The following is a 55680-nucleotide window of genomic DNA, read 5'->3' as shown; positions in this document are numbered from 1 at the left end:
CTGCACATGATGGCCGGGTTCCTGGCGCCGTCGGGCGGCACGGTCACGCTGGACAACCGGCAGATCTGGAAGAACCATCACGTCTACCGGCACATCGGGCTCGTCCCTGAACGGGAGGGCGTGTACGGGTTCCTGACCGGGTGGCAGTTCGTGCTGTCGGCGGCCAAGCTGCACGGCCTGCCCGACCCGGCGGGCGCGGCCCAGAAGGCCTTGGCCACGGTCGAGATGGAGACGCCGAAGGACCGCCGGGTCGAGACGTACTCCAAGGGCATGCGCCAGCGCGTCAAGGTGGCCGCCGCGCTCGTCCACGACCCGCCCGTGCTGCTGCTCGACGAGCCGTTCAACGGCATGGACCCGCGCCAGCGGATGCATCTGATGGACCTGATCCGCTCGATGGGCACGGCGGGCAAGACGATCCTGTTCAGCTCGCACATCCTGGAGGAGGTCGAGCGGGTCGCCCAGCACATCGAGGTGCTGGTGGCCGGCCGGCACGCCGCCTCGGGCGACTTCCGGCAGATCCGCCGGCTGATGACCGACAGGCCGCACCTGTTCAGGATCCGCTCGAGCGACGACCGCAGGCTGGCCGCCGCGCTGATCGTCGACGACTCGACGGGCGGCGTCACGCTCGGGCAGGACGGGCTGGAGGTCCAGGCCGTGGAGTTCCGGCGCTTCGCCTGGCTGCTGCCCCGGGTCGCCAAGGCGGAAGGCGTCCACCTGCACGAGGTCTCCCCAGCCGACGAGGACCTGGAGAGCGTGTTCTCCTACCTGATCAACCGGAGCTCGTCATGAACACAGTGGTCGCGGGCATCACCTACCGTGCGCTGCTCGGGCGGCGGCGGATCGTGCTGCTGCTCCTGCTGCCGCTGGCGCTGATCGCGCTGGCCGTGCTGCTGCGGCTGACGGGCAGCGGCGACCAGAGCTCGACGGCGTTCCTCATGCAGAAGTTCGCCATCGGCACCATGCTGCCGCTGCTCGGCCTGATCGCGGGCACCGGCGTGATCGCCCCGGAGATCGACGACGGCACGATCATCCACCTGATGTCCAAGCCGATCTCCCGCCCGGTGATCGCGCAGACGAAGTTCGTCGTGGCGGCCTCGCTGCTGGGGCTGTTCGCCGCGGTCCCCACCTACTTCGCGGCGTGGCTGCTCGTGCGCAACGAGGATGGCATCGCGCCCGGGTTCGCGCTGGGCGCGCTGGTGGGCGGCATCGCATACGCGGCGGTGTTCCTGCTGCTCGGCGTCGTCACGCGGCACGCGGTCACGATCGGGATCGTCTACGCGCTGGTGTGGGAGGGGCTGGTCGGCAGCCTCGTGCCGGGGGCGCGCAAGTTCTCCATCCAGCAGTGGGCGCAGACGATCGCCGGTCAGGTGTCCGACTCGCCGTACCTGACGCGCGACGTGACGCTCGGCTTCGCCGTACCTGCCCTGATCATCGTGACCGTGGGCGCGGTCTTCTGGGCGGGGCGCAGGCTGCGGGTGTTCTCGCTCACCGGCGACGAATGAGCTCACGCAGCGCGGCCCTGTCCAGCTTGCGCCTGCTGGAGTAGGGGAACTCTGGCAGCAGCTCGACCCTGTCGGGCAGCGCGCCGGAATCCACCACCTCGCGCAGCTCCCTGGCGTCGACCGCCCGGTCGGCGACCAGGGCCAGCACGACCTCCTCATCACCGGTGGTTTCGTCGGCGATCCCGATCAGGGCCGCGTCCGCGACACCGGGCAGCGCCGCGATGGCCGGTTCGTAGAGGCTGGGGTAGATGTTGAAGCCGTCGCGCAGGATCATGTCCTTCTTCCTGCCGAGCAGCACCAGCCTGCCCTGGTCGTCCATCCTGACCAGGTCGCCGGTGGCCACCTCGGTGAGCGGCGGCCCGCCCAGATACCGGCCGGCCAGGTGCGGCCCGCTCACGACCAGCTCCTGGTCCTCGGTGAAGCGCACGCCCACCCCCGGCAGCGGCGCGCCGAGCAGGTCGCCGTCGGCGTGCTCGAGCTTGTCCCGCGCGCCGGTCAGCGCGATCGGCAGCGCCTCGGTCATCGCGTAGATGCTCAGCACCTCCTCCACCGGCAGCTCCAGCGCCTTCCGCAGTACGGCCGGCGGCGCGGGAGCCGACCCGAGCATGACCGTCCGCAGCGTGGCGGGGAAGGCGTCCAGCCCGGCGAACTCGACGGGCACGCAGTACAGGTGCGTGACCGGCCGCCGGGCGACGACCCGTGCGGGCCCCATCGACCAGACGGCGCCGCCGATCAGCGCGGGCAGCCCGATCATCAGCCCGTCGGCGTGCACCATGTCGCCGGGCCCGACGGGGAAGTGGTCGCGGAAGATCTCCAGCCCTGCGGCCAGCGACCGCTGCGTGTGCACCACGGCCCTCGGGTTCGCGGTCGTGCCGGAGGTGAAGATCACCGCCACCGGGCTGTCCGCCTCGGCCCCGCCGTACTCCCTGGGCGCGGGCCCCTCCAGTCCCCACAGCCGTACGGCGTGCCGCGGCACCCCGGGCAGCCACCGGCCGGTGTAGGCGTGGCACAGGCCGTGACCGGGCAGCGGGTCGCGCAGGCTGGGCAGCAGCACGCCGCGGCGGCGGACGAGCGCACGCAGCGGCGCGAGCGACGTGATCGCGTACAGCCGTGACTCGGCCACCACCCATCGCGGCTCGGCCAGCCGCAGCCTGGCCTCCAGGATCGCGGGCGGGACCCCGGGGTCGGCCAGCACCAGCACGCCGCCGGCGGCCACCACGCCCAGCGCCACCGCGATCGCCTCGGGGGACGGCTCGACCGCGTACAGCACGCCGTCTCCCCTGGCCAGCCCGGCCGCCGACAGCCGGTCGCGGATGCGCAGCGCCCGGTCGCGCAGCGCGCCGAACGTCATCCTCTCGCCCCGCGAGCCGACGATCGCGGTCGCCTCCGGCGTGCGTTCACAGGCCTGGAACACCTGGGCAACGAGCTCCATCACACCTCATACCGTCGCATGAGCGGCACCGCGATCCACCCCAGCAGTCGTGACAGCGCCACCCAACCGGCCCGCCGCCGCCACGGCAGGTGATCGACGTGGACGGCACGGTACTCGATCTCTGGCACGCCTCCGCGCAGCCGCTTGAACTCCCCCGCCCCCGCGCTGTCGTTGACCACCAGCCCCCTGTCGGCCGCGACCTGGTAGACCAGCGCGCTCAGCATCCGGTACAGCCCGAGCGGCTGCGGCATCGCGGTGTCGTAGCCGAAGACCGGCGTGGTCAGCACGCCGTCGCGCACGAAGTAGCCGAGCACCCCGTCGATCCTGCCGTCCCTGGCCAGCGCCAGGTACGTCATCGGCAGCTCGTCGACGAAGCGCGCGGTGAACTGCGGGTTGTTGCGCGAGTACTTGTCCAGGTAGAGCAGGTCGTACAGCTCGACGACCCGCTTGGGGTCGTCGGGCACGACCACGTCGTACCCGCGCCGCTCGATCAGCCGCAGGTCGCGCCGCCACCGCTTGCGGACCCTGGACCCCTGCTCGCCCGGCCGCGCCAGATAGATCCGCCGCCCCGGCACCATCACGCACCCCTCGACCGGCCGGTTCACCGAGCAGAACCCGATCGCGTGCCCGGGGAAGCGCTCCCTGAGGAACGCGACGACCTCGGCGAGCTGCCGCTCGTCCACCGCCGGATACAGGTTCGTGGACAGCAGCCAGTTGTTGACCAGCACGACCCGGTCCATCCGCGACCAGTCGAACAGCGCCCCCAGCGCGCTCAGTGCCCCGCCCAGCACCGCCCGCAGCGCGCGGCTGTCCAGCACGCGCAGCTCTTCCCGGGCATAGGTCACATAGTGCGTGTACGGCGAGCACACCCAGGCGTTGCCGCGCTCGCCGTCGTTGACCGTGATGGGCAGCACGACCTGGCCGTCGACGAGCAGGACCGCAACGGTCGTGCGCGCGTTGGCGACGAACGGCTCGATGCCCTGTTCCAGGAGCGGTGTCAGGTAGGCCCGCGCGTAGCGGCCGTCCTCGGTGTCGGGCCAGGGCAGGTCAGGCCCGGTGAACAGCTCGACGCTCACCGGCCGTTCCACTCGATGTCGTAGGTGGAGCACCCGACCAGCGTCCGGCCGGTCCACAGCGACCGGATCCAGTTCCGCCAGAGCACCCCGAACTGCGCCACGAACGGGCCCCTGTCGCCGGGGGTGGCGATCACGTCCTCCGCCGTGGCCACGAACCTCGCCCAGCGACGGAGATCGCGGGCGGATCGGACGTTCGCCAGGCCGAAGGAGAGCATGGCCATCGCGATCATCGCCCGCTTCCCCGGATCCGGTCTGGCCACGGCCCGCGACTCGCCCATGAGCGCGGCTGTCAGCTCGTCGCCCAGCAGGTGGACGCCGCTGGTGGCCCTGGGGTTGCACTCCAGCGGCAGCACCCGGTCGCCGGCCACGAAGTCGAAGGCGATCTGCCCGGTGAAGCCCAGCCGGGCCACGAAGGTCGTCACCCACTCCTCCGCGGCCGGATGGTCGACGGGTTCGAAGCTCACGCAGGCGCCGGAGGCCGTGAAGTCGACGGCGTAGGCGGCGTGCGCGGCGAGCCTGCCGTCCCTGGCCACCGAGTACGTGCAGACCTGCGGCCCGTCGAGCCGCTCCTGCGCCACCCACGTCTTCGGGATCGGGCCGCCGAAACGGACCTGCGTGCCGAATCGCGAGAACTCGGGCTTGGTGACGTATGGCGTGCCGTCGTGCGACCACGTCCCGAGCTCGGTTCGCGGCACCGGGAGCCCCCAGCTCTCGGCGAGGCGGATGAACTCCCACTTGCTGTGCAGCCTCCGCAGCGTGTCCAGCGGTGCGGCCAGGACCTCGCAGTGTTCGAGGAGGCGGTCCCTGGCTCGGGAGACGTAGAAGATCTCCTCGCAGGTGGGTACGACTAGGTCGACGCCCTCCCGCTTCACGATCCTCACGAGCGCGTCCGCGAACGCCTCCGGCGCCTGCCGCGGCGGCGGCACCGGGTGGGTTCTGTCCACGGCCTTCGACGCCCGGCACAGGTTCCCGCGGGAGCTCTCGGCCACCACCACCCGCACGCCGGACCTGGCGAACTTCCTGGCCAGGTCCAACGCCACGGGCGCACGACCACCGGTGATCAGCACGGTCATGGGAGCCAGCATGCCGAACCCGGGTTGCGAGCCGATTGACGCGCGTCCCGTGCGCCGTGACGGCGGGCCACCGTCACCGACTCGCCGTCAGCGCCGGGCGGCCGGTGGGGTGGCTTGCCGTACTGGCACGAAAAAGCCCCCGCCTCAGGTGAGGCGGGGGCTCCTTCAGAACGTCATGCGCACGCGGTACGGACGATCTCGGCCAGCCGGTCGGCCACCGAGCTCGCCTGGTCCTGCGAGGAGGCCTCCACCATGACGCGGATCATCGGCTCCGTGCCGCTGGGGCGGATCAGGACGCGGCCCGCCTCCCCCAGCTCCGCCTCGGCCTGCGCCACGGCGGCCGTGAGCTCGGGGACCGAGGCCTTGCCCCGGTCCACGTCCTTGACGTTGATCAGGATCTGCGGCAGCGGCGTCATGACCGAGGCCAGTTCGCGCAACGTACGGCCCGAGCCCGCCACCACCGCGAGCAGGTGCAGCGAGGTGAGCAGACCGTCGCCCGTCGTGGCGTGGTCGAGCATGATGACGTGACCCGACTGCTCGCCGCCCAGGTTGAAGCCCTCGGACTTCATGCGCTCGAGCACGTAACGGTCGCCGACCGCGGTCTCGATCACATTGATGCCCGCGTCGCGCATCGCCAGCTTGAAGCCCAGGTTGGACATCACGGTGGCCACCACGGTGTCCTTGGCCAGGCGGCCCTCGGCGTGCATGGCGGCGGCGAGGACGGCCATGATCTGGTCGCCGTCGACGATCGCGCCGGTGTGGTCGACCGCCAGGCAGCGGTCGGCGTCACCGTCGTAGGCCAGGCCCAGGTCGGCGCCGCGCGAGACGACCACCTGCTGGAGCCTGTCCAGATGGGTGGAGCCGTAGCCGGCGTTGATGTTGAGCCCGTCGGGGCGCGCCCCGATGGCCTCAACCCGGGCTCCCGCCCGCACCAGCGCCTCGGGGGCCACCATGTGCGCGGCCCCATGAGCGCAGTCGACCACGATGTCCAGGCCGTCGAGCCGGCCGGGCAGGGTGGTCAGCACGTGCGAGATGTAGCGGTCGGCCTCGCCGTAGGCGTCGCGCACCCGGCCCACCCCGGAACCGACGGGGCGGTTCCACTGCTCGCCGAGGCGGCGCTCGATCTCGTCCTCGACCTTGTCGGCCAGCTTGAGCCCGCCGCGCGCCAGGAACTTCACGCCGTTGTCCGGAGCCGGATTGTGCGAGGCCGTCAGCATGACGCCGAGGTCCGCGCCCAGCGCGCCGGTCAGGTAGGCCACCGCCGGGGTGGGCAGCACGCCCAGCCGCAGCACGTCCACCCCGGACGACGCGAGGCCGGCGACCACCGCGGCCTCCAGGAATTCACCTGAAGCCCGGGGGTCCCGGCCCACCACCGCCACGGGACGCTTGGGTCCCGTGTCTCCGAGGACGTGCGCGGCCGCCACGGACAACTCCATGGCGAGCTCGGCCGTGAGGTCGCGACCCGCGACCCCACGTACCCCGTCGGTGCCGAAAAGGCGCGCCAATTTAGCGCTTGCTGTACTGCGGAGCCTTACGGGCCTTCTTGAGGCCGTACTTCTTCCGCTCCGTGGCGCGGGCGTCACGGGTGAGGAAGCCGGCCTTCTTCAGCGGCGGGCGGTTGACCTCGACGTCGAGGATCGCCAGTGCGCGCGACAGGCCCATGCGCAGCGCACCGGCCTGGCCGGTCACGCCGCCGCCGTCGATGCGGGCGATGACGTCGAACGCCTCCTCGGCGCCGAGCACCACGAAGGGCTCGTTGACGATCTGCTGGTGGACCTTGTTGGGGAAGTAGACGTCCAGGGAACGCCCGTTGATCGTCCACTTACCGGTGCCGGGGACGATGCGCACCCGGGCGATGGCCTCCTTGCGGCGGCCGGTGCCGTACGAGTTGCCCGTGGTGACGGGCTTGCGCACCGGAGCTTCGGCGCTGGCGGCGGATTCGGTCGTGTACTCGGACGGGAAGTCCTCGGTGCTGCTGTAGTCGTCCAGCTCGGCCTCGACGGCCGTCTCGACACCAGTGGGCTCAGCCACGGTTCTCCTCTTAACTTTCCTACTGGGCGATCTGGGTGATCTCGAACGGCACGGGCCTCTGGGCCTGGTGCGGGTGCTCGGAACCCGCGTAGACCTTCAGCTTCTTGGCCATCTTCCGGCCGAGGGAATTCTTGGGCAGCATGCCCTTGACGGCCTTCTCGACGGCCCTCTCCGGCCGCTTCTCCATGAGCTCGCCGTAGCTCACGGAACGCAGACCGCCCGGGTAACCGGAGTGGCGGTATGCCTTCTTCTGCTCGAGCTTGTTGCCGCTCAGGTGCACCTTGTCGGCGTTGATGATGATGACGAAGTCACCGGTGTCGACGTGGTTGGCGAAGATCGGCTTGTGCTTACCGCGGAGCAGGTTCGCCACGTGGCTGGCCAGCCGGCCCAGGACGACGTCGGTCGCGTCGATGACGTACCACTGACGTTCGACGTCGGCGGGCTTCGGTGAGTACGTGCGCACGGTCGTAGCCTTCTTTATGCTCGCGTCTTCGGCGGTGTCGGATGTGACAGCCGTATTGGTCGGTCGGTGCGGGCACACGACGGCCCGGACCTTCCGTCTCCACCAGATGGGAGATGACGCCGGACGCGCCGCGCATCGGTCACGCGGGACCTATGCACACAACGAACGATTAGGTTACCTGCCCCGAAGGGCGCTGGTCAAAAGACCGGTGACCCGAACCGAGTCTATCCGACCACAGAACGGTTCTATTTCGGTTCCCGCCAGACCCTTCTTTACCAGGACCAGTCATCCCTATCGTTGGCTGCGGCATGTGGCAGACCCCTCACTCCCGGCACACCCAGCAAAGCGCGCGGCGACGGAATCACCTGGGTGCGATGGTCTGCATTCTGGCGGCCCTGTTCACCGGTGTCCTGATCGGGCGACTGACCGACGATCCCCAGACCACCGGCCGCATCTACCTGAACGAGACGGCGCCGCCCGCCGCGCTGAAGATGACCCCGGCGCCCAAGAAGACCCAGCCGCACACCGGCCGCTCGGCCAGGGAGAGCACGGCCGCCGTGCCGCGGTCCCGCACCACCCCCAAGCCCGCCAAGAGCACGCCCACCAACCAGGTGCCCGGTTACACCAACTACGACCCCACCCAGGTCATCGGCGACCAGAGCGTCCAGGTGGTGCCGGGGCTGGCCTCGCGTGTGGTCGCGCTCACCAACGCCGCCCGCGTCAAGCGCGGCTGCCGCCCGCTGCAGGTCGACGCCCGGCTGACCCGCAGCGCCAGGACGCACTCCGAGGAGATGGCGCGCACCGGCAGGTTCACCCACGACTCCCCCGACGGGTCCTCGCCCTGGGACCGGATGGAGCGCGCCGGATACAGCAACGGGGCGGCCGAGAACATCGGCCGCGGCTACTCCTCCGCCGACGAGGCCGTGCGCGCCTGGCTCGACAGCCGCGACAGGCGGCAGAACATCCTGAACTGCTCCGTCGCGACCATCGGCGTGGGCGTCGTGTCGGGCGCCGGTGACACCTGGTGGACCCAGGATCTCGGGTACCCATGACAAACGCACGGTAGGGTCGCCCGCATGGGTTTTCCCGACGAGACCACCCAGGAAAGCACCCCCCGCCGCGGCAGGCGCGCAGCCGAGGAGCCTCCGGCGCCTCGTGGCAAGCGGTCCGCCGAGGAGCCTGCGGTGCCTCGCGGCAAGCGCTCCGCCGAGGAGCCTCCGGTGCCTCGCGGCAAGCGTTCGGCCGAGGACCCCCCGGCGCCTCGCAGCAAGACGTGGAGCCCGTACGACGAGGGCAAGCGCTCGCGAGGGCCGCTGTGGTTCGCCATCGGCGGCGTGGCGGCGCTCGTCCTGCTCGGCGGCGGCCTCTTCGTGATGTGGAACATGGACAGCCCCAAACCCGCCTCGTCCGACGCGGCCCGCCGTACCTCCGCGCCTCTCCCTTCAGGTCCGCAGGGCAAGTACGGCTACGCCGGCTCGCGGGAGACGGACTCGGAGCCGCTCACGATCAAGGAGGTCTTCCCGACCAAGAAGATCGACGTCTCCGGGCGGTCGTACGTGGTGACGATCACCACCAAGGACAAGAAGTGCGGCGACGCCGTCCTCGGCGACAAGCTGCAGAAGGCTCTCAAGAAGGCCAAGTGCACCCAGCTGCTGCGCGCCAGCTTCCGCGACAAGGACGGCAAGGTCATCGGCACTGTCGGGGTCGCCAACCTGAACTCGGGCAGGGACTCCACGAAGGTGGCAGCCGCCGGGAGCAAGTCGGACTACGTCAAGCCGCTGCCGGGCAAGGACTCGGTCACCAAGCTGCTCGGGCAGGGCAGTGGGGGCGCGCAGGCGCGCACCCACGGGCACTACGTGGTCATGTACTGGATCCAGAAGAAGGACGGCACCAAGCCCGACAAGAAGGGCTTCAAGGCCCTTTATCAGGCTGTGGACGACATCACCCAGGCGACCGTTTTCAAGGCATTGGACGAACGTTCGCTGACCGGCCAACCCGCGGGGTGAAAACGGTCTTCCACCCCCTTACGGGTATCAATGGGGTGGCCGATCCGGCCGGGAACGCCCATACCGGCATGACGATCTCCTGACTCTCGCTAGGCTCCCCCTTATGCGTGGCCAGGAACCCGGGTCTGAGCACGAGCGTAGGGACGACGACGGCTCGGCCGCACCGGCGACGCCGCCGCCGAGCTTCGGTCAGCTGGTGGAGCCCGTCATCGGCGGCGACGGGGGTTCTGCGGAACCTCCCCGCCCCATTCCCGTCTACCCCGGGCCGCCGCCGGACCTGCCCGACCTGCCGGTCTTCCCCGGCGCTCAGGCGTGGGAGGTGACGGGCGGCGACGCCGCCCCCTACGACTGGTTCTCCGAGTCCGGCGAGCCCGGCTGGCAACCTCCCCAGCCTGCGTCCCCCGCTGCTCTGCCGCCTGGCAGCGGGTCCGACGGTCCTCCGCCGTCCGACGGCTCGCCCGCCGACCACTTCGGCCGGCCGCTCGACGACGCGTACGGCGAGCAGTCCTATGCCGATCTGCCACCGGCGAACGGCTGGGAGCCCAGCGCCGAGTCCTGGCAGTCCCCGGGCTCCGAGGCTCCCTCAGGCTGGTCCGTGGTCCCCGGCGCCCCACCGTGGGAGCCGCCCCCCGCCTTCACGGCCGCGGCGGCCGACATGAACGTCTGGCCCGCGCCCACCCCGGACGCCGTCATGCCTCCCTGGCCCGCGGCGACCGGCGAACTCTCTCCCGAGGACGACCCGGCGCCCGCGTCCCACGACGCCCACGACGCCCACGACGCCCACGACGCCCACGACATCCTCGCGCCTTCCCCGCGTCCGGTGACTTTCGACGCGAACAGGACCCTCCCGGACGCCCACGCCGCCGAACCCGGCGACGTCCCCGTCTGGCCGCCCCACCCCGCCTCTCAGGACCAGGACCGCATCCCCGACCTCCCCTTCGCCCCCGAGGTCTGGCCCAAGAACCCAGCCAAACCCACCGCCTCATCCCAGGACGAGACCGCTGCCCCTCCGCACGTCGCAGCCTCGGGCGAGACCACCCCTGCGGAGCCCACAGCCGCAGGCGAGGCCACCACCCCCGCCATGTTCCCGGGCGAGGCCACCACCCCTGCCCACGCCACGTTCTCGGGCGAGGCCACCACGCCGGCCCACGCCACGTTCCCGGGCGAGACCACCACCCCTGTGCCAAGCGATGTCACCACGCCCGTACGCTTCATGCCGCCGGGCGGCACGCCACGTCCAGGCGCGAACGACCAGGCAGGCACCCCCGCTCAGGCCGACACCGACTCTCCCACCGGCCAGGCACCCATCCACGCCGACGGAACCGCCGGCCCCCAGACCGGTTCGTCCCCCACCCAGACCACTCCGGCGCCCGGCCAGAACGACCTGACCGCCGAGCAGACCACCCCGGCTCCAGGCCGAACCATCCCGGCCGAAGCCACCGCGGCTCCCAGCCAGGCCAACCCCATACCGGGCACCCAGACCATCCCGGGCGGAGTCACCGCGGCCCCCGTCCAGCCCACCCCCATACCGGGCACCCCGTCATCCGACCAGGCCACCCCGACGCCAGCCTCAGTCGGCCCCACGCTCGACCAGGGCACCCCGGTATCGGGTGAGGGCACTCCTATGCCTGGTCAGGGCGCCATCGTTCCCGGACAGGCCGCCGGTGACGCTGCCGCGCCTGGCGAAGCACCCGGCGCAACGCCGACACTGCCCGTCGTACCGGGCCAACTTGCCCAACCCGGACCAGGTCAAGCACCGCCCGTCGCGTCAGCGCACCCTGCGCAGGCCGGTCCGGGCCAGGCTTCTCCCCCCGCACCAGGCCAACCCGCCCAAGCCGGGCCAGGACAAGCGTTGCCCGCCGTACCGGCTCAGCCTGGGCAGACCGGGCCGGGACAGCCTGGGCAGACCGGACCAGGGCAGCCTTCACCCACCGGGTCGGGGCAGTCCCTGCCCGCCGTACCGGGGCAGAACTTGCCTGCCGTACCGGCTCAAGGCTCGGGTGGGCGGCCGTTCGCACCCTTCGGCGCGGTGGACGGGCCGACACCCCCGAACGGCGCGCCCGCCTTCCAGCCGGGACAGGGCTTCGTGCCCCCGACGGCGGCGACCAAGCAGCCGGGCAAGAGCAAGAAGGCGCTGTTCGCGGTGCTGGGCGTGCTGGTGCTCGCGGGCGTGGCGACCGGAGGCTTCTTCGCCTACCGCTCGATGAAGTCCGCCCCGCCCACGAAGCCGACGGCCGCCAGCGCCCAGCCCTCCGCCGAGCAGCCGACCGCGGAGCCGCCCACTACGGCCCAGCCCACGGTCACCCCATCCGCGGACGCGGCCGGCACCATGCTCAACTCCGACAAGACGGACCCGAAGAAGCTGTCGCTCACGGAGGCGTTCCCGCAGAAGAAGATGTCGCTGGCCGGAGCCTCGTTCACGCGCGTCAAGACGGACATGCAGAACAGCTGCGACAAGGCCGCCACGGGCCCCTTCGCCGACGCCCTCAAGGCTCAGAAGTGCACCCGCGTCCTGCGAGCCACCTACGTGGACACCAAGCACCTCTACGCCGTGACGACCGGCATCGCCGTCCTCCCCACCAAGGACGCCGCCCTGCAGGCCGACCAGGCCAAGAACCTCTCCAAGAACCTCTGGTTCAGAGCCCTCCCCGGCGCCGCGGGCTCGGGCGCCGACCGCGTCGGCATCGCCGGCGGCTACGCGGCCGGCCTGGTCTGGGGCCGCTACATCGTCTTCAGCTACGCCACCTACGCCGACGGCCACACCCCCACCCCCAAGGAGAAGACCCTCGGCAAGGTAAGCGGCGGCTTCCGCGACCAAACCTCCAAGGTCCTGGAACACCGCCTCACCCGCAAATAACCCACCCTGGTGTGTGGGCGTGCAAGAGCGCGCCCACACCCACGGCCGAGTATGAGCGGACCCACACGAACGCGTCCGCACCCTCCGACTCGCCACCACGCACCGCATTCACGCCACCCCCCGGACAGGCCGCGCCGCCTGAGCAGGTCGCTACCCGAGTACGCCTCTAGGCGCCGCGACGGCGAGACGTGGGATGGCGAAGGTCGGCGCCCTGTGCGGCGAGGAGGGACACACCCCCCGGCGTCACAATGCGGCGCCACCACCCGAGCACAGCACCCGGGCGCGCACGCAAGCGCCGCGACGGCGAGACGTGGGACGGCGAAGGTCGGCGCCCTGTGCGGCGAGGAGGGACACACCCCCCGGCGTCACAATGCGGCGCCACCACCCGAGCACAGCACCCGGGCGCGCACGCAGGCGCCGCGACGGCGGGAGGCGGGACGGCGAAAGTCGGCGCCGTGTGCGGTGCGGGGGTGGGGCCGGGGTGCTACGGGGACGGGTGGCGTGACGGCGGGTGAGGGGCGTCGACTCGCCAGGGGCGCCGGGCGCGGGTCATCAGCCGAAGTGCGGTGGGCGGCCGGTTGCGGCGGCCTTGCCGTACGAGAGGCCGAGAAGCCCGGGCACCAAGACGAGAAAGCCCAGCGCGACGACCTGGCGCGAAAAGGGGAAAAGGGAGAAGGAGCGCTTACAGGGTGCGGAGGCGGCGGGTGGAGTGGGCTCGGGTGGCCAGGTGTTCGGGGGCGGGGTAGGTGACCTCTTCGAGGCAGAGGCCGTGGGCGGGGGCGACGTGGACGCCGCTGTCCCTGACCGCGTGTGACAGGACCTGGCCGGGCCACTCCACAGGACGGCGGCCGTCGCCCACCGCCAGCAGGCCCCCCACCAGGGCGCGCACCATCGAGTGGCAGAACGCGTCCGCGACGACCGTCGCCACCAGGATCCCCGACGGCTCGCGGACCCAGTCGAGGCGCTGCAGCTCCCTGATCGTCGTGGCACCCTCGCGCTTCTTGCAGAAGGCCGCGAAGTCGTGCTCCCCCAGCAGGTGTACGGCTGCCGCGTTGAGGGCGTCCAGATCGAGCGGCCGGTTGTGCCAGATCACCTCGTGGCGGCGCAACGGGTCCACACCACCGGGGCCGTCGCTGACCCGGTAGGCGTACCGGCGGGACAGCGCGGAGAAGCGTGCGTCAAAGCCCTCAGGAGCCACGGAGACCCGATAAATCCGTACATCCGGTGGCAGTACCCCACCCAGCCTCCGCAACAGCGCAGAAAGCCACTCATCCACGCCCAGACCCGGCTCAGCCGCCCCCAGCGAGGCATCGCCTGGAGGCAGGTCCGCCGGGCGGCGACGGGCGAGGGTGGACAGGATCTCGAGGGTGACGTCGACGTGGGCGACCTGCCCGCGGGCGTGCACCCCCGCGTCCGTACGGCCGGCGACCGTGAGCTCCGGCGCCGGGATCCGCAGGATCTTGCCGAGCGCCTGCTCGATCTCCCCCTGCACGGTGCGCCGCTCGGGCTGCCGGGCCCACCCGGAGAAGCCCGTGCCGTCGTACCCGAGGTCGAGGCGGAGCCGTACCACGATCACCCTCCAGCGAAACGGGGACGGGCCCGGTGCCCCCACGAGGGGAGCCCGGGCCCGTCCGGTGTGGCCTGATGAATCAGGCCTCGTCCTTCTTCTCAGCCTCGTCAGCCGGGGCCTCCTCGGCAGCAGCCTCAGCGGCGGGCGCCTCCTCGGCGACGGCCTCCTCAGCGACCTCGGCGGTCTCCTCGACCGGAGCCTCGGCAGCAGCCGGAGCAGCGGCCTCGGCGGGCTTGCGGGACACGGTGACCGGGTTCAGCGGCTCGCTCACCAGCTCGATGACCGCCATCGGAGCGTTGTCGCCCTTGCGGTTGCCGACCTTGGTGATGCGGGTGTAGCCACCGGGACGCTCGGCGAACGTCGGCGCGATCTCGGTGAACAGGTGGTGGACAACGCCCTTGTCGCGGACCACGGTGAGCACCAGGCGACGGTTGTGGATGTCGCCCTTCTTGGCCTTGGTGATCAGCCGCTCAGCGAGGGGGCGGAGCCGCTTGGCCTTGGTCACCGTGGTGCGGAGCTTGCCGTGGCGGAACAGGTCGGTGGCGAGGTTGGCCAGGATCAGCCGCTCGTGCGCCGGGCTGCCGCCAAGACGAGCGCCCTTGGTGGGCTTGGGCATGTGGTTCTCCTTGTGAGTTAACCCGCCCCGGCCGTACCAGGTACCGGAGTCGGGCCAGACCGTGTCGCTCTACAAAACGGTCCGTTATCGGCGCCCGCGAGCCATGAAGCCCGCGGGCGGTGAAACTACTAGTACTGCTCGGTCTCGACGTACGCGCTGTCGTCGTCGTCGTAACCGGCGCCGGCCACCGCGCTCGGGTCGAACCCGGGCGGGGAGTCCTTGAGCGCCAGCGACATCTCGTGCAGCTTCTGCTTGACCTCTTCGATCGACTTGGCGCCGAAGTTCCTTATGTCGAGCAGGTCCTGCTCGCTGCGCGCGACGAGCTCACCCACGGTGTGGATGCCCTCGCGCTTGAGGCAGTTGTAGGAACGGACCGTGAGGTTGAGCTCCTCGATCGGCAGCGCCAGGTCGGCGGCCAGGGCGGCGTCGGTCGGCGACGGGCCGATGTCGATGCCCTCGGCCTCGACGTTGAGCTCGCGCGCCAGGCCGAACAGCTCGACCAGCGTCTTACCGGCGGAGGCCACCGCGTCGCGGGGCTTCATGGCCGGCTTGGTCTCGACGTCCAGGATCAGACGGTCGAAGTCGGTGCGCTGCTCGACACGGGTCGCCTCGACCTTGTAGGTGACCTTGAGCACCGGGGAGTAGATCGAGTCGATCGGGATACGACCGATCTCCTGGCCCGGCTGCTTGTTCTGCGCGGCGGAGACGTAGCCGCGACCGCGCTCGACGGTCAGCTCCATCTCCAGCTTGGCCTTGCCGTTGAGCGTGGCGATGCGCAGTTCGGGGTTGTGCACCTCGACACCGGCCGGAGGCGCGATGTCGGCGGCGGTGACCTCGCCAGGGCCCTGCTTGCGCAGGTACATCACGACCGGCTCGTCGTGCTCGGAGGAGACGACCAGCTCCTTGAGGTTCAGGATGATGTCGGTGACATCCTCCTTGACCCCGGGGACGGTCGAGAACTCGTGCAGCACGCCCTCGATGCGGATCGACGTCACGGCCGCGCCCGGGATGGACGACAGCAGCGTGCGCCGCAGCGAGTTGCCGATGGTGTAGCCGAAGCCCGGCTCCAGCGGCTCGATGACGAAGCGGGACCGGGTCTCGTCGATCGACTCTTCGAGAAGAGTCGGACGCTGAGCGATCAGCATGGTGTGGGTTCTCCCCTTTTCGTGTGGCGACCGCTATATGACGCCACGCCGATAAACCAGTCTAGGCGCTGTACGGCGTGCACCGCCGTACAGCACCGAACCCCCGGCGGGAAAGCCGGGGGCCAGAGGTGGTGCAGCTTACTTCGAGTAGTACTCGACGATGAGCTGCTCCTGGACCTGGGTGTCGATCTGCTGCCGGACGGGCAGCTGGTGCACCAGGACGCGGAGCTTCTCGGGCACGACGCCCAGCCAGGCCGGGACCGTGCGCTCGCCGGCGGTGGCGCGGGCCACCTCGTACGGCAGCAGGTTGCGCTTGGTCTCGCGGACCTCGATGATGTCGTGCTCGCGCACGCGGTACGACGGGATGTCGACCTTCTTGCCGTTCACCATGATGTGGCCGTGGCGCACCTGCTGGCGAGCGGCGTCGCGCGACTGGGCGAAGCCGGCGCGGTAGACGACGTTGTCGAGACGGCTCTCCAGGATCTGGAGGAGCACCTCACCCGACTTGCCGGTCTTACCAGCGGCTTCCTCGTAGTAGTTGCGGAACTGCTTCTCGAGGACGCCGTAGATCCGACGGGTCTTCTGCTTCTCACGAAGCTGAAGCTGGTACTCGGACTCCTTGGGGCGTCCGCGACCGTGCTCACCCGGCGGGTAAGGACGGATCTCGATGGGGCACTTGGCGGACTCGCACTTGCTGCCCTTGAGGAAGAGCTTGGTCTTCTCGCGACGGCAGAGCTTGCAGTCCGCGCCCGTGTAACGAGCCATTTGTCAATCTCTCCTGGGTGTCAGACGCGGCGGCGCTTCGGCGGACGGCAGCCGTTGTGCGGAACCGGGGTCACGTCCTGGATGGAGCCCACCTCGAGCCCGGTCGCCTGCAGCGAACGGATCGCGGTCTCACGGCCGGAGCCGGGGCCCTTGACGAAGACGTCGACCTTCCGCATGCCGTGCTCCATGGCACGACGGGCGGCGTTCTCGGCAGCCATCTGAGCGGCGAACGGGGTGGACTTACGGGAGCCCTTGAAACCCACGTGGCCGGCGCTGGCCCAGGAGATCACGTTCCCGCTCGGGTCGGTGATCGAGACGATCGTGTTGTTGAACGTGCTCTTGATGTGGGCGTGCCCGTGAGCGACGTTCTTCTTTTCCTTGCGGCGCACCTTCTTCGGTGCGCCCTGACGGCTCTTAGGAGGCATTGCTTGCCATTACTCCTGAGGTCTTCGGTCCAGCGGCTGCGCGGACTACTTCTTACCGGGCTTCTTCTTGCCGGCGACGGTCTTCTTCTTGCCCTTGCGGGTGCGCGCGTTGGTCTGCGTGCGCTGACCGTGCACGGGCAGGCCCTTGCGGTGCCGGATGCCCTGGTAGCAACCGATTTCGATCTTGCGACGGATGTCGGCCTGGACCTCGCGGCGCAGGTCACCCTCGATCTTGAAGTTCGCCTCGATGTAGTCACGCATCGGGACGAGCTCGGTGTCGCTGAGCTGGTGCACACGCAGGTCGCCGCTGATGCCCGTAGCCTCGAGGATCTCCTGAGCGCGGGTGCGGCCGATTCCGTAGATGTAGGTGAGAGCGATCTCCAGCCGCTTTTCGCGGGGGAGATCGACGCCAACCAGGCGAGCCATGGTCGGGCATTCTCCTTCTTTGTGGCGGAGGTCCTACGCCGCACGACCCCTCCCCATGCCCGGGGTGAGGGCCCCGGCCTCCGACCGGGGGTCTCCTGGGTGGTACGACATGCCGTACGGCTGCCGCCTGCCCAGGTGTGGGCGCGCTTCCTTGGTCAGGCTCCTCATGCGTCGAGCCCGCAACCCACAATGGTGCGGACTCGGAGAAGCCTTACGTTACGACTAGCCCTGGCGCTGCTTGTGGCGCAGGTTGTCGCAGATCACCATGACGCGACCGTGCCGGCGAATCACCTTGCACTTGTCGCAGATCTTCTTAACGCTCGGCTTTACCTTCATTGTCCTTCGTGTCCTCAGACGTGCCTGTCTGGTAGACGCCACCGAAGCCTCCCGGCTTCGACTCCGTCTCCTGTTACTTGTACCGGTAGACGATCCGCCCACGACTGAGGTCGTAGGGGCTCAGCTCCACGACAACCCTGTCGTCGGGCAGGATCCGGATGTAGTGCATCCGCATCCGTCCGCTGATGTGGGCCAGGACCTTATGGCCGTTGTCGAGCTGCACCCGGAACATGGCGTTCGGGAGCGACTCGACCACAGTGCCCTCGATCTCGATGGCGCCGTCTTTCTTGGCCAAAATCCCTCGCGTTTCACTGATCGGTCGTCTGAGGTTTCGGTCCACTAAGCAGCCGCGACCTCACGCTTCGTAGAGAGCGGCGATCCGCGGGACCGCCGACGCGTGATGGTCATAGTGAGCCGACTAAGGAGTGTACGACACCTGAGCGGCAAATGCGAAACGCACGTGCCAGGTGTCCTGACACAACCACGTTAAAGGGTACCCCATCCGGGCGGTCACCGTGCCCGCCCGGCGCCATCGGCCGCCGACACGCGGCGCTGGGCGGGCACGAGCCAGTCGTCCGGGCAGGCTAGCGTCGCCACCTGCGCGCCACGACAACTCCGGCACCGGCCACGATGAGCAGGACGGCCATCGCTCCGGCCAGCCACGGCGCGCGCGCCTCGGCCGTCAAAGCAAGGCAGGCCAGCATCGTCCCCCCATTACGCCGGTTCCATCGTTAAAGATCATCTACCCCTCCCCATCCGCGCCAACTACCGCAGGCGGTAAAGAGTGCGTCTTTTGCGCGCGGCCCGCCGTACTAGGACAGACATCACGAAGGCCCGCCGAAGCGGGCCTTCTTTGGAGGGGCTGCGGATCAGTAGATGCGGAACGAGGCGCCGCAGTAGCTGGTGGGGCTGCCCCAGCAGGTGTAGGTGTAGATCTTCTTGATGCCGCTGCCGGACCAGGTCTCGCTGTAGGAGCCGTCCCACTTGCGGTAGAACTTGTGCCAGCTGCCGTTGGAGTAGTACTTGAACCAGACGTAGCCGTACTTCGGCGTGAACTCCTTGCCGTACCACTTGGTGTAGACCCGGCCGTGCGACTCCCACGTGTAGCCGTAGTCGTAGGCCTTGTGGTTGCTGGAGTAGTACTTGCCCCAGTTGTGGACCGAGGTCTGCGAGGCGGTCGACGCCTGCGCGGGGGCCGCGACGGCCAGGCCGGTGAGGGCGACGGAGCCGGCGAGGGCAGCGGCTGCAAGGACCTTGCGCATTGGATTTCCTCCGGTGAGTGGTGTTCTCGACACCGCTCACGCTAGGAAGGATCGTTCATCCGTTCTGCGCAGGAATGCACACAGTGCAGTAGTGCACATTCAGGCCTTGCGATGGCCCGAGCCGAAGATCGTGCTCATCAGCAGGATCGCGCCCCACGGGCCCATCACCCACAGCGGCCAGGGGTAGATCAGGTGCCCGCTCGTGATGCTGACGATCAGCCAGATCACCCAGTTCACCGAGCTGGCGGCGGCCCAGGCGCCCCAGGCCGCGCGCATCCCGGTGTGCATCCCCTGCTTGGGCTGCGGGGTGGAGGCGATCTTGGCCGGGCGTGCCCGCAGGTCGACGTCGGGCAGGTCGGAGGTCAGCTTGGCGAGGTCCCCGTAGGTCTTGCTCTGGTAGAGCTGCTCCAGCCGCTCGTTGAACTCCTCCATCGTGATGCGGCCCTGCGCGGTGTGCTCGCGCAGTACAGCCGCAACCCGGTCGCGATCGACGTCGGAGGCACGCATCTCGGGACTCTGCGCCATGTTCACCACTCCCGGGGGGCTAGTTCTGGAGGTGCGCCAAGCGCTCCTTGCCCCCGTCGAGGGCGGTCAGCACCCAAGGACCATTATGTGTCACGGCGACGCTGTGTTCGAAGTGCGCGGAGGCCTTGCCGTCGATCGTGACCACGGTCCAGTCGTCCGACAGGACACGGGTGCGCTCGGTGCCCAGGTTGACCATCGGCTCGACAGCCAGGCACATGCCCGCCTCGAGCACCGGGCCCTTTCCGGGCCGGCCGTGGTTGGCGATCCACGGGTCCATGTGCATCTCGGTGCCGATACCATGACCGCCGTACTCGGGCGGGATACCGAACCTGCCTTGCGACTTGACGTACTTCTCGACCTCGTAGCCGATGTCGGAGAGGTGGCGGCCGACGGTGAGGGCGGCGATGCCCGCCCACATGGCCTCCTCGGTGATCCGCATCAGCTCGGTCAGCCGCGGCTCCACCTCGCCCACGGGGACGGTGACGGCCGAGTCGCCGTGCCAGCCCTCCAGGATCGCGCCGCAGTCGATGGAGATGATGTCGCCATCGCGCAGCTTGCGGGCGCCGGTCGGGATGCCGTGCACGACCTCGTGGTTGACCGAGGCGCAGATCGTGGCGGGAAAGCCCTGGTAGCCCTTGAACGACGGGATCGCTCCCTCGTCCCTGATCGCCTTCTCGGCGATGACGTCCAGATCGAGCGGCGTCATGCCGGGCTCGACCGACCGCTTCAGCAGGTCCAGCGTGCGCCCGACGACCAGACCGGCCGCCCGCATCTTCTCCAGCTGCTCGGGCGTCTTGATCTGGATTCCATGCCGGTTCTTCTTGAACAACTTCGGCACCCCCCGGGGTGTGTCAACGGGCGGACGTGGGAGGTCAATTCCCCCCACAATAGCCCCAGGGAACTTAGCCCATGAAAGGGCGAATGGCCTCCATTGCCCGCTGCGTTACTTCTTCGACCGGACCCGTGGCGTCGACGCCGACGAGGATGTCCTCGTCCGCGTAGAAGGAGACCAGCGGCGCCGTCTGCTCCTGGTAGACCTCCAGGCGGTGCCTGACGGTGTCTTCCTTGTCGTCGTCACGCTGGAACAGCTGGCCGCCACAGGCGTCGCACCTGTCGTCCTTCTTGTCGTCGAACTCCACATGCCAGATCCGGCCGCACTGACTGCACGTACGGCGGCCCGCCAGCCTCCTGACCACCTCGTCGTCGTCGACGACCAGCTCGAGCACGAGGTCGAGCGCCTGGCCCCAGTCCTTGAGCATGTCGCGCAGGATCTCGGCCTGCGGCACGTTCCTGGGGAAGCCGTCGAGCAGGAAACCGTCCTGCGCATCGTCCTCGGAGAGGCGGTCACGGACCATGGCGATCGTGACCTCGTCGGGCACGAGATCGCCGCGGTCCATGTAGGTCTTGGCGAGCTTGCCGAGCTCCGTGCCGCCGGAGACGTTGGCACGGAAGATGTCACCTGTCGAGATCTTCGGGATGGACAGGTTCGACGCTATGTACTGGGCCTGAGTCCCCTTGCCCGCTCCGGGGGGCCCAACCAGAACCAGCCTCACTAGCGCAGGAAGCCTTCGTAGTTGCGCTGCTGGAGCTGGCTCTCGATCTGCTTGACCGTGTCCAGGCCGACACCAACCATGATCAGAATGCTCGTCCCTCCGAACGGGAAGTTCTGGCTAGCCCCGGCAATCGCCAGCGCGACGATCGGGATCATGGCGATCAGACCCAGATAGAGCGCGCCAGGCGCGGTCAGACGAGTGAGCACGTAGTTCAGGTACTCAGCCGTCGGCCGGCCCGGGCGGATGCCCGGAATGAACCCACCGTACTTCTTCATGTTGTCCGCCACTTCAGTGGGGTTGAAGGTAATGGACACATAGAAGTAGGTGAAGAACACGATCAGCAGGAAGAACGTGACCATGTAGGTGGGGTGGTCGCCCTTGGTCAGGTTCGCCGAGATCCACTGCACCACCGCGTTCGGGTTCTCCGCGTTGGCGAACAGCGAGGTCAGCAGCTGCGGCAGGTACAGCAGCGAGGAGGCGAAGATGACCGGGATGATGCCCGCCTGGTTGACCTTCAGCGGGATGTAGGTGGCCGTGCCGCCGTACATCCTGCGTCCGACCATCCGCTTGGCGTACTGGACCGGGATGCGGCGCTGCGCCTGCTCGACGAAGACGACCGCGGCGATCATGAAGATGCCGACCACCATCACGACGGCGAAGGTGAACTTGTTCGCCGAGAAGATGTTGGACAGCTCGGAGGGGAAGACCGCGATGACCTGAGTGAAGATCAGAATGGACATGCCGTTGCCGACGCCGCGGTCGGTGATCAGCTCGCCCAGCCACATGATGACCGAGGTGCCGGCCGTCATGATGATGACCATCGTGATGATCATGAAGACGTTGTCGGGGTCGAGCAGCACGTCCTGCTGGCAGTTCGGGAACAGCTGCCCGGAACGGGCCAGGGCGATGAAGGCGGTCGACTGCAGCACACCAAGACCGATGGTCAGATAACGGGTGTACTGGGTAATCTTCGTCTGCCCGGCCTGGCCCTCCTTCTTGAGAGCCTCGAGGCGCGGGATCACCACCACGAGCAGCTGCAGAATGATGCTCGCGGTGATGTAGGGCATGATGCCCAGCGCGAACACAGACAGCTTCAGCAGCGCACCGCCGCTGAACAGCTGCACCATCCCATAGATGTTGCCGGTCGTGGCGTCGTTGCGAGCCTGCGCGAAACAGGCCGCCAGGTTCTGGACGTGAACGCCCGGTGTCGGAAGAACCGAGCCGAGACGGAACAGCGCGATGATGCCCAGGGTGAAGAGCAACTTCTTGCGCAGGTCCGGCGTCCGGAACGCCCGGGTAAACGCGGTCAGCACGGTCCCTCCTGCGCGCCTCTACGGCGGGTTAGGTATGCGATGGTGCGGGGATCTGCCATCTGAAGTCTCAGGTCGTACGTGGCGAACTCTAACGCACTACAGGCGTGGGGGCCCATCGACGGAACCCCCACGCCTTGTCATAGCGGTGCTACAGCTCGGTAACGGACCCACCGGCCGCGGCGATCTTCTCCTTCGCGGAGGACGAGAAGGCATGCGCCGTCACGTTCACCGCGACCGAGATCTCACCGGTGCCGAGGACCTTCACCAGCTGGTTCTTGCGGACAGCACCCTTGGCGACCAGCGCCTCGACGGTGACCTCGCCACCCTCGGGGAACAGCTCGCCGAGCCTGTCCAGGTTGACGACCTGGTAGGTCGTCTTGAACAGCGCGTTGGAGAAGCCCTTGAGCTTCGGCAGACGCCTCTGCAGCGGCACCTGGCCACCCTCGAAACCGAGGTGGACCGTGGTACGGGCGTGAGTGCCCTTGGTGCCGCGACCGGCGGTCTTGCCCTTGGACGCCTCGCCGCGACCCTTGCGGATCTTGGCCTTGTTGGAGCCCGGGGCAGGACGCAGGTCGTGAATCTTGAGCGGAGCGTTGTCAGTCATGACTAGTCGACCTCTTCCACCTCGACGAGGTGCGTCACCACGGAGACCATCCCACGGATCTCGGGACGGTCCTCCTTGACGACGACGTCGCCGATTCGCTTCAGGCCAAGCGAACGCAGCGAGTCACGCTGGTTCTGCTTGCCACCGATCTTCGAGCGAACCTGAGTGATCTTCAGGCGTGCCATGACTAGCTCACCGCCTTCGCGGCCGCCGCCTCGGCGAGACCCTCGCGCTGAGCCTTCAGCATCCGGGCCGGGGCGACGTCCTCGATCGGCAGGCCACGGCGGGCGGCGATCTCCTCGGGACGCGAGAGCCCCTTCAGAGCCGCCACGGTGGCGTGCACGATGTTGATCGGGTTGTCCGAGCCGAGCGACTTGGACAGCACGTCGTGGATGCCCGCGCACTCCAGGACCGCGCGCACCGGGCCACCGGCGATGACGCCGGTACCGGCCGAGGCCGGACGCAGGAAGACGACGCCGGCCGCCTCCTCGCCCTGCACGGTGTGCGGGATGGTGCCCTGGATCCGGGGGACCTTGAAGAAGTGCTTCTTGGCCTCTTCGACACCCTTGGCGATGGCCGCGGGGACTTCCTTGGCCTTGCCGTAGCCGACGCCGACCAGGCCGTTGCCGTCACCGACGACGACGAGGGCGGTGAAGCTGAAGCGACGACCACCCTTCACGACCTTGGCCACTCGGTTGATCTTCACTACGCGCTCGATGTACGAGACGCCCTTGTCGGCGGCGCCACCGCGGCGATCGTCACGACGGTCCCGCCGCTCGCCACCGGTGCCGCCACCGCGACGCGGAGCTGCAGCCATCAGTGGTTCCTCATCTCAACAGTTGCCATCAGAACTCGAGCCCGCCTTCGCGGGCGCTGTCCGCCAGAGCCGCGATGCGGCCGGCGTAGCGGTTTCCGCCACGGTCGAAGACGACCGCGGTGATCCCGACGTCCTTGGCCCGCTGAGCGAGGAGCTCGCCGACCTTCTTGGCCTTCGAGGTCTTGTCGCCCTCCGTGGAACGCAGCGCGGCGTCCATGGTGGAGGCGCTGACCAGGGTGTGGCCCTTGGAGTCGTCCACGATCTGGACGAACATGTGCTTGGTCGAGCGGTTGACGACGAGGCGAGGACGCTCCGCCGTACCGACGACCTTCTTGCGCACGCGGGTGTGACGGCGGGCCCGCGAGACGGCGCGGGCGGCCGTGTGCTTGCCGAACGCAGTCTTCGGAGCCATGCCTACTTACCAGCCTTTCCGACCTTGCGGCGGATCTGTTCGCCCTGGTACCGCACACCCTTGCCCTTGTAGGGGTCGGGCTTGCGCAGCTTGCGGATGTTCGCGGCGACCTCGCCGACCTTCTGCTTGTCGATGCCGTCCACGTGGAACAGGGTCGGCTTCTCGACGCGGAAGGAGACGCCCTCGGGGGCGTCGACGATGACCGGGTGGCTGAAGCCCAGCGAGAACTCCAGCTGCGTCGGGCCCTTGGCCGCGACGCGGTAACCGACGCCGACGATCTCCAGAGACTTGGAGTAGCCCTGCGTGACGCCCTGCACCATGTTGGCGATGAGCGTGCGGGACAGGCCGTGCAGCGCACGCACCTTGTTCTCGTCGTTGGGACGCGTGACCGCGATGGCCCCGTCCTCGTCGCGCGCGACCACGATGGGCTCGGCGACCGTGTGAGAAAGCGTGCCCTTCGGGCCCTTGACCTGGACATCCTGGCCGGTGATCGTGATGTCTACGCCACTGGGCACAGGGATGGGCAGCCGTCCGATTCGCGACATGCTGTGTTCCTCCCCTCTACCAGACGTAGGCGAGGACTTCCCCGCCCACGCCACGCTTGCCGGCCTGCTTGTCGGTCATGAGACCGGCGGACGTCGAGATGATCGCGACGCCCAGCCCGCCCAGGACTCGAGGCAGATTGTCCTTCTTCGCATAAACCCGCAGACCGGGCTTCGAAACCCGGCGCAGGCCCGCGAGCGAACGCTCACGGGTCGGCCCGAACTTGAGCTCCACCACGAGGTTCTTTCCAACCTTGGCGTCCTCGACGGTCCAAGCCTGGATGTAACCCTCCTGCTGGAGGATCTCGGCGATGTGCGCCTTGATCTTCGAATACGGCATCGACACACTCTCGTGGTACGCCGAGTTCGCATTACGCAGACGCGTCAACATGTCTGCGATCGGGTCGGTCATCGTCATGGCCAGTGGCCTTCCTCGCCGCGGTTTCCAGTCGGCCAAGCACTTCTGATGGTCGAGTCCGTCGAAGCCTGCACCTTTCCAGGTGTCCGCTTCGACTACCTCTCCGTGCTCTGCCGGTGGACCTTCGGCGCGGTCAGGGGCGCTCCATGAGAGCGCCCTCGTTTGACATTTCTAGATGTACGGCTGGCGGAGGCGACACGCGGGCCGCCTCCCTAGGGTATCTACCAGCTCGACTTGGTGATGCCAGGCAGCTCGCCCCGGTGCGCCATCTCGCGGAAGCACACCCGGCACAGGCCGAACTTCCTGTAGACGGCGCGCGGACGGCCACAGCGCGAGCAACGCGTGTACGCCCGGACCTGGAACTTCGGCTTGCGCCCCGCCTTGGCGATCAGCGACTTCTTCGCCATGATCAGGCCTCCTTGAAGGGGAAGCCGAGAAGCTTGAGCAGCGCCCGGCCCTGGTCGTCGTTCTTCGCGGTGGTCACGATCGTGATGTCCATGCCCCGCGGCCGGTCGACCTTGTCCTGGTCGACCTCGTGGAACATGACCTGCTCGGTCAGACCGAAGGTGTAGTTGCCGTTGCCGTCGAACTGCTTGGGCGACAGACCGCGGAAGTCCCTGATACGGGGCAGCGCGAGCGCGAGCAGACGGTCGAGGAACTCCCACATGCGGTCGCCGCGGAGCGTCACGTGCGCGCCGATCGGCATGCCCTCACGCAGCTTGAACTGCGCGATGGACTTGCGGGCCCGGACGACGGCCGGCTTCTGACCGGTGATCACGGTCAGGTCGCGGACAGCGCCCTCGATGAGCTTGGAGTCGCGGGCCGCCTCGCCGACACCCATGTTGACCTTGATCTTCACCAGGCCGGGGATCTGCATGACGTTCTCGATGCCGAAGTCCTTGCGAAGCTGCGCCGCGATCTCCTCGCGGTACTTCGTCTTCAGGCGCGGCGTCGGGCGCTCGGTCTCAGTAGTCGTCGCGGTCATCAGCTGTCCTCACCCTCCGACTCGTCGGCCTTCTTCTCGTCGGCCTTCTTCTCGGCGGGCTTCTCGTCCTTGAGCTTCTTCACGTTCGAGACGTGAATGGGAGCCTCCATGGTCTGCACACCGCCGGTCTTGGCGCCGCGCGGACCCTGGTGGGTCTCCTTGGAGTGCTTCTTGATCATGTTGATGCCCTCGACCACCACGCGGTCCTCGCGCGGGTAGGTGGCGATCACGTGACCCTTGGCACCCTTGTCCTTGCCGGCGATGACCTGAACCAGGTCACCCTTACGCACGTGCAGCTGCTTCGGCATCACAGCACCTCCGGAGCGAGCGAGATGATGCGCATGAACTTCTTGTCGCGCAGTTCACGGCCGACCGGGCCGAAGATACGGGTGCCGCGAGGGTCACCGCTGTCCTTGATGATGACGGCGGCGTTCTCGTCGAAGCGGATGTAGGAGCCGTCCGGCCGGCGGCGCTCCTTGGCCGTGCGGACGACGACGGCCTTGACCACGTCGCCCTTCTTGACGCCGGTGCTGCCGGGCAGGGCGTCCTTGACAGTGGCGACGATGACGTCACCGATTCCCGCGTAGCGTCGACCCGAGCCACCGAGAACGCGGATGCAGAGGATCTCCTTGGCACCCGTGTTGTCGGCGACCTTGAGTCGCGACTCCTGCTGGATCACTGATTACTCCTGTTAGTCGCGCCAGTTCTCATCGCTGAGCTTGGCGGAACCCATCTGGTCTTGTTCCCACGGAAACAACCCCTGGGGGTCGCACCGCAGGCGACGCGGGAGGGATCTCCCGCGTCCTTGGACACCGTCATGGGGGCTGTCACCAGCCCCCACGAGGCGCGGTATATCCGAGAAGGATTACTTGGCCTTCTCGAGGATCTCCACGACCCTCCACCGCTTGGTAGCGGAGAGGGGGCGGGTCTCCATCAGCAGCACACGGTCGCCCACGCCACAGGCGTTGGCCTCGTCATGCGCCTTGTACTTGGTCGTACGGCGGATGACCTTGCCGTACAGACGGTGCTTGACGCGGTCCTCGACGGCGACGACGACGGTCTTGTCCATCTTGTCGCTGACGACCAGGCCCTCGCGGACCTTGCGGAAGTTCCGCGCGTCGGTGGTCTCGGTGGTCTCGGTCTCAGCCATCGCTCGTCTCCTTCTCAACCGTGACGATGCCGAGCTCACGCTCACGCATCACGGTGTAGATACGGGCGATCTCGCGGCGGACGGCACGCAGCCGACCGTGGCTCTCCAACTGACCGGTCGCTGACTGGAAGCGGAGGTTGAACAGCTCCTCCTTGGCTTCCTTGAGCTTCTGGACCAGGGTGTCCTGGTCCTCCACCCGCAGCTCGCCGGCGGTCAGGCCCTTAGCCATCACGCCTCACCAACTTCACGCTTAACGATCTTGCACTTCATGGGGAGCTTGTGGATCGCGCGAGTGAGCGCCTCACGGGCGATCGGCTCGGCGACTCCGGACAGCTCGAACATGACGCGCCCCGGCTTGACGTTCGCGATCCACCACTCGGGCGAACCCTTACCGGAGCCCATGCGGGTCTCGGCCGGCTTCTTGGTCAGCGGGCGGTCGGGGTAGATGTTGATCCACACCTTTCCACCACGCTTGATGTGACGGGTCATCGCAATACGAGCCGACTCGATCTGGCGGTTGGTCACGTAGGAGTGCTCAATCGCCTGAATGCCGAACTCGCCGAACACGACCCTGGTGCCGCCCTTGGCGGCGCCGCTGCGGTCGGGCCGGTGCTGCTTGCGGTGCTTGACCCTGCGCGGGATCAGCATGGTCAGCTCCCTTCAGCACCCGGCTGCGCAGCCGGGCCGGTCTCGGGGGCGGCCTGCGCGGCCGCCTCAGTCCTGGGCGCGCGGTCACCACGGCCGCCACCGCCACCGCGGCGGGCGCCACCGGCGCCACCACGACGGGGACGGTCGCCGCCACCGCGACGGTCGTCACGCTCGCGACGCTGGCCGGCACGGGCGCCGGCGGCGGCCGCCTCGCGCTCGGCGCGGCTCGTCGGAGCCTCACCCTTGTAGATCCACACCTTCACGCCGATACGGCCGAAGGTGGTCCGGGCCTCGTAGAAGCCGTAGTCGATGTCAGCGCGCAGCGTGTGCAGCGGCACACGACCCTCGCGGTAGAACTCCGACCGGGACATCTCGGCGCCGCCCAGACGACCCGCGCACTGGACACGGATGCCCTTGGCGCCGGACTTCATGGCCGACTGCATCGCCTTGCGCATGGCACGGCGGAACGAGACACGGCTGGACAGCTGCTCAGCGACGCCCTGGGCGACGAGCTGCGCGTCGATCTCGGGGTTCTTGACCTCGAGGATGTTCAGCTGGACCTGCTTCTTGGTCAGCTTCTCGAGGTCGCCACGGATACGGTCCGCCTCGGCGCCGCGGCGGCCGATCACGATGCCGGGACGCGCGGTGTGGATGTCCACCTGCACGCGGTCCGTCGTGCGCTCGATCTCGACCTTGGAGATGCCGGCCCGCTCCATGCCCTTCTGCAGCATGCGACGGATCGCGACGTCCTCCGCGACGTACGACTTGTAAAGCTTGTCGGCGTACCACCGGCTCTTGAAGTCGGTCGTGATGCCGAGGCGGAACCCGTGCGGGTTAACCTTCTGGCCCACTAGCGGGTCCTTCCCTTCGGCTCGCGGGATTCCACGATCACAGTGATGTGGCTCGTCCGCTTGTTGATCCGGTAGGCGCGACCCTGGGCACGCGGGCGGAACCGCTTCAGCGTCGGGCCCTCGTCGACCCACGCCCGGCTCACGAAGAGCGTCTGCGGGTCGAGATCGAAGTTGTGCTCGGCGTTCGCCATCGCGGACGAGAGCACCTTGTAGATCGGCTCGCTCGCCGCCTGGGGAGCGAACTGCAGCACGGCCTGCGCCTCCGAAGCGGGCAGCCCGCGAATAAGGTCCACCACGCGGCGGGCCTTGAGGGGCGTGACACGGACGAACCGCGCCTGAGCCCTGGCTTCCATCGCTTTCTCCTACTTCCGGGACGCTTACCGCCGGCTGCGGCGGTCTTCCTTGACGTGGCTGCGGAACGTGCGCGTCGGCGCGAACTCCCCGAGCTTGTGACCGATCATCGACTCGGTGACGAACACCGGGACGTGCTTGCGGCCGTCGTGCACGGCGATCGTGTGCCCGAGCATGTCGGGAACGATCATGGATCGACGCGACCACGTCTTGATGACGTTCTTGGTGCCCTTCTCGTTCTGGACGTCCACCTTCTTCTGAAGGTGATCGTCCACGAAGGGGCCCTTCTTAAGACTACGTGGCATTGTGGCTGCTCCTACCGCTTCTTCCTCTTGGACCGACGGCGGATGATCAGCCTGTCACTGGCCTTGTTCGCCTGACGGGTACGGCCCTCGGGCTTGCCCTTGGGGTTGACCGGGTGGCGACCACCGGAGGTCTTACCCTCACCACCACCGTGCGGGTGGTCGACGGGGTTCATCGCGACACCACGGACGGTCGGGCGCTTGCCCTTCCACCGCATACGGCCGGCCTTACCCCAGTTGATGTTGGCCTGCTCGGCATTGCCGACCTGACCGACCGAGGCGCGGCAGCGGACGTCCACCATGCGCATCTCGCCCGAGGGCATACGCAGCGTGGCGTACTGGCCCTCCTTGGCGAGCAGCTGGATCTGCGCGCCCGCGGAGCGGCCGAGCTTGGCACCGCCGCCGGGACGCAGCTCCACAGCGTGGATGAAGGTACCGGTCGGGATGTTGCGCAGCGGCAGGCAGTTGCCCGGCTTGATGTCGGCCGAGGGGCCGTTCTCGATCCGGTCACCCTGCTTGAGGCCGGTCGGCGCGATGATGTAGCGCTTCTCACCGTCGGCGTAGTGCAGCAGAGCGATGTTGGCGGTGCGGTTGGGGTCGTACTCGATGTGAGCGACCTTGGCCGGAATGCCGTCCTTGTCATGCCTACGGAAGTCGATGATCCGGTAGGCGCGCTTGTGACCGCCGCCCTGGTGGCGTGCGGTGACCCGGCCGTGTACGTTGCGGCCGCCCTTGCTGTGAAGGGGCGCAAGCAGCGACTTCTCGGGCGTGCTGCGGGTGATCTCGGAGAAGTCCGAGACACTCGAGCCGCGGCGACCCGGGGTCGTCGGCTTGTACTTACGGATGCCCATCTTTTTCGTTCATCCTTTGTCGGTTACATGGGAGAACCCGCCGCACGAATGTGCGGCGGTTTCGCCCTCACTAGCTATGTACGGCGAGCGCTCAGCCGATCTGACCGAAGATGTCAATCCGGTCACCCTCGACCAGGCTCACGATCGCGCGCTTGGTGTCGGGCCGCTTGCCGAACCCGGTGCGGGTCCGCTTGCGCTTCCCCTGCCGGTTGATCGTGTTCACGCTGGTGACCTTGACCCCGAAGATCTGCTCGACCGCGATCTTGATCTGGGTCTTGTTCGCGGTCGTCTTCACCAGGAACGTGTACTTGTTGTGCTCGTCGATCAGGCCGTAGCTCTTCTCAGAAACCACCGGCTTGACGATGACGTCGCGCGGGTCGGTGACCCTCTCGAGCCTGCCCTGAGTCTCGGTCATCAGGCCTCTTCCTTCCCGCTCTGGCTCAACCTGGCGACAACCTGGTCGTACGCCTCCTGGGTGAAGACCACGTCGTCGTGGACGAGCACGTCGTAGGTGTTGAGCTGCCCGGAGTCCAGCAGGTGGACCTCGGGGGCGTTGCGCAGGCTCAGCCAGGTCAGCTCGTCGGCCTCGTCGACCACGACGAGGACGGTCTTGGCCTGGGTCACCTTGCGCAGTGCCTCGAGAGCGGCCTTGGTCTTCGGCGTCTCTCCGGTGACCAGCCCGCTCACCACGTGCACGCGACCGCCGGTCGCCCGGTCGGACAGGGCGCCACGCAGCGCGGCGGACTTCATCTTCTTGGGCGTCCGCTGCGAGTAGTCGCGCGGGACCGGACCGTGGACGGTGCCACCGCCGGCGAACTGCGGCGCACGGGTCGAGCCCTGACGGGCGCGGCCGGTGCCCTTCTGGCGGTACGGCTTCTTGCCGCCACCGCTGACCTCACCGCGGGTCTTGGCCTTGTGGGTGCCCTGCCGGCGAGCGGCGAGCTGGGCCACGACCACCTGATGGATCAGCGGAACGTTGACCTTGGTGCCGAAGATGTCCTCGGGCAGGTCTACGGTGCCGGCCTTGGCGCCGCTGGCGTCGAGGACGTCAATAGTGGTGCTCACTTGGCAGCCCCCTTCTTGGCAGCGGTGCGAACGAGGACCAGGCTGCCGTTGGCGCCGGGGATCGCACCCTTGATCAGGATGAGGCCCTTCTCGGCGTCCACGGAGTGAACCTTGAGGCTCTGCACGGTGGTGCGGACGTTACCCATCCGACCAGCCATACGCAGACCCTTGAAAACGCGGCCCGGGGTGGCGCAGCCACCGATGGAACCCGGCGAGCGGTGCTTGCGCTGCGTACCGTGCGACGCGCCCAGACCACCGAAGCCGTGCCGCTTCATGACACCGGCGAAGCCCTTGCCCTTGCTCTTGCCCGTCACGTCGACGAACTGGCCGGCCTCGAAGGTGTCGGCCAGCAGCTCCTGGCCCAGGGTGTAGTCGCTCGCGTCGTCGGTGCGGATCTCCGCGAAGTAACGGCGCGGGGTGATGTCGTGCTTGCGCAGGTAGTCGCCGAGCGGCTTGTTGACCTTCCTGGGGTCGACCTGCCCGAAGCCGAGCTGGATGGCGGAGTAGCCGTCCTTGTCGGCGGTGCGGACGCGGGTCACCACGCACGGACCGGCCTCGACCACGGTCACCGGCACCATCCGGTTGTCCGCGTCGAAGACCTGGGTCATGCCGAGCTTCTTGCCCAGGACGCCCTTTGTCGTCTTAGCCATGTCAGTGCGTTCCCTCAGAGCTTGATCGAAATGTCGACGCCCGCGGGGAGGTCGAGCCGCATGAGCGAGTCGACGGTCTTGGGCGTCGGGTCGATGATGTCAATCAGCCGCTTGTGCGTGCGCATCTCGAAGTGCTCGCGGCTGTCCTTGTACTTGTGCGGCGAGCGGATGACGCAGTACACGTTCTTCTCGGTCGGCAGCGGCACCGGGCCCGCGACCTTCGCGCCAGTCCGCGTCACCGTCTCGACGATCTTCTTGGCCGAGCTGTCGATGACCTCGTGGTCATAGGCCTTAAGCCGGATGCGGATCTTCTGTCCCGCCATAGTGGCCTCGGTGTCCTTCGCTGTCGTCTGAAAAAGTATCGTGCGGCAGGTTGCCGCTGAATTGACCCCACGTGACAGACGTTGGTGATCTGCCGTTTGATTCCGTGATCCGGCAGTTGCTTCGGTCACTGGCCGAAGCGACTGCTGGATCACGGCTGGTCCGTGGAGCCGCGGAGCGGGAGCCGTACGGACTTCCGCCCCTTGTCACGCGATGGCGGCCGGTCCCTGGTTACCCGGGGGCCGACCGCCCCGCGGTCGTGCTACTTGATGATCTTCACGACGCGACCGGCGCCGACGGTGCGGCCACCCTCGCGGATCGCGAACTTGAGGCCTTCCTCCATGGCGATGGGCTGGATCAGCTCAACGCGCATTTCGGTGTTGTCGCCCGGCATGACCATCTCGGTGCCCTCGGGGAGGTTCACAACACCGGTCACGTCAGTCGTACGGAAGTAGAACTGAGGACGGTAGTTGTTGAAGAACGGCGTGTGGCGGCCGCCCTCGTCCTTGGACAGGATGTAGACCTGGCCGGTGAACTCGGTGTGCGGGGTGGTCGTGCCCGGCTTGATGATGCACTGGCCGCGCTCGACGTCGTCGCGCTTGATGCCGCGGAGCAGCAGGGCGGCGTTGTCACCCGCGTGACCCTCGTCGAGCATCTTGTTGAACATCTCGATGCTGGTGACGGTGGTCGTCGTCTTCTCCGGCTTGATGCCGATGATGTCGACCTGCTCGTTGATCTTGACGATGCCGCGCTCGATACGACCGGTGACGACGGTGCCGCGACCGGTGATCGAGAACACGTCCTCGACCGGCATGAGGAACGCCTTCTCCGTGTCACGCGGAGGCTCGGGCACGTTCTCGTCGACGGCGTTCATCAGCTCGATGATGCTGTCGGCCCACTTCTCGTCGCCCTCGAGGGCCTTGAGAGCGGATACGCGCACGACGGGCAGGTCGTCGCCGGGGAACTCCTGAGCCGAGAGCAGCTCACGGACCTCGAGCTCGACGAGCTCCAGGATCTCCTCGTCGTCGACCATGTCGGCCTTGTTGAGGGCCACGACGATGTAGGGGACGCCGACCTGGCGGGCCAGGAGGACGTGCTCCTTCGTCTGCGGCATCGGGCCGTCGGTGGCGGCGACCACGAGGATGGCGCCGTCCATCTGGGCGGCACCGGTGATCATGTTCTTCACGTAGTCAGCGTGACCGGGGCAGTCCACGTGGGCGTAGTGGCGCTTCTCGGTCTGGTACTCGACGTGCGCGATGGAGATCGTAATGCCACGAGCCTTCTCCTCCGGCGCCTTGTCGATCTTGTCGAACGGCGTCGCCTGGTTCAGCTCGGGGTAACGGTCGTGAAGCACCTTGGTGATCGCCGCGGTCAGCGTGGTCTTGCCGTGGTCGATGTGCCCAATGGTGCCGATGTTCATGTGCGGCTTATTCCGCTCGAACTTGGCCTTGCCCACTGGTTCTCTCCTTGAGAATCTGACTGCATTTCGTCTACACACTCGGGCCCGGGAGTCCCCGAACCCCTAGGTGGTGGTACGGCTCGCGCCGTCCCACCAAAGTCGCGGCGGTTTCCCGCCACAGGGGTCCCGGAGCTTATCCGCCCCGAGGCCCCTTCGGCAGCGGGGCGACGATCGCTCGTCACCCCTTTGCCATAGGGGTCCCGGAGTTATTCGCCCCGGGCCTTCGCGACGATCTCCTTGGCGATGCCGGGCGGCACCTCCGCGTAGGAGTCGAACTGCATGTTGTAGCTCGCGCGCCCCTGCGTCTTGCTACGCAGGTCACCCACGTAGCCGAACATCTCCTGCAGCGGCACGAGAGCCGAGATGACCCGGGCGCCGGAGCGCTCGTCCATCGACTGGATCTGCCCGCGGCGACTGTTGAGGTCACCGATGACATCACCCATGTAGTCCTCGGGCGTGGTGACCTCAACGGCCATCATCGGCTCGAGAAGCACTGCGTCCGCCTTGCGCGCGGCCTCCTTGAAGGCCATCGAGCCGGCGATCTTGAAGGCCATTTCCGAGGAGTCGACGTCGTGCGCGGCACCGTCGGTCAGCGTCACCTTCACGCCCACCATCGGGTAGCCGGCCAGCACGCCGAACTCGGCGGCTTCCTGAGCGCCCGCGTCCACCGACGGGATGTACTCCCTGGGGATGCGGCCACCCGTGACCTTGTTCTCGAACTCGTAGCCGTCGTTGCCCTCGCCCAGCGGCTCCAGGTTGATGATGACCCGCGCGAACTGACCGGAACCACCGGTCTGCTTCTTGTGGGTGTAGTCAACCTTCTCCACCTTGCGGCGGATGGTCTCACGGTAGGCCACCTGCGGGCGACCGACGTTGGCCTCGACCTTGAACTCGCGGCGCATCCGGTCGACCAGGATCTCCAGGTGGAGCTCGCCCATGCCCCAGATGACCGTCTGACCGGTCTCCTCGTCGCGACGGACCTGGAAGGACGGGTCCTCCTCGGCCAGCCGCTGGATGGCGGTGCTGAGCTTCTCCTGGTCGCCCTTGGTCTTGGGCTCGATCGCGACGTTGATGACCGGGGCCGGGAACGTCATGGACTCGAGAATGACCTGGTTCGACGTGTCACACAGGGTGTCACCCGTGGTCGTGTCCTTCAGGCCCATGACGGCGACGATCTGACCAGCGGTCGCGGACGGGCGCTCCTCGCGCTTGTTCGCGTGCATCTGGTAGATCTTGCCGATCCGCTCCTTCTTACCCTTCACCGAGTTGACGACCCCGGTGCCGGTGTCGAGCGTGCCCGAGTAGATCCGCAGATACGTGAGCTTGCCCAGGTGCGGGTCGCTCATGATCTTGAAGGCCAGCGCGGCGAACGGCTCGTTCGGGTCCGCGTGACGCTCGATGATCTCCTCTTCGTTGCCGACCGCGTGGCCCTTGAAGGCCGGGATGTCGATCGGCGCGGGGAGGTAGGCCACGATCGCGTCGAGCAGGGGCTGCACGCCCTTGTTCTTGAACGCGGTGCCGGTCAGGACCGGGTTGATGGCGCCCGAGATGGTGGCGCGGCGAATGGCCGCCACCAGCTGCTCCTCGGTCGGCTCGACGGCCTCGAGGTAGAGCTCCATCAGCTCGTCGTCGTTCTCGGCGACGGTCTCAACCAGCTTGTCGCGCCACTCACGAGCGGCCTCGGCGTGGTCGGTCGGGATGTCGACGACGTCGTACATCTCGCCCTTGGCCGCGTCCTCGCTCCAGAGCAGGCCCTTCATCTTCACCAGGTCGATGACGCCCTTGAAGCCGGCCTCGACGCCCCAGGGAAGCTGAATGACGGCCGGCGTGGCGTCCAGGCGGGACACCATCATGTCGACGCAGCGGTGGAACTCCGCGCCGACGCGGTCCATCTTGTTCACGAAGCAGATGCGGGGAACGTTGTAGCGGTCAGCCTGCCGCCACACGGTCTCCGACTGCGGCTCGACACCCGCGACACCGTCGAACACGGTGACCGCACCGTCGAGAACGCGGAGGTTGCGCTCGACCTCGATGGTGAAGTCGACGTGGCCCGGGGTGTCGATCAGGTTGATCGTGTGACCGTCCCACTCGCAGGTCGTCGCGGCGGACGTGATCGTGATGCCGCGCTCCTGCTCCTGCTCCATCCAGTCCATGGTGGCTGCGCCGTCGTGGACCTCACCGATCTTGTAGTTGATACCGGTGTAGAACAGGATGCGCTCGGTCGTCGTGGTCTTGCCCGCGTCGATATGGGCGATGATCCCAATGTTGCGGACCTTAGCCAGGTCAAGAGCGGTCGTTGCGGCCACTTCTCTCGCGTCCTCGTCGTCTCGTCGAACCCGCCGGGGTTACCAGCGGTAGTGGGCGAAGGCCTTGTTGGACTCGGCCATCTTGTGGGTGTCCTCGCGCTTCTTGACGCTCGCGCCGAGGCCGTTGCTGGCGTCGAGGAGCTCGTTCATGAGGCGCTCGGTCATGGTCTTCTCGCGGCGGGCGCGCGAATACTGCACCAGCCAGCGCAGGGCCAGCGTGGTGCTGCGCGCGGCGCGCACCTCGACGGGCACCTGGTAGGTCGCGCCACCGACGCGGCGGCTGCGGACCTCGAGGGTCGGCTTGACGTTGTCAAGCGCGCGCTTGAGGGTGACGACCGGGTCGTTGCCGGTCTTGTCCCTGCAGCCCTCGAGGGCGCCGTACACGATCGACTGCGCGATGGAACGCTTGCCGTCCAGGAGCACCTTGTTGATCAGGGCGGTCACAAGCGGCGAGTTGTACACCGGGTCAGACATCAGCTGACGGCGGCCGGGAGAACCCTTACGAGGCATGGTTAGCTCTTCTCCCTCTTCGCGCCGTACTTGCTGCGGGCCTGCTTACGGTTGCGGACACCCTGGGTGTCGAGCGAACCACGGATGATCTTGTAGCGAACACCCGGCAGGTCCTTCACACGACCGCCGCGAACCAGGACGATCGAGTGCTCCTGCAGGTTGTGACCCACACCCGGGATGTAGGCCGTGACCTCGATGCCGTTGGTGAGTCGCACACGAGCGACCTTGCGCAGTGCCGAGTTGGGCTTCTTCGGGGTCGTGGTGTAGACGCGCTGGCACACACCGCGTCGCTGCGGATTCCCCTTGAGGGCAGGAGTCTTGGTCTTTGCGACCTTGTCCTGCCGGCCCTTTCGGACCAACTGCTGAATAGTGGGCACTGCCACTCCGTTTCGTGCCTTGGCCGGTGTTACGTCAGTTGTTGCATTTCGCAGGTTCTGCCGGTGTCATGACCTGCGGTTTTCCCCTGCCTCCGCGCCCCCGCGCTCGGGCGTGTCGCGCTCTTCGCACAGACACATCCGCGGGGACAATCGAGCCAGGAAGTCGTCCCGCGCTCCGGATATGAGCGCACGGTCGAAAGCCCGTCAATGACGGGCGCGAGTCACTAGACTACCCAGGCCCGCGCGACACGTCAAAGCGACCCGAGTCACAACGGCTGGTGCAGCCGCGGCTCAGGCTTACTGCTCCTGCATCAGGATATCCGCTCCGGCGAGTGTTTCCGCGGGATTGCCGAGGAAGGCCGCGCGCTCGAGCGCCGCGGCGGACCTTCCTTCTTGTACGGCGAGCCGGAGCAGTCCGTCAGGGGAAGGGGTGGGGGTAGGGGTTGAGGTCGGCGGGCAGCCGGGACAACCCGGCCGTCCTGCGGTGGTGGTGGCCGAAGGTCATCGGGATCGCGCCGGGGACGAGGACCTTGACGCAGGAGAAGTCGCGGGCGCGGTGCTCCGGCGTGGTCTGGTCGACGACGACGACGTCGGGGAACCTGGCGATGATCTCGGGCAGGTCCTCGGTGATGCGTGGCATGTCAGGCAGCGCCCGGATGGCGGTGCCCTCGGTGAGGAAGGACAGCCGGTCGAAGGCGGCGTCGGCGCCGTAGAGAGTGGAGTGGTCGTGCATGGTCTCCACCAGGTCCGGATTTTCCACCATCTGGCGGGCTCTGTCGGCGTCGTCGGGGTAGCGGCGGATCAGGTCGGCCAGCAGCGGGCCGAGCTCGCTGAGCGCGCCCATCACGGCCTTCTCCGGATCCAGGTGCGCGCCCGCCGCGCAGACCATCCGCGGCCTGGCCTGGTCGTCGCCCATCCGGACCGCGAGCGCCCACACCGACGCGATGCCGTACTCGGTGGTCGTGTCGTACAGCTCCACCCGGTAGCCGGTCTCGGCGGTGATCGCCGCCGCCTGCACGGGGATCGTCGTGTCGCGGGCCGTCGACAGGTCGATCCTGGGCGCGGGACGCCTGCCGTACCAGGTCATCAGGAACGCGTCGCGCTCGACGGTCTCCAGCAGGCCGTAGAGGACGGCCTCCGCGAGGCTGCCGCCGAGCGCGCAGCCGTTGGAGATCTCGTAGACGAACGGCTTGTCCCTGCCGCGCACGTGGTAGTACGCCAGGCTCTCCGGCACGAGGATGGGCGCCTTCCTGGCGAAGGAGTGTCCCCACACCCACTCGCACGGCACGTCCTCGGCGAAGGGCCGGAAGGCGAACCCCTGCCTGTCGTAGGAAGCGGAATCGTGCACGCCCAGCACGCGCGGGTCTAGCGCGTCGGGCGCCAGGTCGCGGTAGGCGGCCCTGACCGTGGTGCGCTTGCCGCCCGGCTCGACGCCGCCCCACCGCTCCAGCGCCTCGAGCACGGCGGTGACCTCGCTCGACCGGTAGTCGCGGGTGCGGCCCACGCCCGGCTCGGTCCCGCCCTCGAAGCGCAGCGGCAGCATCGCGCCCGCGATCACCAGGCCGCCGAGGGTGTCCCTGACCAGCGGCCTGATGAGCCCGCATTCGCCGTCCACGTAGGCGTCGAGCAGGGCCTGGTGCTCGTCGAGCACGTTGCGTACCCGGTAGCCCGCGCCCCAGCGTGTCGGCCCCAGCTCGATCGGCTCCGGCGCGTCGCCGGGCAGGTCACCGCAGTCCTGGCAGAGCGGCTCGGGCAGGAAGGCGTGCCGTTCGACGGCGAGCGTCCGCAGGTCCACGTACCAGACGGCGTGCCCGGGGTCCGCGATCAGGTGTCCGGTCAGCGCCGCGACCGTGCGCGCGCCCAGCTCGTCCAGGTACGGCGAGGCCGCCTTGGCCAGCTCCCGCCCGTGCACCGCCAGGATGGCCTCGCGCGCCTCGGTATCGGTCCTGGCCCTGCGCCGCCGGGTCTCGAAGCAGGTCACGCAGCCGGGCGTGCCGGGGCGTTCGAGCGGGCCGATGACGGCGGTGCCGTGCTCCACCCTGACCGGCAGCCACGCCTGCCCGGTGCGCCGGGCGCGCTCGTGGTCGGAGTCGTCCCAGCCGTCGGCGGCCACCACCAGCACGGGCTGCTCACCGATCTCCCTGGCCAGCAGGCCGTCCCCCCAGGCCTCAGGCATCGGCGGGCTCCGTGACAACGCGGATGACGTGCGGCATCAGGGCGTGCACCTCCGGATCGTGGTCGAGCATGACTACCGCGGGCCGCCTGCCCGCGCGTGCCAGCGCGGCCACCAGGTCGGCCGCCTCCACCCGTGCCGTCCCCAGGGGTGTCTCCCCGTCGACCTGGACGTCCAGTTCCAGCACGGGGACGTCCTGGGGGATGCCCTGGTGTGCCCGCAGGATCCCCTCGAGCACGGCCTCGGCGGCCTCGGCCGGCGTCGTGCCCGCGGCGCAGGTCACCAGGCGTCCGTCCAGGGTTCCCGCCAGGATGGGCACGCCCGTCTCGCCGGAGGCGTCCACGATCCCGTACGGCCGGCCGTACGACTCAAGGAGCGTCAGCGACCGCGAGGGGCCGGGCACGGTGACGGCGGGCAGCGGCCGGTCGAAGCGGGCCAGCCCGGCGCAGAGGGACAGCAGGCCCGCGAGCAGGGCGTCGGGCGTGGAGTACGCGGCGGCCGCGCCCGGCGGGAGCGTCCGTTGCGGGGTCAGGGCGAAGACGCGGTCGGCCGGCAGGAGCACGGTGGAGCCGTCGGCGAGGTCGCGCCCCCGCACGTGCCCGTCGGTGAGGCGGCGCGGGTCGAGGGCCAGCAGCGCGTGGGCGGTCAGCGCCCGCAGCGCGGCGCGGTAGCGGGAGGTGGCGAAGTCGGGGCCGACGCCCAGCACCTGGATCCGGTCGCTGCCGAGCAGGCCCATGGGGTCGGCCACGGTCGCGGCGGAGACGTGCAGCGGCAGCTGGCCGAAGGGGCCCTCGTCGAGGGCGGTGAAGACGCCGGTCCTGTCGTCCATGAGGCTGGCGGCGCGGCGGGAGAACTCCTCCTCACCCATCGGCTCGCCCAGGGTGCCCTCGCCCGCCGGGCGGGTGGCTGGGTGCGGCAGGTAGGCGTGGCTGCGGGTGCTGAGCGTGGCCAGGTCGACCGCGCGCAGGACCCGTGAGCCGCCGGGTGTGCCGGTGAGCCCGCGGCCGAGGTCGGCCACGACCTGCCCGGCGATCACGGTGGCGGCGACCTGCGACAGGCAGGGGTCGGACGGCGGCTCGGGCGGGCGCATGGCCTGCAGCCGCCGCCAGCCCGGGGCCAGCGGCCCGGCGCCCCACCACACCTCGCCCTCGCCGACCAGCACGTGCGTGACGGCGATTCCCGCCGCGTCCAGGCGTTCGGCGGCCCGCAGGCCCGCCTCGTCGGCGGCGGCGACATGCACGCCGGCCTCGCCGACGAACGAGCCCGACGGTCCGCGCCAGACGTCGAGCCCGAGCCTGCGCATGGCCTCGGCCAGCGCGTCCGTCAGCGCGGCGCAGCGCTCGTCGTCGGTCAGCAGCGCGCCGATGGTGCCCTTCCTGATCCGCAGCGTCGACGGGGTCGAGGCGTCCTCGACGATCCCCCGCTCGCGCAGCGCCGTGATCAGCCCGGTCACGAAGGCGCGCCGGTCGTCGGGCATCCCGGCGGTCAGCTCCTCCAGGGTGACGGCGCCGTCGAGGTGGGCGGCCAGCCTGTCCACCCACTGGTGGATCGAGCGCCCGTTGAGCTGCACCACGCCATCCCCCGTCAGGAAGGCCACCCCCGCCGGGGTGGGGGCGTAGCGGACGTCGTCGGGCAGTCTCGGCTTGAACGTCATGGTTCCACGCTTCCGATCATGAATTCGCCGACCGCGCACTCGCGCAGCGGGTCGCGGCCTGTGGCCTCGGCGAACGCGACCGAGTCGCCGCCGCCCAGCCCGCACGCCGCCAGCCCCATCGCGGTGGCCACCAGGTAGAGGGTCTGATAGAGCACGCCGACGTGCTTGAGCATGAGCGCGTATCCCATGCCCTCGTACTTCCACAGGATCCGTCCGGCCCTGGCGGAGACCGCCAGCAGGACCTGGGGGCGCCGTCCGGTCGCCGCGCCGTGGCCGGCCACGGTCAGCAGCCTGCGCACCGCCGGGTGGCCGGCCTCGCGCACCAGTCTGAGCACGTGGTTGTGGGCGTCGTAGTGGTACATCCCCGGCGCGATCCCGGCGGCGTGCCTGATCACGGGGTAGAGCTCCAGCTCGTACACCGAGCCGCCCGAGGGGTAGGGCTTGCTGGTGTACTCCACGTCGTCGGCCGTCCACTGCTCCCTGACCCGGGCCGCGCGGTAGAGCAGCTCTCCCAGCTGCGCCAGGCCGACGGGCCGCTCGTCGTCGTGCTCCCTGCGCGAGCGCCGCCCCTCCAGGACGTCGGTGAGGGCGGGATCCTTCAACTCCGCCAGGTCCGGGCGCGGCAGCTCCACCACGGTCCCCGGGTACGGCTCGGGCCTGGCCGGCTCGGGCTCGAAGCGCCCCCGCGCCCAGAACGTCCCGCCGAAGCCGTCACCGAGATATCCGCGGAACCCGACACGGCTGCGGTCGTGGAACTCCAGCTCCTGCGGGCTCCACTGCGCCGACCGCAGCTCTCCCTCTTCGCTCCCCTCCGGTACGGCGAGCCCCGCCCACACCAGATCGCCCAGGAGCCGGCCACCGGGCTCGACCACGTCGGCCAGCAGCGAGTGATCGTGGATCCACAGGTCGCACCAGGCCAGCGGGGACCGCACGACGACCCCGCCCGCCTCCCTGCGCACCGCGGCGAACTTGGAGAGCACCCAGCGGCCCGAGATCCCGGGACGCGCGGGCGGCGCCTTGAGCGGGTCAAGCGTGTAGAGCGGCCCGCCGTCCCCAGTGATGGTGATCTTGAGCCAGCCGCCGGCCAGCAGCCGGTCCACCAGCGGCCCGCTCGCGTTCCTCGGTCCGGAGGCCAGCTCGCGCAGCAGGCCGTACTCCTCCTCGTCCAGCTCCCCCAGCGTCTCGGCGTGCGGCCAGGCGAACAGCCGCGCCCCGCTGTCCAGCCGGGCCAGGTGGACGCCCGCCCGCAGGTGGTACAGCGTCATCGGGCCACCGCCTCGAGCACGTCGTCGGCGGCGCACGCGGCCAGGTAGCAGACCAGGAAGCGCCGGTCCGGCGTCAGCCCCAGCCTGGTCAGGTGCAGGTAGGTGCAGTTGAGGACGAGCCGGTAGGTCGCGAACCCCGGCGAGTCGCGCAGTTCCAGCCAGCTCGCGTCGTCCTCGAGCGCGCGGTGGAACCCGGACACCTCCGTGAGCGCGGGCAGCCCGGGGGCGGCCGTGGCCGTGCCGTACTCCAGCTTGATCCTGCCCTGGTCGACGAGCGCGCGGCCGCGGTCGCGCAGCGGCGTCAGCAGGTCGACCCATGCGCGGGTGCCCGCCGGCCAGGCGCCGCCGATGATGGCGGAGACCCTGGCGGTCAGCGCGTCCCTGTTGGTCAGGTACTGGGCCTGCCAGCGGGCGCGGACGTCGCCCTGCCTGGCCAGGTAGGCCTCGGCGTGCGAGCGCAGCGATCTGCGCGAGGCCGCCAGGCCGCCCTCGGAGAGCCGGTGCGCGGTGGCGACCACCAGGTCGAAGGCCAGCGAAGGCAGCGGCGTGCCCGCCCTGACCCGTTCGAGCGCGTCGAAGGCGGCGGGCGTGGCGGCGGCGTAGCAGTCGGCGAGGAACGCGCCGAGGTCGTCGCGCGGCTCGACCGGCTCCTGCGTCACCGTGTTGTCGGGCTGCCACGGCGTCAGCGGGCCCGGCTCGTCCTCGAGTTCGGCCAGCCGCCTGTGCAGCGGCAGCAGCGCCCCGGCGTCGGCGCCCGCTGATGGATGCTCCGCGAGGTAGCGGCGGATCCCGTCCGCCACCGGTCCCGCCGGGCCGTCGACGTACACCCGCAGGTGCGGCCCCCGCACCCAGTGCCTGACGAAGTAGGCCCGCCGCCCTTCGATCGCGGGCCGCAGCCCGTCGAGGATCAGCGGGTCCATCGGACCGCCGTGATAGTCGACCCGCAGCCGTGTCCAGCTCATGCCCGCACCGCCCGCCGTCCCATGGCGCGCAGCCGCGCCTCCTCGTGCACCCGGATACCGAGCCGGTTGGCCAGCAGGTGCGCGCACAGATCGACCGTCCTGGCCACCCGCCCCCGGTCGAACCCGGCCCGCTCCAGCTCTCCCGCCAGCGCCCGCACCGACGCGTGCCACCCGCCGACCACACCGCCTGGCGTCCCCTCCGCGACGACCTTCCTGGCGTGTACGGCCAGCGACTCCAGCCGCTCGTCCGGCGGCGCGACGGGTCCCGGCTCGGGCCCGGTGACCTCCCAGGCGACGAGCAGCATGGTCAGCCACGCGGTGTCGCGCCTGCCGGGCGGCAGCCGTGCGGCAAGGAGTTCGAGCGCGATCCTGCTCGACTCGTGGAAGTGCCTCTCGACGGCCTCGAGCGACGCGCCCGTGCCGTACCTGTCGTGTTCGGGGCGGTAGGGGATGAGCTGGACGCTGTCGTTGGGGAACATCCCGCGGACGTAGTCGGACACGCCCTCCCTGGCGGCCAGGGTCTCGGCCAGCCTGGCGTACTCCTCGGGGTCGATGACCGCCACGGACGGGTGGTCGCGCAGCCAGGACCCGGCCTGCTTGACCACCACCTCGGCGGCCGTGTCGCGCACCCTGATACGCAGGTGCGGCCCGCCCTCCCAGTAACGCAGGAAGAAACCCGTCTCGCCGAGCAGCGGCCCGGCCAGCTCGACGATCATGTCGTCGAGCGAGCCCTGGGAGAACACGTGGGCGCTGACCCAGCTCATCGGCCCACCTCGACCAGGTACTCGGTCACCCGGTCCTGGACGTCGAGCGGGTCGGGCAGCGCCTCCTCGAACAGGGCGAACGCGCACCCGCGCACCTGCCGTTCGAAGACCTTGACCAGGAACAGGTCGCCCAGGTCGAGGTAGAGGGGTTTGCGGGCCTTGTCCTGTCCGGCGCCGGTCTGCTCGGGCCAGGCGCGCACGAACGTCCGCTCCGGGATCCCGTGCTCGCCGAGCCATGCGGCCAGCCGCAGCAGGAACGCCGCGTCGCCCTCCCCCTTGGCCCGCATCGGCAGGTCGGCGGCCGGTGACAGCCAGCGCCTGCGCTGCACCACGACGCGCCCTGCCTCGACGCGCGGGTAGCGGGTGACCGTACCGGGCACCCTGTCCAGCCTGATCAGCGGCGGCGAGCTGGGGTGCAGCAGATAGCCGGGGCCGAAGACCCGCTCGATGAAGCGGGCGGCGGGGGGCAGCTGGAACTCGGCCGCCATGCCCAGGTGGAGCGGGACGACCTGGAGGCCGAGCCGGTCCGACCAGAGGGCCGGCAGCCCGGTCGCGGGGTCGATGACGACGTGCAGGTCGCGCAGAGGCAGGCGGTTCTCGCCCGGCCCCGCGGCCGGGGAGTGCGGGTAGTCGATCTGATGGAGGGTGCTCGGCGGGCGGTTGTTGAGCGTGGAGCCGAGCGATCCGGTCAGCTCGGCGTAGACGGCGCCCTCGGGGTCCTCCAGGAGGGGCGGCGCGACGGTCAGGCCGGACGCGCGCTCGATCAGGTGGTCGAGCCTGCGCAGCGCCCGCCCGTGCCCGCCGTGGATCACGTTGAGCACCAGGTCGTCGCCGGCGACCTGGACGTAGCAGGCCGACGAGCGCGGGGTGGCGATCCAGGCGGGCCGCTCGGCCAGCTGCGCCTCCAGCGCCTCGATCGGGACCCTGCTGGTGCCGGTGGCGTCCTCGGCCGACAGTGCCAGGGTCCTGGCCTCCGCTCTGAACCTGTCGAGCTCGCGCACCAGGGGTAAGGAGGATCCGGCCAGCGGCTGGGTCCAGGCTGCCGCCAGGAACGTGCTCAGCTCGGGGTCGCTCGCGGCCACGGCCTCCTGGACCAGACGGTGGAGGGTGAGGAAGGGGACCTTGGGGGCCGTGCCGTACCTCTTGTGCAGCAAGTCCGCGACGGCCAGCCGCATAGGGGTTTTGGCGTCGAAGACGGCCAGCCAGCGGCGCACGACGTCCAGGTCGTGCAGGCGCTCCTGCCAGCGGTCATGGCGCAGCGTGGCCATCGGGGTGGTGGAGACGGCCACCTCGTGGAGCTCGCCCGGGATATCGGCCAGGAGCCTGCGGAAGCGGGCCGGGTCCGTGGTGTGCTGGGCCTGGGCCAGGTCGTCGCGTGCGGGCTCGGCCGGATGTGGTTCGAGCAGGCCCGCGCGCAGGAGGGCGCCGGCGAAGCGGGCGACCGAGGCGTGGTCGGCGCCGAGCGCCGCGGCCAGGTCGTCGAGCGTGGTCCAATCGGTGCCCTCGACGGCGCGCAGGCAGGCGCGGACCGCGTCGGTGAGCCCGAGGCCGACCAGCGGCTCGTCCGGCGGCGGGCCGACGAACTCGACGCGGTCACCGATGACGGTGGCCGACGGGTTCAGCCTGACCAGCGCGGGCAGCGTCTCGGGCCGCGGGTGTCCCGCGGGTTCCAGCACCGGCAGCAGCTCGGTGTCGTGGACGGACTCGCTGTCGCCCCAGAGCGCCGGACCCGTGCCGGTGAACATGCTGTAGGGGCTGGTCTTGGCGGCGGCCCGCGCGACGTACTTGGCCAGCCGGATCAGCTTCTGCGGCTTGGGCGTGCGCGCGGGGTCGGCGATCCACCTGTCGAGCTCGGCCGCCAGCTCGGGCCCTGCCAGCGCCAGTCCCCTGCGGAAGCCGGGATCCGCCGCGATCGCGCGCAGCTCGTCCTGTTTGGCCGCGCTCTCCCGCTCCACCAGTCCGGGCAGCCGCGCCAGCTCGTGCCCGTGCGCGGCCATCGCCCGCGTCCACTCCTCGATCCGGCGCGCGATCCCCTCCGGCAGCGCGGCCCTGACCTCGGCGTTCCACTCCTTGGGGGTACGGCGGGCGTGCAGCGCCCTGCGCAACCCGATCACCACCGGCCGCAGCGCCGACCCGTCCAGCTCGCCGACGACACCGGTCAGCTCCTCAGCCAGTCGCTCTCCCTCGGCCGACAGCCGCCCGCCCTCGGCGAGCAGCCGCAGCACCAGGGCATGGGATTCCTCCCAGCGCAGCGACCGCAGGGCGGCGGCCGGCAGGCCGCAGCGCCTGACCGCGACGTCGGGCGCGGCGGTGAGCTGCTCGATGACCGTCATGGATCTCCTCGCGTCGGGTGCGGCGCGGGCGCCGCCGAGGCGACGCCCGCGCTTCTAGATCAGGCGCTGCAGGAGCAGCAGATGTAGCAGAAGCAGTTGCAGGAGGCACCGACCTCCGTCATGCCGTGACCGGCGGTCAGGGACTCGACCGCAGTACCGGCTTCGGGGAGTTCGAACACGTCCATGGGCAGGTCGTTGAGGTCCATGCGGACACTCCTTCCGGGGTTAATGGCTGGTTGACCATTTCGCGCAATGGCATGCAAGTCCCATCTCGGACATAAACACACCCTTGCGACGTGGCCGACGCTAGGTGTAAATATGGAAACCGGTCAAGATTCGGAAACTCGCTGACTAAATTTGAATTTCAGTCAGCCAGGAGGGGAGGACCGAATATTCCAAGTGTCAACAAAACAGGATATGGGGGGAAATGGCCAGCCCACGTGGGGAAAGAGGCCGAGCCGAGCCCTCGTGTCAGGCCACTCCGAATGAGTGGCGGTACGGATGTTGACAAGCACCAGCTCTCACGGGGAAGGAGCTCGCCGGCCATGAGCGTTGTCTCGACGCGGGGACCCGCCAGGACCAGCGATGATCGGGTACGCCGGACCATGGACGTGACACGGAGCCTGCTGCTGCGCTCCGGCTACAAGCGGACCACCATGGACGAGATCGCCCGCCGCGCCGACGTCGGCAAGGGAACGATCTATCTCAGCTGGGACACCAAAGACGATCTGATCCGAACACTTGTCACGCACGAAATCGTATCGGTTTGCGAGGAGATCGGGCGCTTGGTTCGGCTACGCCCCGCCGCCAGTCGCGTATCAGAATTCTGCAGGGAGATCTTCACCCTGGTCTTCAAATATCCGCTCTTCCGCGCTCTCTACACCTATGACAAGGAAACGATCGGCCGGGTCTGCGATGACCCGACACTCGAATTCCACCCCTACAGAATCACCGGCTTCTCGCCATTCACTGAATATCTCCGCATGCTGTCCGAGCACGATCTCTGGAATCACCGCAGCGACTTCTCCCTCGACGCCGTGATGTCCGGGTTCGTGAAGTCCCACCTGCACGCGGAGATCGTCGACCCCCACCCATCCCTGGACACGCGCGCCACCGACCTGGCGCACGTCATCAGGAGTTCCATGGAGCCGGAGACCTGGCCGGCCGAACCGCACGCCGACCGCACCGCCGCGATCTTCGCGCAAGCCGCCGAGAAATACCGGGCGAAACTCATTCCGACTCTGCCTGCGAGGAACCCATGACGAACGACGGCCCGACGATGACGATGCCCGCGGGCGCGCGCCCGCGAATCAAGGACGGCGGCGGAGAACTCCTGCGGTGGCTCGGCAAGATGCGGGACGAGCAGCCTGTCTGGCGGGATTCCTACGGTATCTTCCATGTTTTCCGGCATGCCGACATACAGCGCGTTATGTCCGACTACGCAACCTTTTCTTCTGACATCAACAGGCTGCGTCCGGGTGGGGATCCCTTCAGCGCCGGGAGCCTGATGCTCACCGACCCGCCGGAGCACCGCAAGCTCCGCAAGCTGATCAGTCAGGCCTTCACCCCCAAGATGTCCTCGGACATGGTCCCCCGCATCCGTGAGCTGACCCTCCAGCTGCTCGACGAGATCGACGGGGACGAGTTCGACCTGGTCGAGAAGATCGCCCACCCGCTGCCCGTCATGGTCATCGCCGAGCTGCTCGGCATCCCCATCCACGACCGTGAGCTGTTCCGCGGCTGGGCCGACAGGCTCGTCGCCCTGCACGTCGACGACCCCACCGACATCGAGATCGGGCGGATGGTCGGCGAGGCCATGCGCGAGATGGGCGAGTACGTCATGACACACGTGCGCGAGCGCCGCGTCTCCCCGCGTGACGACCTGGTCAGCCAGCTCGTCGCGGCCGAGGTCGACGGCGACAGGCTCACCGACGCCGAGATCGTCAACTCGGCCTGCCTGCTGCTGCTCGCCGGGCAGATCACCAGCACGATGGCGCTCGGGAACGCGTTCCTGTGCTTCAGGGACGAGCCCGGCGTGGAGCGGGCCGTACGCGAGGATCCGGAGCTGCTCGGGCCGGCCTTCGAGGAGGTGCTCAGGCTGCGGCCCCCGCTGACGCAGGCGGCCAGGCTGCCCACGGCCGAAGTGGAGGTCGCCGGGGTCACGCTGCCCGCGGGGTCGATGGTGATCAACTGGCTGCTGTCGGCCAACTACGACGAGCGCCAGTTCCCCGACCCCTACACCCTGGACCTGACCAGGCAGCCCAACCGGCAGTACGCCTTCGGCCACGGCATCCACTTCTGCCTCGGGGCGCCGCTCGCCCGGGTGGAGGGCAAGGTCGCGCTCGAGCTGATCTTCGACAGGTTCGCCGAGGTCACCGTGGACCCCGACGCGAAGCTGGAGTTCTACGAGGACCCCATGTTCGGCGTCAAGAGCCTGCCGGTGCGGGTCCGATGATCCCCTCCCGTGAAGACGGCGGGCGAGCGCTGTTCGGCTGGCTCCGCGAGATGCGGGATTCCCAACCGGTCTGGGTGGACTCCTTTGGGATGCACCACGTCTTCCGCCATGACGACGTACGCGCGGTGCTGGGCGACCACCAGCGGTTCTCCAGCGACAGGACCCGGCTGATGCCGCAGGCCGACGGGTTCGGCAAGGGCGGCATCACCATGATCGACCCGCCCGAGCACCGGCGGCAGCGCAAGCTGATCACCGCCGCGTTCACGCCGCAGTCGATCGCGGCGCTCGAGCCGCGCGTCGGGCAGATCGCCGACGAGCTGCTCGACGCCCTGCCGGGCCCGGAGTTCGACCTGGTGGCCGAGCTGGCCTACCCGCTGCCCGTCATCGTCATCGCCGAACTGCTCGGCGTGCCCGCCTCCGACCGCGACCTGTTCCGGGCCTGGTCCGACCGGCTGATGTCGCTGCAGGTCGCCGACTACGCCGATCCCGCGCTGGCGCGCACGGTCGCCGAGGCCATGGCCGAGATGAACGACTACCTGCGCGGCCACTGCGAGCAGCGCCGCCGCGAACCGCGCGACGACCTGCTCACCCGCCTGGTCCAGGCCGAGGTCGACGGCGAGCGGCTGGATCCCGAGCAGGTGGTCAACACCGCGAGCCTGATCCTGCTCGCCGGCCACGTCACCAGCACGGTGATGATCGGCAACACCGTGCTGTGCCTGGCCGGTGAGCCCGAGGCCGAACGCAAGGTCAGGGCCGACCCGACGCTGATCCCGCAGGCGCTGGAGGAGAGCATGCGCCTGCGCTCGCCGTTCATGCAGGCAGGCCGCGTCACCACGACCGAGATCGAGCTGTCCGGGACCGTCATCCCGGCCAACAGGTTCGTCATGGCCTGGCTGCTGTCGGCCAACCACGACGAACGCCACTTCGACGACCCCGAACGCTTCGACCTGGGACGCGCGTTGACCGGCCAGCTTGCCTTCGGCCACGGCGTGCACTACTGCCTGGGGGCGCAGCTCGGCCGCCTGGAGGGCCGCATCGCCCTCGAACGCCTGCTCGGCCGCTTCTCCTCCATCCAGCCGGGCACCCCGGCCTTCTACGAGAGCCAGATCTTCGGCGTCAGGACGATGCCCGTGAGAGGTGCGGCATGACCCAGCCCCTGCTCATCTACGCCAACATCCCCTTCTGCAACTCCAAGTGCCACTTCTGCGACTGGGTCGTCCAGGTCCCCGTCCGTGACCTGCGCCTGGGCGAGCAGTCACCCGCCCGCCAGTCCTACCTGGAGGCGATCAAAACCCAGATCCGCGTCCAGTCGCCGACGCTGCGCGAGCTCTACCACCCCGACATCATCTACTGGGGCGGTGGTACGGCCAGCATCCTGTCGACCGGCGAGATCGAGTCGCTGTACGGCGCGCTGGCCGACGAGTTCGACCTGAGCACCGTCAGGGAGGCCACGATCGAGGGCAGCCCGGAGTCGCTCACCCCGGACAAGCTCCGGGTACTGCGCGGGGTCGGCTTCAACCGGATCAGCATCGGCGTCCAGGCCTTCGACGACGCCCGGCTGCGCCGCATCGGCCGCGCCCACGGCGCCGACCAGGCGATGAAGGCCGTGCGCGACGCCCACGAGGCGGGCTTCGGCAACATCAACATCGACCTGATCGTCGGCTTCCCCGGCCAGAGCTCAGAAGAGGTGGCCGAGTCGGTCCGCACGGCGCTCAGCCTGCCGGTCAACCACTTCTCCATCTACCCCTACCGGGCCAGCCCTGGCACGGTCTTGCGCAAGCAGGTGCACAGGGGCGGGCAGCTCGACCTCAACATGCAGCTGTCGGCCTACGAGCTGACCAGGGAGCTGCTGACCGGCGCCGGGTTCCCCGAGTACGCCATGTCGTACTTCGGCGCTCCGCGGTGCCAGTCCGACGAGGCCTACTACCAGCTGCGCATGGACTGGATCGGCTTCGGCTCCGGCGCCAACTCGCTGATCGGCCGCCGCTACCTCACCTACGAGAAGGGCAAGCTGGCCCGCTACAACACCAACCCGCTGGCCTTCGACGTCAACGCCCCCGCCGACTCACCGCAGCTCACCCTGCACTTCCTGTCGCAGGCCCTGACGACGGTGGAAGGCATGGACGCCCGCCTGTTCCAGCAGCGCACAGGCACTCCCCTGCGCACGGCCTGCGAGCAGCCCGAGGTCATGTCCTACCTGCTGAAGATGAACGACCACGGCCGCGTCATCGTCGACCGCGACGGCATCCGCATCCACCCCGACGACATAGCCCGCGTCTTCATCGCCCTCAACTGGATCGACACCCCCGGCACCGACGACCGCGAAGTAATCCAACTCACCACCCGCACCTAACCACCCCCGTCTGCCACGACGCGGCTCGGGCGGCCTCACGATGAGGCCCTGCCCGCACACCCACCCCAGCCCGGCGCCCCCAGGCGCCGGGCGCTTCCGAGCCCGAGCTTTCCCAGGCGCCGGGCCGGCGAGACGCGGGACGGCGAAAGTCGGCGCCCTGTACGGCGGGGAAGCCGGGCACTCTTCGCAGTGCAGAGCCTGGACCGCACGGGCAGCCCTCTGCGGGGCAGCGCTAACGGGCCCGGGTTACCAGGCGCCGGGTCGGCGGGACGCGGGACGGCGAAAGTCGGCGCCCTGTACGGCGGGGAAGCTGGGCGCTCTTCGCAGTGCAGAGCCTGGGCCGCACAGGCTGTCCTCTGCGGGGCAGCGCTAACGGGCCCGGGGTTACCAGGCGCCGGGTCGGCGGGACGCGGGTCGGTGGAGGTCGGCGCCGTGTGCGGCGGGGAAGCCGGGGCCGGGGGACGCGGGTTCCGGAGGGGCGTAACGGCGGGCGACCCCGCGGCGCTGGAGGAGCGTCTCCCTGGACAGAGGGCGGCCGGAGTGCGGCGGGTGGCGGGGGCGGTGGCTCGCCGTACAGAGAGATAGAGAACGCCCCGTACGGAGGGATGGAGAGCGCAGAGGGGCAGAGAACGCGAAGACGCCCAGCCCCCTGAGGGACTGGGCGTCTAGGCGCGGATCAGCGGTTGTACTGACCGAAGTCGTACTCCTCCAGGGGGACCGCCTCGCCAGAGCCGGTGCCGAAGGTGTAGTCGGCCGCGGAGCCGTCGTAGCCACCGACCGTGTACATCGCGGCCTTGGCCTCCTCGGTGGGCTCGACCCGGATGTTGCGGTACTGGGGCATGCCCGTGCCGGCCGGGATGAGCTTACCGATGATGACGTTCTCCTTCAGGCCCAGGAGCGAGTCGGACTTGGCGTGGATCGCCGCGTCCGTCAGGACCCTGGTGGTCTCCTGGAAGGAGGCCGCCGACAGCCACGACTCGGTGGCCAGCGACGCCTTGGTGATGCCCATGAGGACCGGACGGCCGGCGGCGGGCGAACCACCCTCGGCCACGGTCTCGCGGTTCATCTGCTCGAAGCGCGGACGCTCGACCAGCTCGCCGGGGAGCAGGTCGGTGTCGCCGGACTCGAGCACGTTCACCCGCTTGAGCATCTGGCGAACGATGATCTCGATGTGCTTGTCGTGGATCGACACACCCTGCGAGCGGTACACCTGCTGGACCTCAGCCACCAGATGCAGCTGCACGGCCCGGGGGCCGAGGATGCGCAGCACCTCGTTGGGGTTGACCGCACCGGCGACCAGCTGCTGGCCGACCGCCACGTGCTGACCCTCGGAGATCAGCAGCCGCGAGCGCATCGAGACCGGGTAGGCGATCTCGTCGGAGCCGTCGTCCGGCGTGATGACGAGCTTCCTGGTCTTGTCGGTCTCGTCGATGCGGATGCGGCCCTCGGCCTCGGAGATCGGGGCGACACCCTTGGGGATGCGCGCCTCGAAGAGCTCCTGGACACGAGGCAGACCGTGGGTGATGTCGGCGCCCGCCACACCACCGGTGTGGAAGGTCCGCATCGTCAGCTGGGTGCCGGGCTCGCCGATCGACTGGGCGGCGATGATGCCGACCGCCTCGCCGACGTCCACGAGCTTGCCGGTGGCCAGCGAACGGCCGTAGCAGGTCGCGCAGACACCGATCTTCGCCTCGCACACCAGCGCGGAGCGGGTGCGGACGGTCTCGATGCCGGCCTCGACGAGCTTCGTGACGTGGATGTCGTTGATGTCGACACCCGCGGACACGATGACCTTGCCGTCGACCTCGACGTCCTCGGCCAGGATGCGGCCGTGCACGTTGGACTCGGCGTTCTCGGCCTTGACCAGGTTGCCGGAGCCGTCACGCTCGCCGACGTGCAGCGGGACCGCACGGTCGGTGCCGCAGTCGATCTCGCGCACGATGACGTCCTGCGCCACGTCCACCAGACGACGGGTCAGGTAACCCGAGTCGGCGGTCCGCAGAGCGGTGTCGGCGAGACCCTTCCGCTGGCCGTGGGTGGAGATGAAGTACTCCAGCACCGACAGGCCCTCACGGAAGGAGGCCTTGATCGGACGCGGGATCGTCTCACCCTTGGTGTTGGACACCAGGCCACGGATACCGGCGATCTGCCGGACCTGCATCTTGTTACCGCGGGCGCCGGAGTTGACCATCATCCAGACCGGGTTCGTCGCCGGGAACGCGTTGACCATGTCGGTCTCGACGTCCGCGGTGGCGTGGGTCCAGATCTCGATGAGCTCCTGGCGGCGCTCCTCGTCGGTGATCAGACCGCGCTCGTACTCACGCTGGACCTTGTCGGCCCGGCGCTCGTAGTTCTCCATGATGTCGGCCTTGTTGGGCGGCGCGACGACGTCGTCGATCGAGATCGTGACGCCGGAGCGGGTCGCCCAGCGGAAGCCGGCGTCCTTGAGCGCGTCGAGCGAGGCGGCGACCTCCACCTTGGGGTAGGTCTCTGCCAGCTCGTTGACGATCGTGGACAGCTGCTTCTTGCCGACCTGGAAGTTAACGAACGGGTAGCTCTCCGGCAGGGTCTGGTTGAACAGGCACCGGCCGAAGGTGGTCTCCAGGCGGATCGGGTCACCCTGCTCCCAGCCCTCAGGCGCGACCCAGTCGCGCGCGGGCAGGACATCGTTGAGCCTGATCTGGATCTTGGCCTGGATCTCCAGCTCGCGACGGTCGAAGGCCATCTGAGCCTCGGCGATGGAGCCGAAGACCCGGCCCTCGCCGACCGCGCCGTCCTTCTGCGTGGTCAGCCAGTACAGGCCGATGACCATGTCCTGGGTGGGCATCGTCACGGGCTTGCCGTCGGCCGGCTTCAGGATGTTGTTCGTCGACAGCATCAGGATGCGGGCCTCGGCCTGCGCCTCGGCCGACAGCGGCAGGTGCACGGCCATCTGGTCGCCGTCGAAGTCGGCGTTGAAGGCGGTGCAGACCAGCGGGTGGATCTGGATGGCCTTGCCCTCGACCAGCTGCGGCTCGAAGGCCTGGATGCCCAGCCTGTGCAGGGTGGGCGCCCGGTTGAGCAGCACCGGGTGCTCGGTGATGACCTCTTCGAGCACGTCCCACACCACCGGGCGGGCACGCTCGACCATCCGCTTGGCCGACTTGATGTTCTGCGCGTGGTTGAGGTCCACGAGCCTCTTCATCACGAACGGCTTGAACAGCTCCAGCGCCATCTGCTTGGGCAGGCCGCACTGGTGCAGCTTCAGCTGCGGGCCGACGACGATGACCGAACGGCCGGAGTAGTCGACTCGCTTGCCCAGCAGGTTCTGGCGGAAACGACCCTGCTTACCCTTCAGCATGTCGCTGAGGGACTTCAGCGGCCTGTTGCCAGGGCCGGTGACCGGGCGACCGCGGCGGCCGTTGTCGAACAGCGCGTCCACGGCCTCCTGGAGCATCCGCTTCTCGTTGTTCACGATGATCTCGGGCGCGCCGAGGTCGAGAAGCCTCTTGAGGCGGTTGTTCCGGTTGATGACCCGGCGGTACAGGTCGTTCAGGTCGGAGGTCGCGAACCGGCCACCGTCGAGCTGCACCATCGGGCGCAGGTCCGGCGGGATGACCGGGATGCAGTCGAGCACCATGCCGCGCGGCGAGTTCGTCGTGTTGAGGAACGCCGAGACGACCTTGAGCCGCTTGAGGGCGCGGGCCTTCTTCTGACCCTTGCCGCTGCGGATGGTCTCGCGCAGGTTTTCGGCCTCGGCATCGAGGTCGAAGCTGATCAGGCGGTCCTGGATCGCCTGCGCGCCCATGCCGCCCTTGAAGTAGCGGCCGAAGCGGTCACGCATCTCGCGGTAGAGCAGCTCGTCGCCCTCGAGGTCCTGGACCTTGAGGTTCTTGAAGCGGCTCCAGACCTCGTCGAGCCGGTCCAGCTCACGCTGGGCCCGGTCGCGGAGCTGGCGCATCTCGCGCTCGGCACCCTCACGCACCTTGCGGCGCTGATCGCCCTTGGCACCGGCGGCCTCGAGCTCGGCCAGGTCGGCCTCGAGCTTCTTCTGGCGCGCCTCGATGTCGGCATCACGACGCTGCTCGATGTGCTGCCGCTCGACGGAGATCTTCGCCTCGAGCGAGGGCAGGTCACGCTCACGCATCTCGGTGTCGACATGCGTGATCATGTAGGCCGCGAAGTAGATGACCTTCTCCAGGTCCTTCGGGGCCAGGTCGAGCAGGTACCCCAGGCGCGAGGGCACGCCCTTGAAGTACCAGATGTGGGTGACGGGCGCGGCCAGCTCGATGTGGCCCATCCGCTCACGCCGCACCTTGGCGCGAGTCACCTCGACGCCACAGCGCTCACAGATGATGCCCTTGAAGCGGACACGCTTGTACTTACCGCAGTAGCACTCCCAGTCGCGGGTCGGGCCGAAGATCTTCTCGCAGAAGAGTCCGTCCTTTTCCGGCTTGAGAGTCCGGTAGTTGATGGTCTCGGGCTTCTTGACCTCACCGTGCGACCACTGGCGGATATCGTCGGCCGTCGCGAGGCCGATCCGAAGCTCGTCGAAGAAGTTGACGTCGAGCACTATTTATCCCCTCAGCTTCCAGATCAGACTTCGTCGACGCTCATGGCGCCCTCGTTGGGGCGGCGTGACAGGTCGATGCCGAGTTCCTCTGCCGCGCGGAAGACGTCCTCGTCGGTGTCGCGCATCTCGATGGACATGCCGTCGCTGGACAGCACCTCCACGTTCAGGCACAGC

The 55680-nt window shown here is 68.8% G+C and carries 61 protein-coding genes (1 of these 61 only partly in view); 9 read left to right on the top strand and 52 right to left on the bottom strand.

The window, feature by feature from the left end; translation table 11 throughout:
- Both KIK09_RS51400 and KIK09_RS51395 read left to right on the top strand, forming a co-directional pair.
- Window positions 1-789, top strand: the 3' portion of a protein-coding gene (locus tag KIK09_RS51400) for an ABC transporter ATP-binding protein (RefSeq protein WP_214326923.1). 129 nt of this gene lie to the left of the window's left edge; only the last 789 of its 918 coding nucleotides appear in the window; the start codon falls outside the window, past its left edge; it ends in the stop codon at window positions 787-789.
- Window positions 786-1502: an ABC transporter permease gene (locus KIK09_RS51395; RefSeq protein WP_214326922.1), complete on the top strand. Its 717-nt coding sequence runs from the start codon at window positions 786-788 to the stop codon at window positions 1500-1502. The genes KIK09_RS51400 and KIK09_RS51395 overlap by 4 nt, the downstream gene beginning before the upstream one ends.
- Here KIK09_RS51395 and KIK09_RS51390 read toward each other — a convergent pair.
- The 6 genes from KIK09_RS51390 to rplM form a co-directional block, all read right to left on the bottom strand.
- On the bottom strand, window positions 1486-2934 hold the full coding sequence (locus tag KIK09_RS51390) for a class I adenylate-forming enzyme family protein (RefSeq protein ID WP_214326921.1): 1449 nt from the start codon (window positions 2932-2934) through the stop codon (window positions 1486-1488). The genes KIK09_RS51395 and KIK09_RS51390 overlap by 17 nt on opposite strands.
- Window positions 2934-4010: a hypothetical protein gene (locus KIK09_RS51385; protein ID WP_214326920.1), complete on the bottom strand. Its 1077-nt coding sequence runs from the start codon at window positions 4008-4010 to the stop codon at window positions 2934-2936. Before KIK09_RS51385 ends, KIK09_RS51390 begins: the two co-directional genes overlap by 1 nt.
- A complete protein-coding gene (locus tag KIK09_RS51380; protein ID WP_214326919.1) occupies window positions 4007-5083 on the bottom strand; it encodes an ATP-grasp domain-containing protein in 1077 nt (358 codons plus the stop codon). The genes KIK09_RS51385 and KIK09_RS51380 overlap by 4 nt, the downstream gene beginning before the upstream one ends.
- A 173-nt stretch (window positions 5084-5256) precedes the next feature.
- Window positions 5257-6588, bottom strand: coding sequence for a phosphoglucosamine mutase (glmM, locus tag KIK09_RS51375; protein WP_214326918.1), 1332 nt, complete (start codon window positions 6586-6588; stop codon window positions 5257-5259).
- Between the two features lies 1 nt (window position 6589).
- Window positions 6590-7114 carry a 30S ribosomal protein S9 gene (rpsI, locus tag KIK09_RS51370; protein WP_214326917.1) on the bottom strand — a complete coding sequence of 175 codons (525 nt, stop codon included), beginning with the start codon at window positions 7112-7114 and terminating at the stop codon, window positions 6590-6592.
- A gap of 19 nt (window positions 7115-7133) precedes the next feature.
- Complete coding sequence (gene rplM, locus KIK09_RS51365; protein ID WP_214326916.1) at window positions 7134-7577, bottom strand: 50S ribosomal protein L13; 444 nt, start codon at window positions 7575-7577, stop codon at window positions 7134-7136.
- Between the two features lie 374 nt (window positions 7578-7951).
- On the opposite strand from rplM, the gene KIK09_RS51360 reads away from it, so the two are divergent.
- The 3 genes from KIK09_RS51360 to KIK09_RS51350 all read left to right on the top strand — a co-directional run bounded on the left by KIK09_RS51360 (window position 7952) and on the right by KIK09_RS51350 (window position 12440).
- A complete protein-coding gene (locus KIK09_RS51360; protein ID WP_214326915.1) occupies window positions 7952-8629 on the top strand; it encodes a CAP domain-containing protein in 678 nt (225 codons plus the stop codon).
- A gap of 24 nt (window positions 8630-8653) precedes the next feature.
- Complete coding sequence (locus tag KIK09_RS51355; RefSeq protein WP_214326914.1) at window positions 8654-9583, top strand: hypothetical protein; 930 nt, start codon at window positions 8654-8656, stop codon at window positions 9581-9583.
- A gap of 103 nt (window positions 9584-9686) precedes the next feature.
- Window positions 9687-12440, top strand: a complete 2754-nt coding sequence (locus tag KIK09_RS51350; protein ID WP_214326913.1) for a hypothetical protein — start codon at window positions 9687-9689, stop codon at window positions 12438-12440.
- A gap of 682 nt (window positions 12441-13122) precedes the next feature.
- On the opposite strand, the gene truA is transcribed toward KIK09_RS51350, so the two are convergent.
- The 45 genes from truA to KIK09_RS51125 all read right to left on the bottom strand — a co-directional run bounded on the left by truA (window position 13123) and on the right by KIK09_RS51125 (window position 46352).
- Complete coding sequence (gene truA, locus KIK09_RS51345; protein ID WP_214326912.1) at window positions 13123-14010, bottom strand: tRNA pseudouridine(38-40) synthase TruA; 888 nt, start codon at window positions 14008-14010, stop codon at window positions 13123-13125.
- Between the two features lie 79 nt (window positions 14011-14089).
- A complete protein-coding gene (gene rplQ, locus KIK09_RS51340) occupies window positions 14090-14626 on the bottom strand; it encodes a 50S ribosomal protein L17 (RefSeq protein ID WP_214326911.1) in 537 nt (178 codons plus the stop codon).
- Window positions 14627-14754: 128 nt separating this feature from the next.
- A complete protein-coding gene (locus KIK09_RS51335; protein ID WP_214326910.1) occupies window positions 14755-15771 on the bottom strand; it encodes a DNA-directed RNA polymerase subunit alpha in 1017 nt (338 codons plus the stop codon).
- Window positions 15772-15909: 138 nt separating this feature from the next.
- Window positions 15910-16536, bottom strand: a complete 627-nt coding sequence (gene rpsD, locus KIK09_RS51330) for a 30S ribosomal protein S4 (RefSeq protein WP_214326909.1) — start codon at window positions 16534-16536, stop codon at window positions 15910-15912.
- A 20-nt stretch (window positions 16537-16556) separates the two neighbouring features.
- Entirely contained in the window at window positions 16557-16961 is a 405-nt protein-coding gene (gene rpsK, locus KIK09_RS51325; protein ID WP_012887860.1) for a 30S ribosomal protein S11, read from the bottom strand.
- 45 nt (window positions 16962-17006) lie between these two features.
- Window positions 17007-17387, bottom strand: coding sequence for a 30S ribosomal protein S13 (rpsM, locus tag KIK09_RS51320; protein WP_214326908.1), 381 nt, complete (start codon window positions 17385-17387; stop codon window positions 17007-17009).
- A 222-nt stretch (window positions 17388-17609) separates the two neighbouring features.
- Window positions 17610-17723 carry a 50S ribosomal protein L36 gene (rpmJ, locus tag KIK09_RS51315; RefSeq protein WP_003956441.1) on the bottom strand — a complete coding sequence of 38 codons (114 nt, stop codon included), beginning with the start codon at window positions 17721-17723 and terminating at the stop codon, window positions 17610-17612.
- Between the two features lie 73 nt (window positions 17724-17796).
- On the bottom strand, window positions 17797-18018 hold the full coding sequence (infA, locus tag KIK09_RS51310; RefSeq protein WP_012887858.1) for a translation initiation factor IF-1: 222 nt from the start codon (window positions 18016-18018) through the stop codon (window positions 17797-17799).
- Window positions 18019-18592: 574 nt separating this feature from the next.
- The gene (locus tag KIK09_RS51305; RefSeq protein WP_214326907.1) at window positions 18593-18985 is read right to left on the bottom strand and encodes a hypothetical protein; all 393 of its coding nucleotides are present in this window, start codon (window positions 18983-18985) and stop codon (window positions 18593-18595) included.
- A 99-nt stretch (window positions 18986-19084) separates the two neighbouring features.
- Entirely contained in the window at window positions 19085-19492 is a 408-nt protein-coding gene (locus tag KIK09_RS51300; RefSeq protein WP_250575172.1) for a DUF1707 SHOCT-like domain-containing protein, read from the bottom strand.
- A 37-nt stretch (window positions 19493-19529) separates the two neighbouring features.
- On the bottom strand, window positions 19530-20339 hold the full coding sequence (gene map / locus KIK09_RS51295; protein WP_214327019.1) for a type I methionyl aminopeptidase: 810 nt from the start codon (window positions 20337-20339) through the stop codon (window positions 19530-19532).
- 73 nt (window positions 20340-20412) lie between these two features.
- Window positions 20413-21063, bottom strand: coding sequence for an adenylate kinase (locus tag KIK09_RS51290; RefSeq protein WP_214326905.1), 651 nt, complete (start codon window positions 21061-21063; stop codon window positions 20413-20415).
- Complete coding sequence (gene secY / locus KIK09_RS51285) at window positions 21063-22376, bottom strand: preprotein translocase subunit SecY (protein WP_214326904.1); 1314 nt, start codon at window positions 22374-22376, stop codon at window positions 21063-21065. The genes KIK09_RS51290 and secY overlap by 1 nt, the downstream gene beginning before the upstream one ends.
- 148 nt (window positions 22377-22524) lie before the next feature.
- Entirely contained in the window at window positions 22525-22980 is a 456-nt protein-coding gene (rplO, locus tag KIK09_RS51280; RefSeq protein WP_214326903.1) for a 50S ribosomal protein L15, read from the bottom strand.
- Between the two features lie 2 nt (window positions 22981-22982).
- Entirely contained in the window at window positions 22983-23165 is a 183-nt protein-coding gene (gene rpmD / locus KIK09_RS51275) for a 50S ribosomal protein L30 (protein WP_080043226.1), read from the bottom strand.
- 2 nt (window positions 23166-23167) lie between these two features.
- The gene (gene rpsE / locus KIK09_RS51270) at window positions 23168-23797 is read right to left on the bottom strand and encodes a 30S ribosomal protein S5 (RefSeq protein WP_091090115.1); all 630 of its coding nucleotides are present in this window, start codon (window positions 23795-23797) and stop codon (window positions 23168-23170) included.
- Between the two features lie 28 nt (window positions 23798-23825).
- Window positions 23826-24209, bottom strand: coding sequence for a 50S ribosomal protein L18 (rplR, locus tag KIK09_RS51265; RefSeq protein ID WP_214326902.1), 384 nt, complete (start codon window positions 24207-24209; stop codon window positions 23826-23828).
- A 2-nt stretch (window positions 24210-24211) separates the two neighbouring features.
- Window positions 24212-24754 (bottom strand): 50S ribosomal protein L6, encoded by a 543-nt coding sequence (gene rplF, locus KIK09_RS51260; RefSeq protein WP_214326901.1) that lies wholly within the window; start codon window positions 24752-24754, stop codon window positions 24212-24214.
- Window positions 24755-24770: 16 nt separating this feature from the next.
- Entirely contained in the window at window positions 24771-25169 is a 399-nt protein-coding gene (gene rpsH, locus KIK09_RS51255; RefSeq protein ID WP_106253393.1) for a 30S ribosomal protein S8, read from the bottom strand.
- Window positions 25170-25390: 221 nt separating this feature from the next.
- Window positions 25391-25576, bottom strand: coding sequence for a type Z 30S ribosomal protein S14 (locus KIK09_RS51250; RefSeq protein WP_132337023.1), 186 nt, complete (start codon window positions 25574-25576; stop codon window positions 25391-25393).
- Window positions 25577-25578: 2 nt separating this feature from the next.
- Window positions 25579-26154: a 50S ribosomal protein L5 gene (gene rplE, locus KIK09_RS51245; protein WP_214326900.1), complete on the bottom strand. Its 576-nt coding sequence runs from the start codon at window positions 26152-26154 to the stop codon at window positions 25579-25581.
- Complete coding sequence (rplX, locus tag KIK09_RS51240; protein ID WP_214326899.1) at window positions 26154-26462, bottom strand: 50S ribosomal protein L24; 309 nt, start codon at window positions 26460-26462, stop codon at window positions 26154-26156. The genes rplE and rplX overlap by 1 nt, the downstream gene beginning before the upstream one ends.
- Window positions 26462-26833, bottom strand: coding sequence for a 50S ribosomal protein L14 (rplN, locus tag KIK09_RS51235; protein WP_214326898.1), 372 nt, complete (start codon window positions 26831-26833; stop codon window positions 26462-26464). Before rplN ends, rplX begins: the two co-directional genes overlap by 1 nt.
- Before the next feature lie 186 nt (window positions 26834-27019).
- Window positions 27020-27304 carry a 30S ribosomal protein S17 gene (gene rpsQ, locus KIK09_RS51230; protein ID WP_214326897.1) on the bottom strand — a complete coding sequence of 95 codons (285 nt, stop codon included), beginning with the start codon at window positions 27302-27304 and terminating at the stop codon, window positions 27020-27022.
- Window positions 27297-27533: a 50S ribosomal protein L29 gene (rpmC, locus tag KIK09_RS51225; RefSeq protein ID WP_138694754.1), complete on the bottom strand. Its 237-nt coding sequence runs from the start codon at window positions 27531-27533 to the stop codon at window positions 27297-27299. The genes rpsQ and rpmC overlap by 8 nt, the downstream gene beginning before the upstream one ends.
- Window positions 27533-27952: a 50S ribosomal protein L16 gene (gene rplP, locus KIK09_RS51220; protein WP_049572692.1), complete on the bottom strand. Its 420-nt coding sequence runs from the start codon at window positions 27950-27952 to the stop codon at window positions 27533-27535. The genes rpmC and rplP overlap by 1 nt, the downstream gene beginning before the upstream one ends.
- A gap of 2 nt (window positions 27953-27954) precedes the next feature.
- On the bottom strand, window positions 27955-28803 hold the full coding sequence (gene rpsC, locus KIK09_RS51215) for a 30S ribosomal protein S3 (protein ID WP_214326896.1): 849 nt from the start codon (window positions 28801-28803) through the stop codon (window positions 27955-27957).
- Window positions 28803-29156 (bottom strand): 50S ribosomal protein L22, encoded by a 354-nt coding sequence (gene rplV / locus KIK09_RS51210; RefSeq protein WP_214326895.1) that lies wholly within the window; start codon window positions 29154-29156, stop codon window positions 28803-28805. Before rplV ends, rpsC begins: the two co-directional genes overlap by 1 nt.
- Window positions 29157-29180: 24 nt before the next feature.
- On the bottom strand, window positions 29181-29459 hold the full coding sequence (gene rpsS, locus KIK09_RS51205) for a 30S ribosomal protein S19 (RefSeq protein ID WP_012887835.1): 279 nt from the start codon (window positions 29457-29459) through the stop codon (window positions 29181-29183).
- 11 nt (window positions 29460-29470) lie between these two features.
- Window positions 29471-30307, bottom strand: a complete 837-nt coding sequence (gene rplB / locus KIK09_RS51200; protein WP_132509668.1) for a 50S ribosomal protein L2 — start codon at window positions 30305-30307, stop codon at window positions 29471-29473.
- A 91-nt stretch (window positions 30308-30398) separates the two neighbouring features.
- Entirely contained in the window at window positions 30399-30722 is a 324-nt protein-coding gene (gene rplW / locus KIK09_RS51195; protein WP_214326894.1) for a 50S ribosomal protein L23, read from the bottom strand.
- Window positions 30722-31372 carry a 50S ribosomal protein L4 gene (rplD, locus tag KIK09_RS51190; RefSeq protein ID WP_214326893.1) on the bottom strand — a complete coding sequence of 217 codons (651 nt, stop codon included), beginning with the start codon at window positions 31370-31372 and terminating at the stop codon, window positions 30722-30724. The genes rplW and rplD overlap by 1 nt, the downstream gene beginning before the upstream one ends.
- Window positions 31369-32022, bottom strand: a complete 654-nt coding sequence (gene rplC, locus KIK09_RS51185) for a 50S ribosomal protein L3 (RefSeq protein ID WP_214326892.1) — start codon at window positions 32020-32022, stop codon at window positions 31369-31371. Before rplC ends, rplD begins: the two co-directional genes overlap by 4 nt.
- A 14-nt stretch (window positions 32023-32036) precedes the next feature.
- A complete protein-coding gene (gene rpsJ / locus KIK09_RS51180) occupies window positions 32037-32345 on the bottom strand; it encodes a 30S ribosomal protein S10 (RefSeq protein ID WP_012887830.1) in 309 nt (102 codons plus the stop codon).
- A 260-nt stretch (window positions 32346-32605) separates the two neighbouring features.
- Complete coding sequence (gene tuf, locus KIK09_RS51175) at window positions 32606-33799, bottom strand: elongation factor Tu (RefSeq protein ID WP_214326891.1); 1194 nt, start codon at window positions 33797-33799, stop codon at window positions 32606-32608.
- Between the two features lie 209 nt (window positions 33800-34008).
- Window positions 34009-36108 (bottom strand): elongation factor G, encoded by a 2100-nt coding sequence (gene fusA, locus KIK09_RS51170; RefSeq protein WP_214326890.1) that lies wholly within the window; start codon window positions 36106-36108, stop codon window positions 34009-34011.
- Between the two features lie 39 nt (window positions 36109-36147).
- Window positions 36148-36618 (bottom strand): 30S ribosomal protein S7, encoded by a 471-nt coding sequence (gene rpsG, locus KIK09_RS51165; RefSeq protein ID WP_214326889.1) that lies wholly within the window; start codon window positions 36616-36618, stop codon window positions 36148-36150.
- Between the two features lie 2 nt (window positions 36619-36620).
- Window positions 36621-36995, bottom strand: coding sequence for a 30S ribosomal protein S12 (gene rpsL / locus KIK09_RS51160; protein ID WP_214326888.1), 375 nt, complete (start codon window positions 36993-36995; stop codon window positions 36621-36623).
- A 418-nt stretch (window positions 36996-37413) separates the two neighbouring features.
- Window positions 37414-39171 carry a TOMM precursor leader peptide-binding protein gene (locus tag KIK09_RS51155; protein ID WP_214326887.1) on the bottom strand — a complete coding sequence of 586 codons (1758 nt, stop codon included), beginning with the start codon at window positions 39169-39171 and terminating at the stop codon, window positions 37414-37416.
- The gene (locus tag KIK09_RS51150; protein WP_214326886.1) at window positions 39164-40822 is read right to left on the bottom strand and encodes a YcaO-like family protein; all 1659 of its coding nucleotides are present in this window, start codon (window positions 40820-40822) and stop codon (window positions 39164-39166) included. The genes KIK09_RS51155 and KIK09_RS51150 overlap by 8 nt, the downstream gene beginning before the upstream one ends.
- Entirely contained in the window at window positions 40819-42087 is a 1269-nt protein-coding gene (locus KIK09_RS51145) for a SagB family peptide dehydrogenase (protein WP_214326885.1), read from the bottom strand. Before KIK09_RS51145 ends, KIK09_RS51150 begins: the two co-directional genes overlap by 4 nt.
- Window positions 42084-43049 (bottom strand): lantibiotic dehydratase C-terminal domain-containing protein, encoded by a 966-nt coding sequence (locus KIK09_RS51140; protein ID WP_214326884.1) that lies wholly within the window; start codon window positions 43047-43049, stop codon window positions 42084-42086. Before KIK09_RS51140 ends, KIK09_RS51145 begins: the two co-directional genes overlap by 4 nt.
- On the bottom strand, window positions 43046-43813 hold the full coding sequence (locus KIK09_RS51135; RefSeq protein WP_214326883.1) for a lantibiotic dehydratase C-terminal domain-containing protein: 768 nt from the start codon (window positions 43811-43813) through the stop codon (window positions 43046-43048). Before KIK09_RS51135 ends, KIK09_RS51140 begins: the two co-directional genes overlap by 4 nt.
- Window positions 43810-46146 carry a lantibiotic dehydratase gene (locus KIK09_RS51130; RefSeq protein WP_214326882.1) on the bottom strand — a complete coding sequence of 779 codons (2337 nt, stop codon included), beginning with the start codon at window positions 46144-46146 and terminating at the stop codon, window positions 43810-43812. Before KIK09_RS51130 ends, KIK09_RS51135 begins: the two co-directional genes overlap by 4 nt.
- A gap of 59 nt (window positions 46147-46205) precedes the next feature.
- Window positions 46206-46352 carry a thiomuracin/GE37468 family thiazolyl RiPP peptide gene (locus KIK09_RS51125; protein ID WP_214326881.1) on the bottom strand — a complete coding sequence of 49 codons (147 nt, stop codon included), beginning with the start codon at window positions 46350-46352 and terminating at the stop codon, window positions 46206-46208.
- Window positions 46353-46691: 339 nt separating this feature from the next.
- Here KIK09_RS51125 and KIK09_RS51120 point away from each other — a divergent pair, with 339 nt between their 5' ends.
- From KIK09_RS51120 to KIK09_RS51105, 4 genes are read left to right on the top strand one after another with little or no spacing between them, the layout of a single operon-like run.
- The gene (locus tag KIK09_RS51120) at window positions 46692-47408 is read left to right on the top strand and encodes a TetR/AcrR family transcriptional regulator (protein WP_214326880.1); all 717 of its coding nucleotides are present in this window, start codon (window positions 46692-46694) and stop codon (window positions 47406-47408) included.
- Window positions 47405-48601, top strand: coding sequence for a cytochrome P450 (locus KIK09_RS51115; protein WP_214326879.1), 1197 nt, complete (start codon window positions 47405-47407; stop codon window positions 48599-48601). Before KIK09_RS51120 ends, KIK09_RS51115 begins: the two co-directional genes overlap by 4 nt.
- On the top strand, window positions 48598-49749 hold the full coding sequence (locus KIK09_RS51110) for a cytochrome P450 (protein ID WP_214326878.1): 1152 nt from the start codon (window positions 48598-48600) through the stop codon (window positions 49747-49749). Before KIK09_RS51115 ends, KIK09_RS51110 begins: the two co-directional genes overlap by 4 nt.
- Window positions 49746-50954, top strand: a complete 1209-nt coding sequence (locus tag KIK09_RS51105; RefSeq protein ID WP_214326877.1) for a coproporphyrinogen-III oxidase family protein — start codon at window positions 49746-49748, stop codon at window positions 50952-50954. Before KIK09_RS51110 ends, KIK09_RS51105 begins: the two co-directional genes overlap by 4 nt.
- A gap of 676 nt (window positions 50955-51630) precedes the next feature.
- Here KIK09_RS51105 and KIK09_RS51100 read toward each other — a convergent pair.
- Window positions 51631-55506 (bottom strand): DNA-directed RNA polymerase subunit beta', encoded by a 3876-nt coding sequence (locus KIK09_RS51100; RefSeq protein ID WP_214326876.1) that lies wholly within the window; start codon window positions 55504-55506, stop codon window positions 51631-51633.
- Between the last annotated feature and the right edge of the window lie 174 nt (window positions 55507-55680).

The organism is Nonomuraea sediminis, assembly GCF_018531495.1.
In the GTDB taxonomy this organism is placed as follows: domain Bacteria; phylum Actinomycetota; class Actinomycetes; order Streptosporangiales; family Streptosporangiaceae; genus Nonomuraea; species Nonomuraea sediminis.
Note: the sequence above shows the minus strand (reverse complement) of the source record. Positions and strands in the feature narration are given on the sequence as shown.

Coding starts and splice junctions, on each gene's coding strand:
- KIK09_RS51395 (WP_214326922.1), top strand. CDS start 786: ATGAACACAGTGGTCGCGGGCATCACCTACCGTGCGCTGCTCGGGCGG.
- KIK09_RS51390 (WP_214326921.1), bottom strand. CDS start 2,934: ATGGAGCTCGTTGCCCAGGTGTTCCAGGCCTGTGAACGCACGCCGGAG.
- KIK09_RS51380 (WP_214326919.1), bottom strand. CDS start 5,083: ATGACCGTGCTGATCACCGGTGGTCGTGCGCCCGTGGCGTTGGACCTG.
- KIK09_RS51360 (WP_214326915.1), top strand. CDS start 7,952: ATGGTCTGCATTCTGGCGGCCCTGTTCACCGGTGTCCTGATCGGGCGA.
- KIK09_RS51355 (WP_214326914.1), top strand. CDS start 8,654: ATGGGTTTTCCCGACGAGACCACCCAGGAAAGCACCCCCCGCCGCGGC.
- KIK09_RS51350 (WP_214326913.1), top strand. CDS start 9,687: ATGCGTGGCCAGGAACCCGGGTCTGAGCACGAGCGTAGGGACGACGAC.
- rplQ (WP_214326911.1), bottom strand. CDS start 14,626: ATGCCCAAGCCCACCAAGGGCGCTCGTCTTGGCGGCAGCCCGGCGCAC.
- KIK09_RS51335 (WP_214326910.1), bottom strand. CDS start 15,771: ATGCTGATCGCTCAGCGTCCGACTCTTCTCGAAGAGTCGATCGACGAG.
- rpsD (WP_214326909.1), bottom strand. CDS start 16,536: ATGGCTCGTTACACGGGCGCGGACTGCAAGCTCTGCCGTCGCGAGAAG.
- rpsK (WP_012887860.1), bottom strand. CDS start 16,961: ATGCCTCCTAAGAGCCGTCAGGGCGCACCGAAGAAGGTGCGCCGCAAG.
- rpsM (WP_214326908.1), bottom strand. CDS start 17,387: ATGGCTCGCCTGGTTGGCGTCGATCTCCCCCGCGAAAAGCGGCTGGAG.
- rpmJ (WP_003956441.1), bottom strand. CDS start 17,723: ATGAAGGTAAAGCCGAGCGTTAAGAAGATCTGCGACAAGTGCAAGGTG.
- KIK09_RS51305 (WP_214326907.1), bottom strand. CDS start 18,985: ATGCGCAAGGTCCTTGCAGCCGCTGCCCTCGCCGGCTCCGTCGCCCTC.
- KIK09_RS51300 (WP_250575172.1), bottom strand. CDS start 19,492: ATGCGTGCCTCCGACGTCGATCGCGACCGGGTTGCGGCTGTACTGCGC.
- rplO (WP_214326903.1), bottom strand. CDS start 22,980: ATGACTGACAACGCTCCGCTCAAGATTCACGACCTGCGTCCTGCCCCG.
- rpmD (WP_080043226.1), bottom strand. CDS start 23,165: ATGGCACGCCTGAAGATCACTCAGGTTCGCTCGAAGATCGGTGGCAAG.
- rpsE (WP_091090115.1), bottom strand. CDS start 23,797: ATGGCTGCAGCTCCGCGTCGCGGTGGCGGCACCGGTGGCGAGCGGCGG.
- rplR (WP_214326902.1), bottom strand. CDS start 24,209: ATGGCTCCGAAGACTGCGTTCGGCAAGCACACGGCCGCCCGCGCCGTC.
- rplF (WP_214326901.1), bottom strand. CDS start 24,754: ATGTCGCGAATCGGACGGCTGCCCATCCCTGTGCCCAGTGGCGTAGAC.
- rpsH (WP_106253393.1), bottom strand. CDS start 25,169: ATGACGATGACCGACCCGATCGCAGACATGTTGACGCGTCTGCGTAAT.
- KIK09_RS51250 (WP_132337023.1), bottom strand. CDS start 25,576: ATGGCGAAGAAGTCGCTGATCGCCAAGGCGGGGCGCAAGCCGAAGTTC.
- rplE (WP_214326900.1), bottom strand. CDS start 26,154: ATGACCGCGACGACTACTGAGACCGAGCGCCCGACGCCGCGCCTGAAG.
- rplX (WP_214326899.1), bottom strand. CDS start 26,462: ATGCCGAAGCAGCTGCACGTGCGTAAGGGTGACCTGGTTCAGGTCATC.
- rpsQ (WP_214326897.1), bottom strand. CDS start 27,304: ATGGCTGAGACCGAGACCACCGAGACCACCGACGCGCGGAACTTCCGC.
- rpmC (WP_138694754.1), bottom strand. CDS start 27,533: ATGGCTAAGGGCCTGACCGCCGGCGAGCTGCGGGTGGAGGACCAGGAC.
- rplP (WP_049572692.1), bottom strand. CDS start 27,952: ATGCTGATCCCGCGCAGGGTCAAGCACCGCAAGCAGCACCGGCCCGAC.
- rplV (WP_214326895.1), bottom strand. CDS start 29,156: ATGGAAGCCAGGGCTCAGGCGCGGTTCGTCCGTGTCACGCCCCTCAAG.
- rpsS (WP_012887835.1), bottom strand. CDS start 29,459: ATGCCACGTAGTCTTAAGAAGGGCCCCTTCGTGGACGATCACCTTCAG.
- rplB (WP_132509668.1), bottom strand. CDS start 30,307: ATGGGCATCCGTAAGTACAAGCCGACGACCCCGGGTCGCCGCGGCTCG.
- rplW (WP_214326894.1), bottom strand. CDS start 30,722: ATGACCGAGACTCAGGGCAGGCTCGAGAGGGTCACCGACCCGCGCGAC.
- rplC (WP_214326892.1), bottom strand. CDS start 32,022: ATGGCTAAGACGACAAAGGGCGTCCTGGGCAAGAAGCTCGGCATGACC.
- rpsJ (WP_012887830.1), bottom strand. CDS start 32,345: ATGGCGGGACAGAAGATCCGCATCCGGCTTAAGGCCTATGACCACGAG.
- rpsG (WP_214326889.1), bottom strand. CDS start 36,618: ATGCCTCGTAAGGGTTCTCCCGGCCGCCGTCAGCTGATGTCTGACCCG.
- KIK09_RS51155 (WP_214326887.1), bottom strand. CDS start 39,171: ATGCCTGAGGCCTGGGGGGACGGCCTGCTGGCCAGGGAGATCGGTGAG.
- KIK09_RS51150 (WP_214326886.1), bottom strand. CDS start 40,822: ATGACGTTCAAGCCGAGACTGCCCGACGACGTCCGCTACGCCCCCACC.
- KIK09_RS51145 (WP_214326885.1), bottom strand. CDS start 42,087: ATGACGCTGTACCACCTGCGGGCGGGCGTCCACCTGGCCCGGCTGGAC.
- KIK09_RS51140 (WP_214326884.1), bottom strand. CDS start 43,049: ATGAGCTGGACACGGCTGCGGGTCGACTATCACGGCGGTCCGATGGAC.
- KIK09_RS51135 (WP_214326883.1), bottom strand. CDS start 43,813: ATGAGCTGGGTCAGCGCCCACGTGTTCTCCCAGGGCTCGCTCGACGAC.
- KIK09_RS51130 (WP_214326882.1), bottom strand. CDS start 46,146: ATGACGGTCATCGAGCAGCTCACCGCCGCGCCCGACGTCGCGGTCAGG.
- KIK09_RS51125 (WP_214326881.1), bottom strand. CDS start 46,352: ATGGACCTCAACGACCTGCCCATGGACGTGTTCGAACTCCCCGAAGCC.
- KIK09_RS51120 (WP_214326880.1), top strand. CDS start 46,692: ATGAGCGTTGTCTCGACGCGGGGACCCGCCAGGACCAGCGATGATCGG.
- KIK09_RS51115 (WP_214326879.1), top strand. CDS start 47,405: ATGACGAACGACGGCCCGACGATGACGATGCCCGCGGGCGCGCGCCCG.
- KIK09_RS51110 (WP_214326878.1), top strand. CDS start 48,598: ATGATCCCCTCCCGTGAAGACGGCGGGCGAGCGCTGTTCGGCTGGCTC.
- KIK09_RS51105 (WP_214326877.1), top strand. CDS start 49,746: ATGACCCAGCCCCTGCTCATCTACGCCAACATCCCCTTCTGCAACTCC.